General features: G+C 33.0%; 58 protein-coding genes and 1 tRNA gene (1 of these 59 running past the window's edge). 38 read left to right on the forward strand and 21 right to left on the reverse strand.

Annotated elements, in window-relative coordinates; translation table 11 throughout:
* Nucleotides 1–111 precede the first annotated feature (111 nt).
* The 5 genes from HYN86_RS08495 (at nucleotide 112) to HYN86_RS08515 (ending at nucleotide 2,875) form a co-directional block, all read left to right on the forward strand.
* Nucleotides 112–561: a GatB/YqeY domain-containing protein gene (locus HYN86_RS08495; RefSeq protein ID WP_113677646.1), complete on the forward strand. Its 450-nt coding sequence runs from the start codon at nucleotides 112–114 to the stop codon at nucleotides 559–561.
* Between the two features lie 94 nt (nucleotides 562–655).
* Nucleotides 656–729 (forward strand) — tRNA-Arg (locus HYN86_RS08500).
* A 257-nt stretch (nucleotides 730–986) separates the two neighbouring features.
* A complete protein-coding gene (locus HYN86_RS08505) occupies nucleotides 987–1,544 on the forward strand; it encodes a suppressor of fused domain protein (RefSeq protein ID WP_113677647.1) in 558 nt (185 codons plus the stop codon).
* A gap of 84 nt (nucleotides 1,545–1,628) precedes the next feature.
* Entirely contained in the window at nucleotides 1,629–2,090 is a 462-nt protein-coding gene (locus tag HYN86_RS08510; RefSeq protein ID WP_162789332.1) for a DUF3805 domain-containing protein, read from the forward strand.
* A gap of 62 nt (nucleotides 2,091–2,152) precedes the next feature.
* Nucleotides 2,153–2,875, forward strand: coding sequence for a hypothetical protein (locus HYN86_RS08515; RefSeq protein ID WP_113677649.1), 723 nt, complete (start codon nucleotides 2,153–2,155; stop codon nucleotides 2,873–2,875).
* A gap of 223 nt (nucleotides 2,876–3,098) precedes the next feature.
* Here HYN86_RS08515 and HYN86_RS08520 read toward each other — a convergent pair whose 3' ends face one another.
* The 7 genes from HYN86_RS08520 to HYN86_RS08550 form a co-directional block, all read right to left on the reverse strand.
* Entirely contained in the window at nucleotides 3,099–3,290 is a 192-nt protein-coding gene (locus HYN86_RS08520; RefSeq protein ID WP_113677650.1) for a hypothetical protein, read from the reverse strand.
* A gap of 30 nt (nucleotides 3,291–3,320) precedes the next feature.
* Nucleotides 3,321–3,923: a dihydrofolate reductase family protein gene (locus tag HYN86_RS08525; protein ID WP_113677651.1), complete on the reverse strand. Its 603-nt coding sequence runs from the start codon at nucleotides 3,921–3,923 to the stop codon at nucleotides 3,321–3,323.
* Nucleotides 3,924–4,272: 349 nt separating this feature from the next.
* On the reverse strand, nucleotides 4,273–5,124 hold the full coding sequence (locus tag HYN86_RS08530; RefSeq protein ID WP_113677652.1) for an alpha/beta fold hydrolase: 852 nt from the start codon (nucleotides 5,122–5,124) through the stop codon (nucleotides 4,273–4,275).
* 148 nt (nucleotides 5,125–5,272) lie between these two features.
* Nucleotides 5,273–5,953, reverse strand: a complete 681-nt coding sequence (locus tag HYN86_RS08535) for a metal-dependent hydrolase (protein WP_113677653.1) — start codon at nucleotides 5,951–5,953, stop codon at nucleotides 5,273–5,275.
* Nucleotides 5,954–6,137: 184 nt separating this feature from the next.
* Complete coding sequence (locus HYN86_RS08540) at nucleotides 6,138–6,602, reverse strand: Mpo1 family 2-hydroxy fatty acid dioxygenase (RefSeq protein ID WP_113677654.1); 465 nt, start codon at nucleotides 6,600–6,602, stop codon at nucleotides 6,138–6,140.
* Nucleotides 6,603–6,693: 91 nt separating this feature from the next.
* Nucleotides 6,694–7,923, reverse strand: coding sequence for a TMEM143 family protein (locus HYN86_RS08545; RefSeq protein WP_113677655.1), 1,230 nt, complete (start codon nucleotides 7,921–7,923; stop codon nucleotides 6,694–6,696).
* 389 nt (nucleotides 7,924–8,312) lie between these two features.
* On the reverse strand, nucleotides 8,313–8,777 hold the full coding sequence (locus tag HYN86_RS08550; RefSeq protein WP_113677656.1) for a hypothetical protein: 465 nt from the start codon (nucleotides 8,775–8,777) through the stop codon (nucleotides 8,313–8,315).
* A gap of 274 nt (nucleotides 8,778–9,051) precedes the next feature.
* Here HYN86_RS08550 and HYN86_RS08555 point away from each other — a divergent pair, with 274 nt between their 5' ends.
* Together HYN86_RS08555 and HYN86_RS08560 are read left to right on the forward strand one after the other, a co-directional pair.
* Nucleotides 9,052–9,468, forward strand: coding sequence for a DoxX family protein (locus HYN86_RS08555; RefSeq protein WP_113677657.1), 417 nt, complete (start codon nucleotides 9,052–9,054; stop codon nucleotides 9,466–9,468).
* A 231-nt stretch (nucleotides 9,469–9,699) separates the two neighbouring features.
* Nucleotides 9,700–9,981 carry a hypothetical protein gene (locus HYN86_RS08560; RefSeq protein WP_113677658.1) on the forward strand — a complete coding sequence of 94 codons (282 nt, stop codon included), beginning with the start codon at nucleotides 9,700–9,702 and terminating at the stop codon, nucleotides 9,979–9,981.
* A gap of 118 nt (nucleotides 9,982–10,099) precedes the next feature.
* Here HYN86_RS08560 and HYN86_RS08565 read toward each other — a convergent pair whose 3' ends face one another.
* The 4 genes from HYN86_RS08565 to HYN86_RS08580 form a co-directional block, all read right to left on the reverse strand.
* Complete coding sequence (locus HYN86_RS08565; protein WP_113677659.1) at nucleotides 10,100–10,471, reverse strand: hypothetical protein; 372 nt, start codon at nucleotides 10,469–10,471, stop codon at nucleotides 10,100–10,102.
* A 60-nt stretch (nucleotides 10,472–10,531) separates the two neighbouring features.
* Nucleotides 10,532–11,611, reverse strand: coding sequence for a putative phage abortive infection protein (locus HYN86_RS08570; protein ID WP_205334641.1), 1,080 nt, complete (start codon nucleotides 11,609–11,611; stop codon nucleotides 10,532–10,534).
* A 291-nt stretch (nucleotides 11,612–11,902) separates the two neighbouring features.
* Nucleotides 11,903–12,616 carry a LytR/AlgR family response regulator transcription factor gene (locus tag HYN86_RS08575; RefSeq protein ID WP_113677661.1) on the reverse strand — a complete coding sequence of 238 codons (714 nt, stop codon included), beginning with the start codon at nucleotides 12,614–12,616 and terminating at the stop codon, nucleotides 11,903–11,905.
* Nucleotides 12,589–13,674, reverse strand: coding sequence for a sensor histidine kinase (locus HYN86_RS08580; RefSeq protein ID WP_230406445.1), 1,086 nt, complete (start codon nucleotides 13,672–13,674; stop codon nucleotides 12,589–12,591). The genes HYN86_RS08575 and HYN86_RS08580 overlap by 28 nt, the downstream gene beginning before the upstream one ends.
* An 88-nt stretch (nucleotides 13,675–13,762) precedes the next feature.
* Here HYN86_RS08580 and HYN86_RS08585 point away from each other — a divergent pair, with 88 nt between their 5' ends.
* From HYN86_RS08585 to HYN86_RS08605, 5 genes are all read left to right on the forward strand, one after another.
* Nucleotides 13,763–14,752, forward strand: coding sequence for a hypothetical protein (locus HYN86_RS08585; protein ID WP_113677662.1), 990 nt, complete (start codon nucleotides 13,763–13,765; stop codon nucleotides 14,750–14,752).
* Nucleotides 14,753–14,754: 2 nt separating this feature from the next.
* Nucleotides 14,755–15,000, forward strand: coding sequence for a hypothetical protein (locus HYN86_RS08590; protein ID WP_230406446.1), 246 nt, complete (start codon nucleotides 14,755–14,757; stop codon nucleotides 14,998–15,000).
* 241 nt (nucleotides 15,001–15,241) lie between these two features.
* Complete coding sequence (locus HYN86_RS08595; RefSeq protein ID WP_113677663.1) at nucleotides 15,242–16,771, forward strand: SulP family inorganic anion transporter; 1,530 nt, start codon at nucleotides 15,242–15,244, stop codon at nucleotides 16,769–16,771.
* A 373-nt stretch (nucleotides 16,772–17,144) separates the two neighbouring features.
* Nucleotides 17,145–18,053, forward strand: a complete 909-nt coding sequence (locus HYN86_RS08600; protein WP_113677664.1) for a helix-turn-helix domain-containing protein — start codon at nucleotides 17,145–17,147, stop codon at nucleotides 18,051–18,053.
* Between the two features lie 91 nt (nucleotides 18,054–18,144).
* Entirely contained in the window at nucleotides 18,145–18,984 is an 840-nt protein-coding gene (locus HYN86_RS08605; RefSeq protein ID WP_113677665.1) for an oxidoreductase, read from the forward strand.
* Between the two features lie 219 nt (nucleotides 18,985–19,203).
* Here HYN86_RS08605 and HYN86_RS08610 read toward each other — a convergent pair whose 3' ends face one another.
* The 8 genes from HYN86_RS08610 to miaB form a co-directional block, all read right to left on the reverse strand.
* Nucleotides 19,204–20,403, reverse strand: coding sequence for an alkaline phosphatase family protein (locus HYN86_RS08610; protein WP_113677666.1), 1,200 nt, complete (start codon nucleotides 20,401–20,403; stop codon nucleotides 19,204–19,206).
* A 337-nt stretch (nucleotides 20,404–20,740) separates the two neighbouring features.
* Nucleotides 20,741–22,372 carry a chaperonin GroEL gene (gene groL, locus HYN86_RS08615; protein WP_113677667.1) on the reverse strand — a complete coding sequence of 544 codons (1,632 nt, stop codon included), beginning with the start codon at nucleotides 22,370–22,372 and terminating at the stop codon, nucleotides 20,741–20,743.
* A gap of 85 nt (nucleotides 22,373–22,457) precedes the next feature.
* Nucleotides 22,458–22,733 carry a co-chaperone GroES gene (locus tag HYN86_RS08620; RefSeq protein WP_012023920.1) on the reverse strand — a complete coding sequence of 92 codons (276 nt, stop codon included), beginning with the start codon at nucleotides 22,731–22,733 and terminating at the stop codon, nucleotides 22,458–22,460.
* A 143-nt stretch (nucleotides 22,734–22,876) separates the two neighbouring features.
* Nucleotides 22,877–23,218 (reverse strand): preprotein translocase subunit SecG, encoded by a 342-nt coding sequence (gene secG, locus HYN86_RS08625; RefSeq protein WP_057117165.1) that lies wholly within the window; start codon nucleotides 23,216–23,218, stop codon nucleotides 22,877–22,879.
* Nucleotides 23,219–23,221: 3 nt separating this feature from the next.
* Nucleotides 23,222–24,874 carry a tetratricopeptide repeat protein gene (locus HYN86_RS08630; RefSeq protein WP_113677668.1) on the reverse strand — a complete coding sequence of 551 codons (1,653 nt, stop codon included), beginning with the start codon at nucleotides 24,872–24,874 and terminating at the stop codon, nucleotides 23,222–23,224.
* 79 nt (nucleotides 24,875–24,953) lie between these two features.
* A complete protein-coding gene (locus HYN86_RS08635; RefSeq protein ID WP_113677669.1) occupies nucleotides 24,954–25,457 on the reverse strand; it encodes an LptE family protein in 504 nt (167 codons plus the stop codon).
* A gap of 96 nt (nucleotides 25,458–25,553) precedes the next feature.
* Entirely contained in the window at nucleotides 25,554–26,813 is a 1,260-nt protein-coding gene (locus HYN86_RS08640; RefSeq protein ID WP_113677670.1) for a sigma-54 interaction domain-containing protein, read from the reverse strand.
* Between the two features lie 152 nt (nucleotides 26,814–26,965).
* Nucleotides 26,966–28,411 carry a tRNA (N6-isopentenyl adenosine(37)-C2)-methylthiotransferase MiaB gene (miaB, locus tag HYN86_RS08645; protein ID WP_057117162.1) on the reverse strand — a complete coding sequence of 482 codons (1,446 nt, stop codon included), beginning with the start codon at nucleotides 28,409–28,411 and terminating at the stop codon, nucleotides 26,966–26,968.
* Nucleotides 28,412–28,752: 341 nt separating this feature from the next.
* On the opposite strand from miaB, the gene topA reads away from it, so the two are divergent.
* The 8 genes from topA (at nucleotide 28,753) to HYN86_RS08685 (ending at nucleotide 39,780) form a co-directional block, all read left to right on the forward strand.
* Nucleotides 28,753–31,296 carry a type I DNA topoisomerase gene (gene topA, locus HYN86_RS08650; protein ID WP_113677671.1) on the forward strand — a complete coding sequence of 848 codons (2,544 nt, stop codon included), beginning with the start codon at nucleotides 28,753–28,755 and terminating at the stop codon, nucleotides 31,294–31,296.
* A 6-nt stretch (nucleotides 31,297–31,302) separates the two neighbouring features.
* A complete protein-coding gene (locus tag HYN86_RS08655) occupies nucleotides 31,303–32,454 on the forward strand; it encodes a formimidoylglutamase (protein WP_113677672.1) in 1,152 nt (383 codons plus the stop codon).
* A 263-nt stretch (nucleotides 32,455–32,717) separates the two neighbouring features.
* Nucleotides 32,718–34,118, forward strand: a complete 1,401-nt coding sequence (gene porK, locus HYN86_RS08660) for a T9SS ring complex lipoprotein PorK/GldK (RefSeq protein ID WP_113677673.1) — start codon at nucleotides 32,718–32,720, stop codon at nucleotides 34,116–34,118.
* Between the two features lie 59 nt (nucleotides 34,119–34,177).
* Nucleotides 34,178–34,825 (forward strand): type IX secretion system motor protein PorL/GldL, encoded by a 648-nt coding sequence (gene porL / locus HYN86_RS08665; RefSeq protein WP_113677674.1) that lies wholly within the window; start codon nucleotides 34,178–34,180, stop codon nucleotides 34,823–34,825.
* Between the two features lie 51 nt (nucleotides 34,826–34,876).
* Nucleotides 34,877–36,418: a type IX secretion system motor protein PorM/GldM gene (gene porM / locus HYN86_RS08670; RefSeq protein ID WP_113677675.1), complete on the forward strand. Its 1,542-nt coding sequence runs from the start codon at nucleotides 34,877–34,879 to the stop codon at nucleotides 36,416–36,418.
* A 44-nt stretch (nucleotides 36,419–36,462) separates the two neighbouring features.
* The gene (porN, locus tag HYN86_RS08675) at nucleotides 36,463–37,452 is read left to right on the forward strand and encodes a type IX secretion system ring subunit PorN/GldN (RefSeq protein WP_057117156.1); all 990 of its coding nucleotides are present in this window, start codon (nucleotides 36,463–36,465) and stop codon (nucleotides 37,450–37,452) included.
* Between the two features lie 186 nt (nucleotides 37,453–37,638).
* Nucleotides 37,639–38,628 (forward strand): type IX secretion system ring subunit PorN/GldN, encoded by a 990-nt coding sequence (gene porN / locus HYN86_RS08680; RefSeq protein ID WP_113679894.1) that lies wholly within the window; start codon nucleotides 37,639–37,641, stop codon nucleotides 38,626–38,628.
* A 78-nt stretch (nucleotides 38,629–38,706) separates the two neighbouring features.
* Complete coding sequence (locus HYN86_RS08685) at nucleotides 38,707–39,780, forward strand: NAD(P)/FAD-dependent oxidoreductase (protein WP_113677676.1); 1,074 nt, start codon at nucleotides 38,707–38,709, stop codon at nucleotides 39,778–39,780.
* Here HYN86_RS08685 and HYN86_RS08690 read toward each other — a convergent pair.
* Nucleotides 39,761–40,144, reverse strand: a complete 384-nt coding sequence (locus tag HYN86_RS08690) for a DUF983 domain-containing protein (RefSeq protein WP_113677677.1) — start codon at nucleotides 40,142–40,144, stop codon at nucleotides 39,761–39,763. The two genes, HYN86_RS08685 and HYN86_RS08690, sit on opposite strands and share 20 nt — an antisense overlap.
* A 314-nt stretch (nucleotides 40,145–40,458) precedes the next feature.
* On the opposite strand from HYN86_RS08690, the gene HYN86_RS08695 reads away from it, so the two are divergent.
* From HYN86_RS08695 to abc-f, 18 genes are all read left to right on the forward strand, one after another.
* A complete protein-coding gene (locus tag HYN86_RS08695) occupies nucleotides 40,459–41,034 on the forward strand; it encodes a TerD family protein (RefSeq protein ID WP_057117152.1) in 576 nt (191 codons plus the stop codon).
* 74 nt (nucleotides 41,035–41,108) lie between these two features.
* The gene (locus HYN86_RS08700; protein WP_113677678.1) at nucleotides 41,109–41,774 is read left to right on the forward strand and encodes an HAD family hydrolase; all 666 of its coding nucleotides are present in this window, start codon (nucleotides 41,109–41,111) and stop codon (nucleotides 41,772–41,774) included.
* 2 nt (nucleotides 41,775–41,776) lie between these two features.
* Nucleotides 41,777–42,583 carry a phosphoribosyltransferase family protein gene (locus tag HYN86_RS08705; RefSeq protein ID WP_113677679.1) on the forward strand — a complete coding sequence of 269 codons (807 nt, stop codon included), beginning with the start codon at nucleotides 41,777–41,779 and terminating at the stop codon, nucleotides 42,581–42,583.
* 3 nt (nucleotides 42,584–42,586) lie between these two features.
* Nucleotides 42,587–43,141 (forward strand): TerD family protein, encoded by a 555-nt coding sequence (locus HYN86_RS08710; RefSeq protein ID WP_113677680.1) that lies wholly within the window; start codon nucleotides 42,587–42,589, stop codon nucleotides 43,139–43,141.
* A gap of 3 nt (nucleotides 43,142–43,144) precedes the next feature.
* Complete coding sequence (locus HYN86_RS08715; protein ID WP_113677681.1) at nucleotides 43,145–43,753, forward strand: TerD family protein; 609 nt, start codon at nucleotides 43,145–43,147, stop codon at nucleotides 43,751–43,753.
* 4 nt (nucleotides 43,754–43,757) lie between these two features.
* Complete coding sequence (locus tag HYN86_RS08720) at nucleotides 43,758–44,843, forward strand: toxic anion resistance protein (protein WP_057117147.1); 1,086 nt, start codon at nucleotides 43,758–43,760, stop codon at nucleotides 44,841–44,843.
* Nucleotides 44,844–44,872: 29 nt separating this feature from the next.
* The gene (locus tag HYN86_RS08725; protein WP_113677682.1) at nucleotides 44,873–45,838 is read left to right on the forward strand and encodes a hypothetical protein; all 966 of its coding nucleotides are present in this window, start codon (nucleotides 44,873–44,875) and stop codon (nucleotides 45,836–45,838) included.
* A gap of 8 nt (nucleotides 45,839–45,846) precedes the next feature.
* Nucleotides 45,847–46,398, forward strand: a complete 552-nt coding sequence (locus HYN86_RS08730; protein ID WP_057117145.1) for a TerD family protein — start codon at nucleotides 45,847–45,849, stop codon at nucleotides 46,396–46,398.
* Between the two features lie 21 nt (nucleotides 46,399–46,419).
* Nucleotides 46,420–47,079 carry a TerD family protein gene (locus HYN86_RS08735; protein ID WP_057117144.1) on the forward strand — a complete coding sequence of 220 codons (660 nt, stop codon included), beginning with the start codon at nucleotides 46,420–46,422 and terminating at the stop codon, nucleotides 47,077–47,079.
* The gene (locus HYN86_RS08740; RefSeq protein WP_113677683.1) at nucleotides 47,079–47,492 is read left to right on the forward strand and encodes a hypothetical protein; all 414 of its coding nucleotides are present in this window, start codon (nucleotides 47,079–47,081) and stop codon (nucleotides 47,490–47,492) included. The genes HYN86_RS08735 and HYN86_RS08740 overlap by 1 nt, the downstream gene beginning before the upstream one ends.
* 12 nt (nucleotides 47,493–47,504) lie before the next feature.
* Nucleotides 47,505–48,143: a vWA domain-containing protein gene (locus HYN86_RS08745; protein WP_113677684.1), complete on the forward strand. Its 639-nt coding sequence runs from the start codon at nucleotides 47,505–47,507 to the stop codon at nucleotides 48,141–48,143.
* Nucleotides 48,144–48,222: 79 nt separating this feature from the next.
* The gene (locus HYN86_RS08750) at nucleotides 48,223–48,858 is read left to right on the forward strand and encodes a vWA domain-containing protein (protein WP_113677685.1); all 636 of its coding nucleotides are present in this window, start codon (nucleotides 48,223–48,225) and stop codon (nucleotides 48,856–48,858) included.
* 17 nt (nucleotides 48,859–48,875) lie between these two features.
* The gene (locus HYN86_RS08755; RefSeq protein WP_113677686.1) at nucleotides 48,876–49,325 is read left to right on the forward strand and encodes a hypothetical protein; all 450 of its coding nucleotides are present in this window, start codon (nucleotides 48,876–48,878) and stop codon (nucleotides 49,323–49,325) included.
* Nucleotides 49,326–49,577: 252 nt separating this feature from the next.
* Nucleotides 49,578–50,630 (forward strand): TerY-C metal binding domain-containing protein, encoded by a 1,053-nt coding sequence (locus HYN86_RS08765; protein ID WP_113677688.1) that lies wholly within the window; start codon nucleotides 49,578–49,580, stop codon nucleotides 50,628–50,630.
* A gap of 5 nt (nucleotides 50,631–50,635) precedes the next feature.
* On the forward strand, nucleotides 50,636–52,045 hold the full coding sequence (locus HYN86_RS08770; RefSeq protein WP_113677689.1) for a PP2C family serine/threonine-protein phosphatase: 1,410 nt from the start codon (nucleotides 50,636–50,638) through the stop codon (nucleotides 52,043–52,045).
* 2 nt (nucleotides 52,046–52,047) lie between these two features.
* Entirely contained in the window at nucleotides 52,048–53,559 is a 1,512-nt protein-coding gene (locus tag HYN86_RS08775; protein ID WP_113677690.1) for a helix-hairpin-helix domain-containing protein, read from the forward strand.
* Between the two features lie 30 nt (nucleotides 53,560–53,589).
* Nucleotides 53,590–54,588 carry a TerC/Alx family metal homeostasis membrane protein gene (locus tag HYN86_RS08780; protein ID WP_113677691.1) on the forward strand — a complete coding sequence of 333 codons (999 nt, stop codon included), beginning with the start codon at nucleotides 53,590–53,592 and terminating at the stop codon, nucleotides 54,586–54,588.
* 233 nt (nucleotides 54,589–54,821) lie between these two features.
* Complete coding sequence (gene abc-f / locus HYN86_RS08785) at nucleotides 54,822–56,735, forward strand: ribosomal protection-like ABC-F family protein (RefSeq protein ID WP_113677692.1); 1,914 nt, start codon at nucleotides 54,822–54,824, stop codon at nucleotides 56,733–56,735.
* 142 nt (nucleotides 56,736–56,877) lie between these two features.
* Here the strand turns inward: abc-f and HYN86_RS08790 are convergent, their stop codons facing one another.
* Nucleotides 56,878–57,671, reverse strand: the 3' portion of a protein-coding gene (locus HYN86_RS08790; RefSeq protein ID WP_113677693.1) for an App1 family protein. Its footprint extends 169 nt past the window's final position; 794 of the gene's 963 nt are visible here — the last part of the coding sequence; the start codon falls outside the window, past its right edge; the stop codon is at nucleotides 56,878–56,880.

Genomic DNA, 57,671 nt, shown 5'->3' on the forward strand with positions numbered 1-57,671 from the left:
AAGTTGATTTTTAAAGTTAATTCTATTGTCAGTTCGAGCGAAGTCGAGAACAAACTTTCAAGATAAAATATCAATTTATAAGCACTGCTTATTCAAATAAAAAGACAAAAGATGAGTTTACAAGCAAAGATCATGGACGAGATCAAAACGGCCATGAAAGCAAAAGATACTGTTGCATTAGAAGCATTAAGAGCTATTAAATCTGAATTGTTACTAGCGGCCACTTCTTCTGGATCAAAAGAAGAATTATCAGAAGATGAAGAAGTTAAATTACTTCAAAAATTGGTAAAAACCCGTAAAGAAAGCGCAAGAATCTTTACAGAGCAAAACCGTCCTGATTTAGCTGAACCAGAATTGGCTCAGGTTGCAGTAATCGAGAAGTTTTTGCCAGCTCAATTAAGCGAAGAAGAAGTAGAAGCTGTTATTGCTAAAATCATAGCAGAGACAGGAGCTTCTGGAATTGCATCAATGGGAAAAGTTATGGGATTGGCATCTGCACAATTAGGAGGAACTGCTGAAGGAAAAACTATTTCTACAATTGTGAAAAAATTACTTTCTTAGAAAATTCCAATAATAAAAAATCCAAATTCCAATGCAAAACTTGGAATTTGGTCCCGAAACTTCGGGATAAAAAATTGAAAATTTTAAATATTTTGACCGCGTAGTTCAACTGGATAGAATATCAGATTTCGGCTCTGAGGGTTGGGGGTTCGAACCCCTCCGCGGTCACTATAAAAAAATGAAAGCCTGCAAAGTGTATATTTTGCAGGCTTTTTTATGGTTCGAAGATTATTATCTAAAATTTTAATTTTTGAAATATCAGTGTTTACGGCAAATTTTGGTTCGAACTCCGTCAAGTCTCTAAATTTTTAGATTATAATTATTATTTGCATATTGAAGATAAAGTTATTAAGTTCACTTTGTCAAAATAATAGTCTGCAAGATTGATTTGACATAAACTGACTCTGTTTCACAATAAAAGGTAAATGCAAAAAGAATATTCTACAAACTTAACATATCACTATAATTCCTATTTTGGAATTGTTGGAAAAAAAATGAAGTGGGAAATAGGTCCTACATTTAAAACCCATCCTGAGTTCTTCGTTTTAGAATTTGCGCCAAATAAAGTTCACAACATGTGGACATATTGTACTGTTGGAATGTCAGCCGATTTAATAGACGATAACTTAATTGAGTTAGTTATCTATTCTCCGAAACAAGATAATTCTTTGGTTGAATTATTGACTGTTCATGCTTCTCATCACAGACTGACACCTTTTAATATTCACCATACTTCAAATATTGGGAGACCTTGGCTTGAAAATTCTATTTGTGACCATGCATTTATTTCATTACCTTATCTTGACGGAGATAATCTAGAAATTTTTCAATTTGAAGAAAAGGTAATTCATTGTTATTGGCTTATTCCGATTACACAAGTAGAAAGAGATTATAAAATTGAGTATGGTTGTGAGGCATTAGAAGAATTGTTTGAAGAGAAACAATTAGATTACCTAAATCCATTGAGAAACTCATTGGTGTAAATTGTTGATTAGCAAAATAAAAGATTAATACATTTGATAATAATGTTTATATCATATATCGAATACTACTTTAAATAAATGAAAGTGAAACATATTATATTAATGCTGATTCTCATTGGTTTAACTAATTGCTCTAACAAATTGAAAATGAAACAATATAATTCTGAATATAATTATTCCATGAATCTTCCTGAGAATTGGAGTGAATATGAAACTGACGAAAAAAACACTAATGCCTTTTTTGATACTACAAGATGGACAGGAAACTTACGAATAAGTCCCATGGATTACAAGGTTAAAAATCCAAAAGAATTCTTAAGAGAAACTTTAACTGAAAACAATGGACAGGATATTAATTGGAACAATATCAATGGAGTTTATTATTCTGAAAATAAAAATGATGAGGCAATTCATTATTGGTATTTGATTGAAAATAACAAATTTTACGTTTGTTCCTTTATTATTGGAAATCTTAACGGAAAAACTGAAATAGAAGAAGAACTAAATAGGGTTATTGAAGTATTAAAATCAATTAAATCGAAATAACATCATTGTTATTAATTTAAAATCCGCCTACTTAAATAATTGACAGAAATATAAAAATTGATATGGATTTTTGTGACAAGGCAGTTTTTGAACTCCAAAAAGAGAGACCAATATTTCATTCTGAAGATGATTTGAAATTAGCTCTTGCTTTAAAAATTAAAGAGCAAAATCCCAAATTTGAAATTCGCCTTGAAAGACCTATAGAATTAGAAATGATTATCAGAACTGGTGGTACTAAAATTGTAAGAGCACCAATAGATATAATTGTTATTGATGAGAATGGAGGAATTTATCCGATTGAATTAAAATACAAAACAAAAAAAGCCTGTATTCCCTATAATGAAGAGAAATACATTTTGGCTGAACATGGAGCTACGGATACAGGGAGGTTTAGCTTTAGAAAAGATATCTTTAGAATTGAAAACTTTAAATCCAAGAACTTAAATTATAAATGTGGATACGTTTTAATTTTAACAAATGATAAATCTTATTTTGAAAAAAATGTTTTTGAAAAAGACAATCTCGATAAACATTTTTCTTTTCATGACGGTATGCTTCTTAATCGTTCTGATTTGAGTTGGAATTATAATAAATTAGACAAAACTAAATTCATATTAAAAGACGATAATATTTTATATGATATTAATTCAAAAATGCATTGGACTTGTAATTCAGAGTATTTTTATAAATTAGATTTATTAAAAGATTATCAGATAACTTGGAACGATTTTTCAAAATTTGAGAAAACTAATTTTAAATATTGTCTGATAAAAATAGAAATTTAAGGACTTCATAATAGCTTTTGCATTTAGTTACATCAGGATATCATTCGTAAATTAAGTTCTGCAAAAGTTTTAAATCTTCCATTAGGCGGTTCGAATTCTGTACCGTCAAGGTCATTGTAAAAAAATGAAAGCCTGCAAAGTGTATATTTTGCAGGCTTTTTTATATTTGCGATTATTCAAAAATAGTCCAAAAAAATATGGCATAATACTTAAAAATTAATGTTTATTTCTCCGTTCGTTTTTTAGAATTTTTAATTAAAACAATAACAGAAAACACAAAAACAATTATATACAAAACTGCTAGTGCCGGTTTCTCGAATTTTAAATTTTGAAAGTCAAATTGTTTGTACAAGGTTACGCCTAAAATGATAGCGATAACCCAAAAAATAAATGTAATTGGTTTTTTATTTTCCATTGGTTCTTGTTTTATGGTTATTAATAATTCTTATTTTACAGGTTCGCCTGCATTTCCCGTTTTTACTTCTCCAGCACGTTTGTAACTGGCTAAAATTACTCCAGTTGTAGTAACTGTATTTTCTATTAAAGTAAATCCTGACGGATGCGTATTATCGTCAAAAAGCTTTTTTCCTTTACCTAGCAGAACAGGATGAATTTTCAATCGGAGTTCATCAACCAAATCATTTTTTAATAATAAATGAACAAGTTCACTGCTTCCCCAAACTTGAATGTCTGAGCCGTCGGATTCTTTTAATTTTTTTATAGCAGAGAGACTTTTGATGAAATTAGAATTTTTCCAATCCGATTTTTTTCTGGTTGCAGAGAGAACATATTTAGTACCTTCATTAATTCCGGGCCAGATGGCAGCATGTTTCGGCCAGTATTCTTCCCATATTTCAAAAGTTTTTCTGCCTAAAAGATAATCGGCTGTTTTTGTTTCATTTTTTACAGCCGTATTGTAAACCTCGTCGCCAAATGGTGCTACCCAGCCTCCAAATTTAAATCCGTTTGATTGATCTTCTTTTGGTCCACCGGGAGCCTGCATGACTCCATCTAATGAGATCATTGATAAAACAATTATTTTTCTCATAGTATTAATCGTTTTTAGGAAAATCCAAATTTAGCTAACTTACAACTGTTTTTAATTCTCCTTTGCATATTTTAGAAGTTTTTTGATTGACATGCAGTTAGGTACGCAAAAAGCTAACTGGATAATTATACTTTTTTCAGATGATATTTTTTTAAGTTATTCGTTTACGTGTTTTTAGATTTCTTAAATTATGCTTCCTTTATCATTCTGATTATTAATGTATTGTATAGCTAATATACTATTTTTTTTAATTGATTTTGAAGATATTTAAGACAAACAAAAAAATGGGTAAAAGAATAAATATCTTTTACCCAGTGTCAACAGAAAGTTTTTTATTAAATAAGTGAACTTACTTTGTATGCTTCAAAAAATTATGGATGTAATTGACTACCAATGGAATGTTTTGATGATGGGGAGCGTGGCCTGTTTGTGGCAGCACAATTAACTGTGAAGTTGGAAGCTGTCTGGTCAGCGGATACCAATTTTCTACAGCAAAACTAATATCATGATCTCCAGAAATAATCAAAATAGGTGTCTGGGTGGTTTTCAGTTTATCTCTAAAGTTATCATTGTCTGCAACTGCGCCTTCACCTCCTGCAAAATAAAGCTGAAAAACATCCATAGTCGACGGAATTTTAGAAACGTCAATTTTTGCGGCAATTCGGTCGTGAGAAGCTTTTGCGGCTTTCTTACTTTCTTCAGATTCAGGCTCAAAGAAAAGTATAATTTCATCATTAAAATCGTTTATTGGTTTTAAAGCCGAATCGAGAAAAGCCTGCTCGAGCGGAACGACTCTTTCCCCTACAGGACCCGTTCCTAACAAAATAGTGTGCGTTACAAGTTCGGGATATTGAAATGTTGCTGCCTGCGTTACTAATCCGCCGTAAGACCAGCCCATAAAAGCAGCTTTTTTAATTTTTAGAAAATCGGCAAGATCTTTAACATCTTTGGCTACATCCTTAATATCGGTTGGTAATTTTCCGGTAGAGTATCCAATTCCTGAATAATCAAAAGTAATAACCTGATTTTTTGCTGCGAGCAAATCTAAAAATAAGGGATCCCAGGTATCAAGTGTTCCTCTAAAACGGTTAATTAAAATAATCGGATTTCCTTCGCCAATTGTTCTGTATGCAATTTTTCGGTCTGAAAAATCTGCATATTGAGTTTCTGAATGGGCGGCGTCTATTTTTGATGTATTCATTATTTTAAGTTTTTGATTAATAATGTAATAAGAAACAATTTTAATGCCTTTTGATAAATGTTTTAATAATCAGCCTTTAATGAAATAATAGAATTATCGTTCTGTTTTATTTCGCTAAAAAAAAATATTTTCGCGATATATAGAAATATTACAACTCGATTGTGTCCCCAATTTTAGGCAAAGAAAGATGAAGACCTGCTTTCTCAAATTCATCTAAAGCTTTTTGGTGATCCATTGTAATAAATCCAAAAGTGTCATAATGAACGCCTAATATTTTGTCAGCTTCCACCAGTTTTGAAGCTTTAATAGCTTCCTCGATTCCCATCGTTAAACCATCACCAATGGGCAAAACAGCAAAATCAATTTTGGTGAATTCGGGGATTAGTTTCATGTCTAAAGTCAGAGCTGTATCGCCGCTGTAATAGAAATTTCCATCAGAAGTTGTTAGTACAAAACCGCAGGCAATACCTCCGTAACTTCCGTCCATAAAACTGCTTGGATGCTGTGCAATAACACATTTTACGGTTCCAAAATCAAAGCTGAATTTCCCGCCGGGATTTATGGGATGCGAATTTTCGATTCCGTTTTTTAAAAGCCAGTTATAGATTTCAAAGTTTCCAAGAACCTTAGCTCCAGTATTTTTAGCAATTCTTTCAACATCAAGAATGTGGTCGTAATGGGCATGCGAAATAAAAATGTAGTCGGCTTTTATTTCGTCTACATTAATATTTTTTGCAAGCTCATTTGGTGTGATAAAAGGGTCGAAGAGAATGTGTTTTCCATTCGCATAAACAGAAAAACACGAATGACCGTAATAGGTTACTTTCATAATAAATGTATTTTTTAAATTGATAATTTATTGATTTTAAGTTCAATAAAGATACCAATAAAAAAATGCACGACGTAACTTGGGTTACAGTACCAAATCTGATAGTAAAATTTTTAGAAATCTGTCTTGATAAACAAATGCAGCTTTGTGTTAGGTTTTGCTGTTTTATTACGTATAATAAAAACTATTTTCTAGAAAATAAATTCTCTACAACCCAAGCTGGACCAATCAATAAAAACTGAAGATCTTTTAAGAAAGAAGGTTTTTTACCTTCAATGTTGTGGCCGTAGAACTGACCAATCCAGGCAATAATGAAAACGCCTATTGAAAATGCCCACAATGGAACAACTTGCCCGATATAATAATTGATAACTAAGCAGATTGCAGAAAAAATGGCAATTTTTACCGCCATTGCAATTGATAATCTAATATAGAAAATAAGAACAAAAAGAAGTACTACAAAAGCCCAATTCTCGATAATTGGCAGATTAAATTTTAAGGTATCAGCGATAATTCCGCTGGGAATACTCATTAATAAACCCACAATAGAAAAGAAAATTGCAGGAACACAAATATAGTGTATCGCTTTGTTTGTTGGGTTTTGGTGGCTTACGGCATATTCCGCAAACCATTGATCTAATGTTCTCATTTTTTGGTGGTTTATAGTTAGTTGAAGTAAATCTAATGAAATTTTTCAATAGTAATTGAACCAATAAACAACAAAACTGAAATCAATAAACCTACTTCTGATTATATTCAAAAACACTATCCCACAACTCATCGATTTTGATTAGAGCTTCGTTTAACGGAATGACCTGCCATTTTCCATTAGTTTCTATTCCAATTCCAATACTCTTTAATTTTAGTAAAGCATCGTTTACGTCAAAATCCAATTCGGTTTTTAAATGAGAAGAAAACCACGATTCGATCTGTGAGTCAAGTTCCTCGGCAGTTAATCCGTTCTGACTTCTATTTAAAAACGCATACGCTAATATTGTTTCTTTTAAAGCCTCCTCTTCTGATGAATTTAAAAGGGAGTAAAAAGCACCGCTGTTGTTTCCGACATTTTTAAAATATAAACTGTCTGAAAGTGTTTTAGAATATCGTATTTTCTTGTTTATGAAATTATTGTACTGGCGGAAGCAGTAAGCAGCTAAAATCCCCAAAGCAATTAATCCTTGGTTCAAGGAGGTTTTACTGTTCAATAAATCAATAGTTTCGCCGGTTTGGTATGCATCATACATATTGATAAGCGCGGGAATTACTTTGGCACTTAAAAGGGAAATTCCACCAAACACGCCAGGAACCCAAAGCAGCATTTTGTCTTTCAAGGACATTTTCGGAATTGCATTTGGAAATATCGTTTCAAGATCGTTTTTAGGAACACGCTTAAATATTTTCAAGGCAATTGAACCTGGATCAATTGGCATTTTTCCTAATTTGACTTTCTTTGCCGTTAAATAATCTGCATCACTGTAATTGAGATAGATAAGAACACGATCGTAATATTCGATTTCAACTTCTTTTTTCCAGAAAAAATATTTCTTGACTTTTTCCTTTGCTTTATGATGACCTCTTGCGTATAATTCGTAATCTTTAAAAGCATTAAAATCTATGGAAAGCTTTAAACCAATCAAATCAGATTCTTCAAAGGCTTCTTTTAAAATTTCGTCGTTAATTCTGTAATAATTGCCGCGTTCTAAAACTTTAAGTAAGGTTTGTTTAAAAACTCCAAAATCACTTTTTCCAATAAAACCTTCACGTTCTTTTTCACTCAAATCGGGGTCGTAAAGGGCGTAATGCTGTTTTAAGTTTCGGTTAAGATTAAAAGATTCGTAATGATAATAATGTTCGATAATATCAAATAACTTTCTAAAATCTGCAGCTTTTTGCTGGTCTTCGGCGAAAGCTGCAATTTGCTTCTCCAGTAAAAATTCTTTATTGAACGGAATATAATGTTCTCGTGTCATTTTGATTTTGGGCTTAATATCGTGGCGTTTATGAAACGCAAAAGTACTTCTTTTTTTTGAGGGGAAAAGTGAAGAGAGGGGCAAAGTGGCAAAGGTATAAAGGCAAAAGCTTTTGAAAGGAAAGAATATTTATCAAAACAATAAAAGTGGGATTTCTAATCGTTACCAGCGATTTGAAATCCCACTTTGTGTTCCAAAAAAAAAGTGACAAAAAATTAAAAAGCCTTCTTGAAGAAAACTATATTCTAACTAAAAATTATTCAAGGCAATATTAGCACTAAATAAACTTTTGGCTACGCGTATTTATACCTGTTTTTTTAAGATTTTGATTAAGAAGATACGATCCCGAGACTTCGGGGACTGAGTTCTTGATTTTGGTTATGAATGGTTTAATTCAATTCTGATTTCTTTAATTCGATAACGCCTTGAATGTATTGAATTAATTCTTCGCGGGTTACAGAAAAAAGGGCAGATTCTTCTTCTGTACTTAGATATAAATTGGCAATACTTTCGGCATCCATATTTTTATTTAAGTAATGATGCGCCGCGTATTGAATAAGCTGATCAATAAAAAGTTCGCGCTGCTGTCCTTTTTCTATCGTTTCTTTGTCGCCTTCCTTTATTTTTTCAATTACAGATTCTGGTAAATCGATAGTGAGATACATGCAGTCTACGGCAACTTTAGATAACATTTCTTCATGGACTTTGCCAGCGGCATCGCAGTAGGCGCATGGTGCGGGAACCCATTTTAATTGTCTATTTAAACGAACAATGTCTTCCCAGTCCACAAATCCTTTTCCGAGACATCTCGGACATTCTATATCTGATCGTTTAAATAAATTAAAAATGCTCATTGGTTATAAAATATTCTTAGTGGTTTTGTAGCATGCGAATTTAACTATTTAAGTAAGAAAAGTTATTCAGATTATGTATTTTTTTGAAGAAAAGAATTAACAAATAATATTGACTTGTTGTAGACCATTGAAGCCGCTCATAATTCTCATTAAACATTGGGATTATACAATTAATATATCAACAATTTGAAATATTATTTTGCAGCTAATATGTTAAATTTGATTATCAGTTTTTTAACTAAATAATAAACTTTACAAATAATACTCTTTATATATGGAAAATATATCAACTACAAAGACGCAGAATTTTTTTAGAATTCTATTAGGGCTTTTTATGATCATGGCCGCGATTGGTCATTTTACTTATCAAAGACAAGAATTTCAGGCCCAGGTTCCTAATTGGGTACCCATGGATAAAGATCTTGTTGTAATACTTTCTGGAATCGTAGAAATGGCTATAGGGCTTGCTCTTGTTTTTATGACCAATCATAAAGTGAAACTGGGAATTTTTCTTGCGGTATTTTATGTAATGGTTTTTCCAGGAAATATCGCCCAATATTTAAATAGAATTGATGCGCTTGGCATGAACACAGATCAGGCACGTTTGATACGATTGTTTTTTCAGCCGGTTTTGATTCTTTGGGCTTTATGGTCGAGTGGGGCGCTAGCGTATTTAAGAAAGAAGTATTAATTATAAATTGTAAGAAAATATCTTATTTTTTTATTCTTCTTATAGCTTTAATTTTGTACGTTTGTCATCGACAAAATACTTTAGGATATTGTATTAAAACTTCGTAGAAGTTAATATAATCGAATCCCTCGCCATGATGAGTAGTTTAAACCGAAAGGCTGGTAAATCTATCCTTAATACGGGTATTTTGTCACATCTAAAGCGGGGGATTCGTGCGTTTAAATTTTCGATATGACAAAAGAAAATCAAAAAACACACCGCGACGTGATACGTTCCGTAGCTATTTTCGTTTCAAACTTAAGTTTTGAAGGCGATTTTAAAAAACAACCAATGTATTTGCAAGAAATTTTCGAGTTATTGCTCGACACCGAATTTGCAAACGATCTCATTCTAAGGCAAAAAATGTTAAGCTGTCTCAAAACCAGTAGAGATTTGGTTAAAGTTTTATCTCAGTTCACAGATAAGCAAATTCAAAAAGCTTGTGATAATGTGACAATGGTAAAAGCAGTTTAGATTCTTTTATTCTAAAATTAAAAGCTCCGTTATTAAACTGCCCCCAAATAGTGTCTAAACTTTTGGGTGCACTCTATATTAAATGGAGCTTTTTTGTGTTTACGATCGCAATATATTTCTACGAATTAAAATTTTCTAATTCGATTGCTTCATCAAAGTATTTTTTAAAATTGTTAAATAGATTTTTATCTTTAAATTTAATTATAGTGTAAGAGCTATCAAATGCAATAATTTCGATTGTGGAATTAGGAATTTTAAAGTTTTCATTTTCCCAGATTGAATCGTTTCCTTCTGCAAAAGGGAAATTTTTCTCATCAATTATTATTTCTTCATCTTGTGGAAAGCCAGATATTACAACCCAAATAAATTGTGTTTTAGAGTTTATAACTTCATTAAATTCTTGATTTGATAAAGTAAAAAAATCTTCGTCATGATGTATTGGAATTTCTTTTTCAGATATAAATTGGAAATCACTAATTACCCAATTCATGTTTTTTTATTTTTAGTGTTTGCAACCTGTTTGGTTGGACTATAAAATTAATTTATAAATCTATCTTTCTTCGAATTCGTAATTAATTTTATAGAAGTCTCTATAATCAATATTTACTAATCTTCTACCAGATACATTTTTAATTAATTGAAAAAATGTGATTAAACGTATTGGTTGCCCTTCCAAATCATGCTCATGATCAAATTCCCACTTATATCCTAGACTAGAAATACTATTGACAAATAATAGTGACTGCTCATAGTTACTTAGTTGTGCCCTCAATGTTTTTCCGTAAAAATATTTTTCACTTTCATTTAATGTTTTTTGTAGGATCAAAAATTTATAGCATTGAAATAAATGTCTGTAATAATGGCCAAGTCTATATTGATGTCCACCATAATATTTGACAGATTTGTAATTTTCTAAAAGATTATAATTTTTTATAGTAAAACTAAAAGCTTTATTGTTTCTATTTCTGTAAATTCTGTTAAAACTCCTTTTTAAAATTGGTAGCTCCGTTGCTTTGAATTTATTCCAGCTTTTATATCCTTCTGTATTTGATTTACACGGTTTTAATTGAATGAATTTTATTAATTTATATACAAAATCTTCGGTATATCTATTTGTGAATTTATGTCTTAATAAAATCGCTCCCTCTTTTCCTGTTCCAAAATATAAAATAAGATATGATATATCTATAATGACTAAATCATTTATAGTGGTTTTTAAATTATTTTCTTTTATTATTCTATTTAGTTTTTTTCGGTATTTTCTTTTAGTGTAGACCTCTCCTTCATAAATCTTACAAAATCTCTTAACATCTAAAAAACTTTCAAGAAACTCCTTATAAATTAGGTTGAAGACTCTTCTTCCTTCAACTGTTTCCTTTTTTTCTTTAATGAAAATTCGGTACTTTACATCGGTAATGTTATCACGATGTAATTTAATTAAATCAAAAAATTTAGCTTCAAAGCGCTCTTTTTCAAATGATATTTTTTGATTTTCTAAAGCTTCTTTTTGTTCTTGTATTGATTTTCTTTGTTCAACGAGTGTTATATATAAAAAATAAAATCCAGCTCCAGAAAGAATTGTTCCAATTACACCTCCTATAAAATCGCCAAATTGACCTGTGGCATCCATTTGCAAATTATTTCCGAAAATGAAATATTCATTACAGATGAGTTTTATTAAAAAAACTGATACTATTACGAAGCAAAATATCAATATCCAAAACAGAACTTTTTTGTCGTTATCAAATTTGTTATAAAATTCTATCTTCATTTCTTGCTCAAATATTTTTATATGGCGCAATTATAATTAAAAATAGAAATTTTTAAACAGGTATAATTACCCATTTTAATCTACAGCTATAAAAAAAACAACCAAAACTAGAGCTTTTTCAAAAATCATCTAATTATCAAAATTGACAAATTATCTCATTGAAATATTATCTAGCAAAATCTGATATTTCCTTCCCACAGGAATAATTTCGCCATTAGAAAGTGTAAGCGATTTAAAAGTAACTGAAGTAATTTCTTTTGTGTTTATAATAAAAGAGCGGTGGACTTGAATAAAGTTGGAGCAGTTAATTTCTTCGCCAATGTTAGAAAGCGAACCGTAAATAATAACTGGCGATTTTAGCTTTTTGCTGTATAACTTCATGTAATTACCGAGACTTTCTATGTACAAAATATCACTCAAAGACATAGTAAACATTTGTCCGTTGGTGCGGTACGAAAATGTCTTTTCGGTAAGTACAGTTTCTTTTTTAATTGTGTTTCCAGAATGATAGGTTTTTGCTTTTTCTATGGCTTTGGAGAATTTTTCTAACGAAATGGGTTTCATTAAATAATCAATTGCATCGTTTTGGTAAGCCGAAAGCGCAAAATCTGAATAGGCGGTTGTTACAATTGTAAGCGGTCGGTTGGGCTGCAATTCCATTAATTCGACTCCCGAAATTACGGGCATATTAATGTCTAGAAAAATAATGTCATATTGATTTTCATTAAGAAGTTTTATGGCTTCCATACCATTAAAAGCACTTCCGGAATGTTCCAGTTCGTCAAATTTGGAGATGTGCGAAATCAGTGCTTTGTGCGCCGGCGATTCGTCATCGATTATGAGACAGCGGTAGGTAAGTGCCATATACTTAATTTTACAACAAACATGTTTTTTTCTTTTTTACAGCTTAAATCGTGTCTTAAGCCATAAACTTCTAATCGTCTTTTAAGATTTTCAATTCCAATTCCAGTGCTCGAAAGACGCGAACCCGAATCGAGATAATTGTTTTTTAAAGTAAAAGTCAAATTTCGGCATTTTACTTTTAAATCCAGATTAATAAAAGGTTCTGCTGTTTCGGCAGAAAACTTCACGGCATTTTCTACCAAGGGTAAAAAGAACAGGGGCGGAATCTCGATTTCTTTATTTAAGCCCTCAATGTTTTGGTTCACATTTAGCCGATCATTTCTAAAGGTATAATATTCAATATATTTTTTTACGAAATCAATTTCTTCTTCAACCAAAACAAAATCCTTTTTAGAAGCTTCGATCTGATAACGCAGCATATCCGAAAGATTCAGGATTCGGTCTGGAACCTTGTCGGGTTCTGCCAATGCTTCGCCGTACAGATTGTTCATGGCATTCAATAAAAAGTGGGGATTTAACTGTTGTTTTAAAAACGAAAGTTCTGATTTGAAATTCATAATATCTTTATCAGCATCCATGATTTTTTTGGTGATAACCACATGAATGAAATAAAAAAATGTTCCGTTGATTATTAGCGATAATATTTGAAGCGTCTTAAAATTTCCTAATCCCACAAGAGGGAAAAACCAATTCATAAAAAAGTAAAAACAAGTCCAATACACAACAAGTAATGTAAAAAAGAGCTTAACTTTTCTTTTAAATAAAATAGGTTTGATGATGAAAACATTAAAGAATGTTATCCAGACAATGCAAGGAAAATATCCAACGGCAATTTTGCTCAAAATATACGCCCAGCTGTGTCCGTCGAGTCGTATTTCGTCGTAAACACAAGCGAGAATAACCAAATAAACAAGCGTATTTACAAAGAGATTTCGTAGAAAAAAGTTCTGATAAATTTTAGCGATCGTCATAACGGCAAAAATAGTATAATCGTATAGTTTTAAGTTAACTGTATGATACAAATTATACCAACGGCGTTCGTATAAATCATACGCCATTGGTATAAAAAGGCTGTTACAATAAGAGCTTGTAAATTACTTTTGAACCGAATTTATAATTCATTCCAAAAACAATTTATACCAATTTATGAAATCTAAAATCATTTCAGTTTTAGTTGTGTTTATTTCCGTACACGCAGTTTCTCAGGAAAAAGAGCCTGGTATGAAAACCTTAGGAAAAGCAATTGTGGACAAATTTCCGACAACCAGAACTTTTGATTTACAATATGAACAGCTCGGACCTTCTAATTATGATTCTGAATTATTTGGGAATAAATTTGAGAGAGGAAGAGTTGAAAATCACAGTCGTTTCAAAGCCGCTTTCAATCTGCCATTTTACGCTTCAAAATCCAAACGTTTCGTTTTGACGACTTCACTTCGTTATAAATACGAAAGTTATCAGTTTGGAGATATTTATAATTATACCACCACTCAAACTTACAGAAGAGAAAACGAGGATGTTCACTATTGGGCAGGTGCTCTGACAGCAACTTATATGTCTTCACTTTTTAAGAAACCCATTATTTACAGCGCAACAGTTTCAGTCGATGGAAATGAAGAAGATTTGCAGCGGGTAAAAGGTTTTGCATCGGCAGTTTTGGTTCTTAAAAGAACTCCTTCTACGACAATTACTGCAGGAGTTTTAGTGTTGGTAGATCCGTCTTCGATTGTGCCGCTTACACCGCTTTTTTCAATCAATCATAAATTTAAAAATTCAAAGTGGGATATGGATTTTATACTTCCACAGCGATTATTATTTAGAAGAGAATTGCTGGAAAATGGAAGAATTTCCTTAGGAACGGAATTGAATACTGAAAGTTTTTATCTAAATTTAAACTCCTCAAATCTGCAGGGAGTGTACGAACTCAATCAGTTAGAATTAAAGTCGGGCATTACTTATGAATACAGCTTTACCCCAAAGCTGATTGCATTTGTGAAAGGCGGATTTAATAATGTTGTCAGCGCTCGAATTACCGAGAAAGGAGAACGGACAAACCGATATGTTTACGACCAAAAAGAAGATACTCAAGGGTATTTTAGATTTGGAGTGTCGTATAATCTTTTTAATCGAAAGTAAGAATGTATATGTTTAAAGAATTAAAAGAGTCTCATATGGTTGTGGAAATTTTTAAAACAAATGTGCAGAAAGAATCTGATAAAGACTATGTCATTGCTGTGATTCAAACTCAATTTCCAGATTATAAAATTAATTTTGATCTGGAAGACTGCGATAAAATTTTAAGGGTTGAAGGGATTGATCTGGAGTGCGATAACATAATGGATTATGTACATTGTCTCGGGTATACCTGCGTAAGACTGGAGTAAATTTATATTGAAAAACAGGTGTAAATACGCAGCTGTATTTCGTTCTTTTGTAAGTATTTTTGCTAAAATTTAATTTAATATAAATTATCAGGATGACAGGTTTTATTCTTTCCGTTTTAATTTTTCTGTTAGAACAGTTACGCTAATACAGCTGTTCTTCTTGTCGCATTAATTTCTTGCCGCTTTTTCACCACGAAAAGGTTTGTTCTTTTTTTGCATATTATTTTTCTAATTTTGTGCCATGAAAAAAGCGCTCCAACTCTTCGATTTTACCCAAAAAGTCAATTACAAAAATGAAATTTTAGCTGGTTTAACCGTCGCAATGACTATGATTCCAGAATCTTTGTCGTTTGCTATTCTCGCAGGATTTCCACCTTTGGTCGGGTTATATGCTGCTTTTATTGCTGGTTTAGTAACGGCTGTTTTTGGCGGAAGACCTGGAATGATTTCTGGCGGAGCGGGAGCAACGGTAATCGTTTTGATCGCCTTAATGCAATCGCACGGAATAGAATATGTTTTTGCAGCCGTCGCACTTGGCGGAGTAGTCCAAATTTGTATCGGACTTTTTAAACTTGGAAAATTTATTCGACTAGTTCCCCAGCCCGTTATGTTTGGTTTCGTAAACGGATTGGCAGTTGTAATTTTCATGTCGCAGCTGGAGCAGTTTAAAACCGTTGTAAATGGTCAGGTTTCCTGGCTTCAAGGAACGCCATTGTATATAATGCTTGGTTTGGTCGCGCTTACAGTTGCTATTGTTTTAATTTTTCCGAAAATTACAAAAGCCGTTCCCGCATCTTTGGTGGCGATTATGATTGTGTTTGCGTTGGTAATTGTTTTCAATATCGAAACAAAAACCGTAGAAGATATTGCTTCTGTTCAAGGCGGATTTCCTCCGTTTCATATCCCAAATATTCCTATTTCTTTTGAGACTTTAAAAATAATATTTCCGTATTCTGTAATTGTAGCTGCCGTTGGTTTGACTGAAGGTTTGCTTACGCTGAATTTAGTCGACGAAATTACTGGAACACGCGGCAACAGTAATCGCGAATGTATCGCGCAGGGAAGTTCAAACATTTTAAACGGATTTTTCTACGGAATGGGCGGCTGCCCGATGATCGCACAGACTTTAGTAAATCTTGGGGCTGGTTCTAGAGCACGACTTTCGGGAATTATTGCAGCTTTAACGATTTTAATTATCATACTTTTTGGAGCGCCTGTAATTGGAAAATTGCCAATGGCAGCCTTAGTCGGCGTTATGATGATGGTTGCGATTATGACTTTTGAATGGGCAAGTTTCAGGATTATAAACAAAATGCCGAGACATGATATTTTTGTTGGAATTTTGGTAGCCGTAATTACGATTGTACTGCACAATTTAGCCTTGGCGGTTTTAATTGGTGTAATTATTTCGGCTCTAGTTTTTGCTTGGGAAAGTGCTAAAAGAATTCGTGCGAGACATTATATTGATGAAAATGGAGTAAAACATTATGAGATTTATGGTCCCTTATTTTTCGGTTCCATAACTGCTTTTATTGAAAAGTTTGATGTAAAAAACGACCCCAAACACGTTATAATTGATTTTAAAGAAAGCCGCGTTTCAGACATGTCGGCAATTGAAGCTTTAAACAATCTGACTAAAAAATACAATCAACTAGATAAAGTAATCGAATTGGAACATTTGAGTCCAGACTGCAGGCAATTACTCAAAAATGCGGATGCCGTTATTAAGGTGAATGTGATTGAAGATCCAACTTATAAAGTAGTGTCTTGATAATTGTGAATTGTTAATTGTGAATTTGTTAATGGTGAATTAATGATGCCATCCAATTTTCTGTAGAGACGCACTGCAGTGCGTCTGCGTACTGTTTGTATATCGCTTCTTATCATACGTTAAACCCGACAGGTTTTTAAAACCTGTCGGGTTTCTTGCGTTATATTGTTGCGTTGTTCCTGCGCATAAGACGCACTGCGGTGCGTCTCTACAGATATACTGGGTTATGATTAAAATATTTTGTAATGTGTTAAGTTTGTCCGGCTGAGCGCACCAATTGTACCGCCGCTGATCTTTAGACTCCATTTATTATCTAATTTTCTAATTAACAAATTTTCTAATTAGAATAATTTGATTTTTGTAACTTTACAAAATGAAACTGACAGAAACACTAGAAGATTTTTATACAATTAAAATAAAAGGAATGCCCGAGAATCTTAAAAAAGAAATCGGACATTTTAATGTTTTTAAGTTGGATGATTATGTTGGAAGTACTTGTAATCCTTTGCCTTATACCCGAAAAGACTTTTATAAAATAAGTTTGATTATTGGGAGAAACAAAGTTCATTATGCAGATAAAACAGCAGTCATTGAAGATCAGGCTTTGTTTTTTGCAAATCCGCAGATTCCATACAGCTGGGAACATATAGATGAAAATCAAACTGGATTTTTCTGCATTTTTACAGATGCTTTTTTTAGTCAATTTGGCAATTTAAAAGAATATCCATTATTTCAGCCCGGCGGAAATCCCGTGGTTCCAATTTCAACAGAATTAGCAGAATCTCTTAAAGCCATTTATTTAAGAATGTTCGATGAAATTAATTCTGATTATGCTTTTAAATATGATATTCTTCGAAATCTAGTTTTTGAGATTATTCATTTAGCACTCAAAACACAGACTGTAACTACTTCATTATACAGTAAATCGAATGCCACTATCCGAATTTCGTCTTTGTTTTTAGAATTATTAGAACGTCAGTTTCCAATTGAGTCTATTACGCAGCAAATTAATTTTCGTTCGCCCTCTGAATTTGCGAATCAGTTAAATGTACATATTAATCATTTGAATAAATCTTTAAAAGAAACAACTGGAAAAACAACTTCTCAAATTATTTCAGAAAGAATTGTTCAGGAAGCGATGATTTTACTGAAACAAACCAATTGGAATATTAATGAAATTGCATGGTGTCTGGGATTCGATGAATCATCTCATTTTATCAATTTCTTCAAGAAAAATGTTCAGGTTTCACCAAAAAACTATCGACTGGTAGAAATTGTTTGATTTTTGTAACTTCTCGTTTGATTCTTTCAATATTTGAGAAGCACTTCGCTCATAACTTTGTCCTGTAGTTAAAACGTAAAAAATTAAAATCATGGGAAATAACAAAGTTTGGTTTATCACAGGTGCTTCAAAAGGACTTGGATTAGAATTAGCTAAAAAATTATTAGCAGAAGGTTTTAAAGTTGCTGCAACTTCTAGAAGTGAAGAAGCTTTAATAAAAGTTTTAGGAAATTCATCAGAAAATTTTCTTCCTTTAGAAATGGATTTGGTAGATGAAAATAGCGTTAAAAATGCCATTGAAAAAACTGTAAGTCATTTTAAAACAATTGATGTTTTAGTGAATAATGCGGGTTATGGTTTATTAGGAGCTTTGGAAGAATTGACAGATGCTGAATCTAGAAAAAATTTCGAGGTAAATGTTTTCGGATTATTGAATGTAGTTAGAAATACAATGCCGATTCTTCGTGCTAACAAATCGGGACACATTTTTAATATTTCTTCTGTTGGAGGTTATGTTGGGAATTTTCCAGGCTGGGGAATTTACTGCTCTACAAAATTTGCCGTTGCAGGTTTAACAGAATCGCTGTCTGAAGAGGTAAAAGAATTCGGAGTTCATGCGACAATTGTTTATCCGGGTTATTTTAGAACAGATTTCTTAAAAGATAGTTCTCTGTTACTGCCAGAAAATCCGATTGCGGCTTATAAAGAAGTTAGACAATCTGAAAATGCACATAAAGACAGCATCAACGAAAATCAGCCGGGAGATCCAGAAAAATTGGCAAGTGCTTTAATTAAAGTGAGTCAAGATGAAAATCCAGCGCTGCATTTATTCTTAGGAGAAGATGCTTATAATATGGCAAATCAGAAAATCACAAGTGTTCAAGATGAATTGGGTAAATGGAAAGAGGTTTCAGTTGGGACTAATTTTTAATTAGATAATTTGTCAATTTGGATAATTAGATTATAATTTTACACATAGCACAACTGTAGAGACGCACTGCAGTGCGTCTACGTTCAGTATATCTAATATTTAATAACGTTTCGAATAGACGTCTTGAATAAATATTTTGGTACGCTGCACGTAAGACGCACTGCGGTGCGTCTCTACATATGCATTGTGTTAATTTCTGTTTAGTATTACAAGAAGCGATTATCTCAGCATTGCATCTACATCACTCAGTTTTCCATCAATTTCACCAATTTGTAAACCTAGAATATGGGCAATTAGCGGGTAAACAGAAACATTTGGGAAAGTTTTGAATGTTTTATCTACTTTAAAAGCTGGGCCTTTTGCATAAAATATGGCATGCATATCTTTTTCATTGTTATCATAACCATGCGTTCCGCCTTTTATATGCGTGGTTGCTTTACTGACTAAACTATATCCTTTTTCGGCTTCAATAACAAAGTCATGTACACGCGCATTAGTGCCGTAATGCAGTCTCTTTGGAACTTCGGTTGATTTCCAGAATTTAATATGCGGCACTTTCTTTAAAGCATTATAAATCGAATCCTGAAATCCAGCTTTTGCCTGTAAACTCATAATTGGGTTAATAACATCTTTATAACCCAGCCATTCTGGTTTTAAATAATCTAAAACAGCCACTTTTTTATCATTGCTGATATTGGCCATTCCGTGGTCTGAAACAATAATTAAATTGATTTGTTTTCCATTTGGCAGTTGATCCAATTTTCGAGATAATTCTCCCATAATAGAATCCATTTTTATTACTGCCTTTCTGGTTTCAGGTGAATTTGGGCCAAAGTTATGTCCGCTGTGATCTGGTTCGTCAAAATACAAAGTTACAAGATGAGGTCTTTGTTTTTCTGGAAGCTGCAGCCATTTCATAACCGTATCAATTCTGGCTCCGTAAGGAATTTTACCATTATAATTTTTAAAATAACTCGGATTTCTTTTGTCAATATCAGAACCTGGCCAGAAAAAAGAAGCCGTTTTTACCCCTTGTTCCTCCGCCAAATTCCAAATCGGATTGCCACCATAAAATCGGGAATCATTTTTTGCATTGCTTGACAGCGAAAAAGATTCGTTTAAAGAGGCATCATAAAAAACATTATTAATGATTCCGTGATGATCTGGATAAAGTCCTGTCACTATCGTATAATGATTGGGGAAAGTTTTTGTTGGATAAGAAGGTTTCATGGATTTTGCATGAACTCCCTCTTTTGAAATTTGTTTAAGGTTCGGAAGGTTGAATTGCTTACCATAATCCCAGCGAAAACCATCCATAGAAACTAAAACAACATAAGCATCTTTATTGGTTTGGGAATGTGAAAAAGTAGTAAGAAGTAAGAATGTGAAAGATAAAAGGTGAGTTGTAAATTTTCTCATTTTGCAATTTTAAATAGAACTGCAAAGATAAATATAACAGATTTTTTAAAGAAAAACAGAATGTTAAATAAAAAAGTTAGCCACGAATTCACGAATTATTTATTCAAATCTTTGTGTTTAAAAATTGTTATCATTAATTATACGAATGCTTTGCGTGAAAAAAAAACGTCAAAGATTACAATGGTTCCTACAGATTATGATTTATTTAATATGTGTAATCTATTCATTCTGTGACGAATAATGATATATTAGGAAAAAAATAATTCGTGAATTCGTGGCGAATAAAAAAAGCGCCGAATAGAAATTCAGCGCTTTTAAGTTTTAAGAGGAAAATGAATTACATCATTCCTGGCATTCCGCCTCCCATTGGCATTCCGCCTCCGGCATTTTCTTCTTTAATATCAATTAATGCACATTCTGTAGTAAGGATCATTCCAGAAACAGATGCAGCATTTTCAAGAGCTACACGAGTTACTTTCTTAGGATCGATAATTCCAGCTGTAAGCATATCTACATATTCGTCAGTTTTTGCGTTGTATCCAAAATCACCTGAACCTTCAGAAACTTTAGCTACAACTACAGAACCTTCAAGACCAGCATTTTCAACGATAGTTCTTAATGGAGATTCAACAGCGCGAGAAACGATTTGAATTCCTGTAGCCTCATCAGCGTTATCAGCTTTTAAGTCAGCTAAAGCAAGTTTCGCTCTTAGTAAAGCAACACCTCCACCAGCAACAATTCCTTCTTCTACAGCTGCACGAGTTGCGTGTAAAGCATCATCAACTCTGTCTTTTTTCTCTTTCATTTCTACTTCAGAAGCAGCACCAACGTAAAGAACAGCAACACCACCAGCTAATTTAGCCAAACGCTCTTGCAATTTTTCTTTATCGTAATCAGATGTTGTAGTTTCCATCTGACCTTTAATTTGGTTTACTCTGTTTTTGATGATATCAGCTTCCCCAGCACCGCTTACGATAGTTGTGTTGTCTTTATCGATAGAAACTCTTTTTGCGTTTCCTAACATTTCGATAGTTGTATTTTCAAGAGTATAACCTCTTTCTTCAGAAATTACAGTTCCACCAGTTAAGATTGCAATATCCTCCAACATTGCTTTTCTTCTGTCTCCAAAACCTGGCGCTTTTACAGCAGCAATTTTAAGAGCACCTCTTAATTTGTTTACTACTAATGTAGAAAGAGCTTCTCCGTCAACATCTTCAGCAATAATCAATAATGGTTTTCCTGATTGAGCAACTGGCTCTAAAACTGGTAGTAATTCTTTTAAAGAAGATACTTTTTTGTCGTATAATAAAATGTAAGGAGAATCTAATTCAACTTCCATTTTCTCTGGGTTTGTTACGAAGTAAGGAGAAAGGTAACCTCTGTCAAACTGCATTCCTTCAACAACATCAACGAAAGTATCAGTTCCTTTAGCTTCTTCTACAGTGATTACACCTTCTTTTCCAACTTTTGCAAAAGCAGTAGCGATTAACTCACCAATAACTTCGTCATTATTAGCAGAGATAGAAGCAATTTGTTTGATTTTATCAGAATCGCTTCCAACAACTTTAGCTTGTTTTGCTAAGTCGGCAACAATAGTTTCAACAGCTTTGTCGATACCACGTTTTAAATCCATTGGATTTGCACCCGCAGCAACGTTTTTAAGTCCTTCTTTTACGATAGCCTGAGCTAAAACTGTAGCAGTTGTAGTTCCGTCTCCTGCTAAATCATTGGTTTTAGAAGCAACTTCTTTAACCATTTGCGCGCCCATGTTTTCTAATGGGTCTTTTAATTCGATTTCTTTTGCAACCGAAACACCATCTTTAGTAACTGTTGGTCCACCAAATGATTTTCCAATAATTACGTTACGACCTTTTGGTCCAAGCGTTACTTTTACAGCATTTGCTAGTGCATCAACACCACGTTTTAATCCGTCACGTGCTTCAATATCAAATTTTATATCTTTTGCCATTTTTTTTATTTTTGTTTAAAGTTTGATTTGTTTCAAGTTTAATGAAGTTCTTAATTCTTAATACTTCCTACTTAATACAATATTTTTAGATAATCGCTAAAATATCATCCTCGCGCATGATTAGATAATCAGTGCCTTCTAATTTTAATTCAGTTCCTGCATATTTGCCGTAAAGAACAGTATCACCAACTTTTACAGTCATTGTATGATCTTTAGATCCGTTTCCTACTGCAACCACAGTTCCTTTTTGTGGTTTCTCTTTGGCAGTATCTGGAATAAAAATACCTGAGGCAGTTTTGGTTTCGGCTGCAACAGGCTCAATAAGTACGCGGTCTGAAAGCGGTTTAATGTTTAAAGCCATGATTTTTATATTATTATTAGTTATACATTTTTTAATGTTCAATAAACTTTCAGAAATTATGCCATGGTGCTAAAACTGACATTATTTCTTAAAAAAAATGCCAGCTTTGACAGGCTGGCATTAGATTTTATATCGAGCTGAAATTATTTAGCTGCTGGTGCTGCTGGAGCAGGAGTAGTTCCTTGTGCTGGAACTGCTGGTGTATTTGCAGGAGCTTCAGTTTTATCAATGATTTTAGAATCAGTGTCGCTTAAAGATCCAGAGAAACTTAAGCTAGAAAGTAAAATTAACACAATTAAAACAGTAGCTAAAGTCCAAGTACTTTTATCTAAAAAGTCAGTTGTTTTTTGTACTCCGCCTAACATCTGCGTTCCGCTGATAGTAGAAGACAATCCGCCTCCTTTAGGGTTTTGTACCATAATAACTACGATCAATAGAAAACAAACTATTGTGATTAAAACTAAAAAAATTGAAAATGTGCTCATTACTTAATTATTGTTATTGTTATTTTGTTGTAAAATCTTTATATCCGATATGCGGTCTGCAAAGAAAGTAATTTTTTCTGGATATTTCAAAATTAATATTTCATAAGCTTGAATTGCTTTTGTATATTTCTTTTGTTCCAGATAAACTCTAGCCAGAGTCTCAGTCATCAAATATGAATTGTCTTCGCTCTTGCTTTCAATTTGCACTACAGGCGCGCTGTTTCCAGGCTTAATTGGAGAGATTTTCGGATTGGTTTCGATAAATTTGTCTATAATTTCGGCCTTTTTTAGTCTCTCTTCATCAATTGCCTGTTCTTCTTTTTTGGTTTCAACAGTTGGGTCTTTAATTTCTTCATCTGCTGAAATTTCATCTGAGCGATCAATTGGTTCTGTTCTAGATAGTTGTAGCCATTCTTGGAAGGAATGTTTTTCGTTAAGCGAAAAATCTAAAGGCTTCCCAATTTCTAAATGTTCTTCTGCATTTATTACAGCTTCAGTTTTCTCTTCTTCGACGTCTTCTTCTGCTTCTAATTGGATTTCTTCTTCCGTTTCTTCTTGAACTTCTTCCTCGATTTCCTCTTTAGTTTCTTTCAGAATTTCTTCTTTTGGTTCTTCAGGAATTAAAGCTTCAGCTTCTTTAATAGAAGAAAGAATTGATCGTTCGACCGGATTAATTTTAAATTCAGGAATTATCATTTCTTCGATGACACTATCGTCTTCCTCTTCTTCGGCCGTATTCAAAACTGGTTCTTCAGTTTTTGGTTCTTCAGAAGTTGCAGCTTCGGCTCCTTTAATTGAATTTAAAATCGAGCGTTCAATTGCGGGATCAATTTTAGGTTCTTCAGCTTTTACAGGCTCAGGTACAGAAGGAGTTTCGGCTCCTCTTATTGAACTTAAAATAGAATCTTCAACACGATCAAATTTAGGAACTTCAACATTTGTTGGTTCTGTTGTAGAATGAGTTTTGGTTTCCTGTGTAGTATCTGAAGTTGAATCTTCAATTGTATCAATCTTATTTTCTTCTTCAATTACTGGTTTTTCGTAAGTAATTGACTGTGCTTCTTTGATGGTGCTAAAAATAGATGGATCTATTTCTGGAAGAGCTTTTGGGGCTTCAATTTCTATTGGCTTTTCAAAAGTTACTGTTTGGGCTTCTTTGATTGCCGTAAAAATTGACGGATCTATTTCCGGAATATTTTTTGGTTCTTCTACTTTTACAGGCTCTTCAACTTTTACAGATTGATCTATAGAAGGTGTTTCTGATTCTTTAATAGAATTCAAAATAGATTGTTCCAGTGTATCTGTTTTTACTTCAATCGCTTTCTGGATTTGTTCTGGCGAAATTATCTCGCTGTCAAAAACGGTAATTTCAAGAAGATCTCTAAGTTTTTGTTCGTAGAAATCATTTTGAATAGAAGTAAAAGCTTCAGAAGTAATAAAATCAAACAAAACAGAACGATCTGAAGTATGAGCGGCCGTAACCTTCAATGCATAATTATACTTAAAGCTGTTTTGATTGTAAAGTCCTTTTAATCGCAGTGCGCGGGCACTTTGAAAATACGGAAATTCATTCAAAACACTTCCTAATGCGTCCGCCTGCTTTTCGGTAATAGCTTCCGGTTTGTTCATTAAGTAGGTATAATCAGTAACGTTCATTTTTTGTTTGTTTAATCGTTTTATTCGTTTAATTGTTTATCGTTTTAGAATCTATTAAAAGATTTCAACAAATAAAAAATTACCATTTGGCCAGTGATTCATTAAATATATCCTGTGTGATTCTTTCAAAAATAACTCTTAACGCTTCGTTTAAAACCGTTCCTGTTGGAAGATCTTGTCCTGGGAAATCATAATAGAATTCAAATGATTTCTCAAAATCATCTGTTTCTTTCTTCTTATTAGTGAATCTTACTTGTACACGAATCGACAAACGGTTTTGCGACGCCTGCTGGTCCGCAGTTGCTGTCATTGGAGTAATTCTGTAATCTGTAATTTCTCCTTCGTAAGTCAAATCACCACCGTTGCTAACCAAGTTTAAGTTAGTCTGATTCATAATCAAATCCTGTAAAGCCAGCGTAAAAGTCCTGTCGATTCCAGGTTCAACTAAATCTGCATTATTTTGAAAGAAATTTACCTGAAAGGTGTTGGCGTCAATTTTTCCAGTTCCAGTAAAATTGTAAACTGAACAACTGCTAAAAGTTGATGCAACTAATAATAGTAAAAGATATTTTAAGTGTTTCATTTTAATCTATAAGTATTTCTTCGCCATCCAGCTGACGCTCGGTCAAAGATATTCATTTCGTTTAAACATTTTCAAATCTTAACTTCTTTACAGAAATTAAAGATCGAATTGTTTGATTTTGCGGTATAAAGTCCTTTCGGAAATTCCTAATTCATCTGCCGCTGCTTTACGTTTCCCTTTGTTTTTTTCTAATGATTTTTTGATCATTTCAATTTCTTTTTGTTCCAAACGCAGAATTTCTTCTTCTTCAATCGTCTCGGCAAATAAATAGTTGTCATCAGGAATTTGGTAATTTTCTTCTCTAACTGCGGGCGTAGTCATAACAGCTGTTCTTGGTTCTTCTTCAAAATCAATTTCGCTGTCGTTTTGCTGATTTCCGTATATTTTCTGAATTAGATTCGGATTAATATCCTGCACTTTAGAAGTGCCATTTTTCATTAATTCCAAAGTCAGTTTTTTCAAGTCATTTAAATCGCTTTTCATGTCAAAAAGGACTTTGTATAAAATGTCTCGCTCGGTACTAAAGTCGCTTTCTTTCTTACTGTCATTAATAACCGAAGGCAGGCTTCTTCCTTCTGCAGGCAGATACGATTGTAAAGTTGCCAGTGTAATATCGCGATTGGTTTCTAAAACAGAAATCTGCTCAGCGACATTTCGAAGCTGACGAATGTTGCCGCTCCATCTGAATTTTTGAAGAAGCTGAACAGCATCATCGTCTAATTTTAAAGGCGGCATTTTGTATTTATGAGCAAAATCGGCCACAAACTTTCTGAATAATAAATGAATATCGTCGTTTCTTTCTCGCAAAGGCGGTAAAGTAATTTCGACAGTACTCAAACGATAGTATAAATCTTCACGGAATTTACCCTTTTCAATAGCATTGAATAAATTCACATTGGTTGCTGCAACAATACGAACATTTGTTTTTTGAACCTGAGACGAACCCACTTTTATAAATTCGCCATTTTCTAAAACACGCAGCAGTCTTACCTGCGTTGTCAATGGTAATTCACCAACTTCATCTAGAAATATAGTTCCGCCATCGGCTACTTCAAAATAACCTTCACGTGTGCTTGTAGCACCTGTAAAAGCGCCTTTTTCGTGCCCGAAAAGTTCACTGTCAATTGTTCCTTCTGGAATGGCTCCACAGTTTACCGCAATATATTTTCCGTGCTTTCTATGTGAAAGCGAATGAATAATTCTTGGAATATTTTCTTTACCAACACCACTTTCCCCAGTTACCATTACCGAAATATCAGTAGGAGCAACTTGAATGGCTTTTTCGATGGCGCGATTTAATTTCGGGTCATTCCCAATAATCTCAAATCGTTGTTTTATTGCTTGAACTGTTTCCATTTATATTTTGTTTCAAGTTTTTATTTGTTTCATGTTTCAAGTTTTTTATTGAAACTGAAATTTAACTTTTAACCTTGTGCTTATATTTTGTTTCAGGTTTCAATCTTCAAGTTACGCAAAGAACCTGAAACTTAAAACCTGAAACTAACTTTTTAATTCATTTCACTCAAACCAACCGCTTCGCCTTTTAAAGTTCCTGAAGTACAGCTTGTAATTTTTACGTTTACGAAATCTCCAATTTTGTAATTTTCTTTTGGGAAAACTACCGTTATACTTTGAGAATTTCTTCCAGAGAATTCATCTTTAGATTTTTTAGAAACTTTTTCTACTAAAACTTCAACCGTTTTACCCACAAATTCCTCACTTCTAAACCAAGCGTGTTTTTGTTGTAAATCGACGATTTCTTGTAATCTTCTGGCTTTTGTTTCTTCTTCGACATCATCCTTCATTTTTCTTCCAGCCAAAGTTCCTGGGCGTTCAGAATACGAATACATATAACCGAAATTATATTTTACATATTCCATTAAACTCATAGTGTCTTGGTGATCCTCTTCTGTTTCGGTTGGGAAACCGGCAATCATATCCTGCGAAATTGATGCATCTGGAACAATCGCTCTAATTTTGTCAATCAAAGCCATATATTCTTCACGCGTGTGCAGACGATTCATTTCTTTCAGAATTCTGTTACTTCCAGATTGAACCGGCAAGTGAATGTGTTTACAGATATTTGGATATTTCGCAATAACGTGCAAAATACTTTCGTGCATATCCTGCGGATTAGAAGTTGAAAATCTAATACGCATTTTAGGAAAACCAACAGCAACCATTTCTAATAATTGGTCAAAATCGACGGCGGTAGCTTTCTGCATTTCAGATGCATTAACGAAATCTTTTTTCAAACCTCCTCCGTACCAAAGATAACTGTCCACATTTTGTCCTAAAAGTGTAATTTCTTTAAAACCTTTATTCCATAAATCCTGAATTTCAGCCATAATACTTTGAGGTTCACGGCTGCGCTCACGACCACGGGTAAAAGGTACAACGCAGAACGTACACATATTATCGCATCCGCGGGTGATCGAAACCAAAGCTGTAATTCCGTTGCTCATTAAACGAACCGGCGAAATATCTCCGTAAGTTTCTTCTTTTGATAAAATTACATTAATAGCGTCTCGTCCTTCTTCAACTTCAGCCAATAAATTTGGAAGATCTTTATAAGCATCAGGACCAACAACAAGATCAACTATTTTTTCTTCTTCCAGAAACTGACTTTTTAAACGCTCGGCCATACAGCCCAAAACGCCCACTTTCATTTTCGGATTCGTGCGTTTTACAGCATTATATTTCTCTAAACGCTTACGAATAGTCTGCTCAGCCTTATCTCGAATAGAACAGGTGTTAACCAAAACCAAATCAGCTTCTTCTAAAACCGAAGTTGTATTATACCCTCCGTCAGATAAAATGGAAGCTACGACTTCACTGTCCGAAAAATTCATCGCACAGCCGTAACTTTCTATAAAAAGTTTTTTAGTATTCTCAGGTTTATTTTCTAAAACAAGACTTTCGCCCTGCTTGCTTTCTTCAATAATCTTTTCCATTGTAAAATTTCAAAGTGCAAAGATAGCGTAAATACGATCATATGACAAGATGGCAGAGGAGAAATTTTAGATTTTAGATTGCAGATTGAAAGAATCCCAGAAAAAAAGCTGTAGCTTTTTTTTACGTAAAATCTATCCCGAGGCTTGGGGACTAAAATCTAAAATCTAAAAGCACATTTAATAGGTCATAATCGATTAAAAGTTATACCTATATATATTATCGAGATTATTACAGATAAATCTGCAATTTTAAGTTTCATAATATCAAAATACTTCAAAAATTCATTAGCAAGGTTAATATTTAAAAAAAATAGATACTTTTGTTGCAGAAAAATAGAGCAATGGCAAAGAATTTAGTAATAGTGGAGTCACCTGCGAAGGCGAAAACGATCGAGAAATTTCTTGGGAGCGATTTTCAGGTGGAGTCAAGTTATGGTCACATAGCAGACTTACCATCCAAAGAAATAGGAGTAGATGTAGATAATGGTTTTAAACCTAAATATGAAGTTTCTCCGGATAAAAAAGCTTTGGTAAGTAAACTTAAGACACTATCTAAAAATGCCGAAATGGTTTGGTTAGCAAGCGATGAGGACCGCGAGGGAGAGGCTATTTCTTGGCACTTAGCGGAAGAGTTGAAATTAGATACTAAAAAAACCAAAAGAATTGTTTTTCACGAGATTACAAAATCTGCGATTCTAAAAGCGATCGACAATCCAAGAGAAATTGATTACAACTTAGTAAATGCGCAGCAAGCTAGAAGAGTATTAGACCGTTTAGTAGGTTACGAATTATCTCCAGTTTTATGGAGAAAAATTAAAGGCGGACTTTCTGCTGGTCGTGTACAATCTGTTTCTGTTCGTTTGATTGTAGAAAGAGAACGCGAAATCCAAAACTTTAATGCAGTTGCATCTTATTCTATAGTTGCAGAGTTTGTAAATGAAGCAGGAAAAGTTTTCAAGGCAAAACTGCCAAAAAATTTCAATACAAAAAAAGAAGCCGAAGATTTCTTAAATCAAAACATAGGTTCTAAATATAAGGTAGCCGATTTAGAAACTAAACCTACCAAAAAATCTCCAACATCTCCTTTTACAACGTCAACTCTTCAACAAGAGGCGGCAAGAAAATTGTATTTGCCAGTTGGAATCACAATGCAGCTAGCACAGCGTTTATACGAAGCCGGACTTATTACTTATATGAGAACTGACTCGGTAAATCTTTCGAAAGAAGCAATGGATGCTGCAGAAGCTGAAATCATAAAATCGTACGGAAAAGAATATTCAAAACCTCGCGTTTTTGCTAATAAAAACAAAGGAGCTCAAGAAGCGCACGAAGCAATTCGTCCGACTGATATGTCTCGTCACACGGTAAATATCGATCGTGATCAGGCTCGTTTATACGATTTGATCTGGAAAAGAACTCTGGCTTCTCAAATGAGCGATGCACAGTTGGAAAGAACAAACGTGAAAATTGAAGCAGATAATCACAGCGAAATTTTTACAGCTTCTGGAGAAGTTTTGCTTTTTGAAGGTTTCTTAAAAGTATATCTTGAAGGTCATGATGATGACGAAGAAGAGCAAGAAGGAATGCTTCCTGCATTAAAAGTAAACGAAAAATTAGCAAATAACTATATTACAGCTACAGAACGCTATTCAAGACCTCCGGCACGTTATACTGAGGCTTCCTTGGTGAAAAAACTAGAAGAACTTGGAATTGGTCGTCCTTCTACTTATGCACCTACAATTTCAACAATTATCAACAGAAATTATGTTGAAAAAGGAACACTTGAAGGTCAGGAGCGTAATTATACACAACTTACATTACAAAATAGTAAGGTAGGAGAAAAACTGCTGAAAGAAAATACAGGTTCTGATAAAGGAAAATTAGTTCCTACAGATATCGGAACTATTGTTACCGATTTCTTAGTCAAGAATTTCGGAAATATTTTAGATTATAATTTCACGGCAAAAGTAGAACAAGACTTTGACGAAATTGCTGAAGGAAATATCGACTGGGCTAAAATGATGCAGGAGTTTTACAACCAATTTCATCCAAATGTGAAAGAAGTTGAAGCAAATGCTGAACGCGAAAGCGGAGAAAGAATTTTAGGTAAAGATGCAGACGGAAGACAAGTATCTGTTCGTTTAGGAAAATTTGGACCAATGGCTCAAATTGGAGAAGCAGATGATGAGGATAAAAAGTTTGCCAGCTTAATGGCAGATCAAAATATTGGAAACATTACACTTGAAGAAGCTCTAAATTTATTTTTGCTTCCAAAGAGTTTAGGTGAATATAAAGGAGAAGAAGTAGAAGTGAGCAACGGTCGTTATGGGCCATATGTTCGTCACGGAAGTGTTTTTATATCGCTGCCAAGAGGAGAAGATCCATTAAGTGTTTCTAAAGAAAGAGCGAAAGAATTAATCGACGAAAAAGCACTTGCAGATGCGCCGATTGCTGTTTATAAAGGAGAAGCAGTTCAAAAAGGAGTGGGGCGTTTTGGTCCATTCATTAAATGGAACGGTCTTTTTGTAAATGTGAATAAGAAATACAATTTTGATAATTTATCGCAGTCAGATGTTGAAGAACTTATTGAAGAAAAACTTCAGAAAAACATCGATAAAGTTATTCATAATTGGGAAGATGAGGGAATTGTAGTAGAAAAAGCCCGTTGGGGACGTTCTGTAATTCTAAAAGGAAAAATCAAAATTGAATTGAGTAAAGATGTTGATGCGTCGCAATTAACATTGGCACAGGTTCAAGAAATGATTGCAGCGAAAACACCTGCAAAGAAAGCACCTGCAAAGAAAGCACCTGCAAAGAAAACTGCAGCTACAAAAACAACTGCTAAAAAAGCACCAGCTAAAAAAACAGCTGCTAAAAAGAAATAAATATAGATGGAATTTGATTTTCTAGAACCAGTTAATGATGCGATTGTAAAATTCGTCAGCGCGCTGTCTTCACAAGAGCTTGGGAGTAAAGTTGTCTTTCACACCCAAGATCAGTTTCCTGATATTGAAAAAATTAATATAGCCATAGTAGGTGTTTTAGAAGATCGTACAAATATTAACATGGTTAATGAAGTAAATCTTTCTGCTGTACGTAAAAAGCTATATGGTATGTTTCCGGGTAACTGGGATGCGTCAATTGCAGATTTAGGAGATATACTTGCTGGAGACTCAGTAGAGGATACTTACTTTGCAGTGAAGAAAGTTACAGCTGCTTTAATAAAGAATAAAGTGATTCCTATAGTCCTGGGAGGTTCTCAAGATTTAACGTATGCTTTGTATCGTGCTTATGACGATTTAGAGCAAATGGTTAACTTGGTTGCTGTTGATAATAAGTTTGATTTTGGAAAGGAAAATGAATCAGTATCAGCTAATTCGTACCTGACGAAAATTATTATTGATGAACCAAATAACCTTTTTAATTATTGTAATATAGGATATCAGACCTATTATAATTCTCAAGAAGAAATTGATTTAATCGAAAAGTTATTTTTTGATGCATATCGTCTGGGAGAAATTTCAAATAAAATAACTTTAGCAGAACCGGTTTTTAGAGATGCAGACTTAGTTAGTATCGACTTGAATTCTGTAAAGTCTTCTGCTTCAGGAAATACAGTTACTTTTGAGCCGAATGGATTTAACGGAAAAGAAATCTGTTCATTGGCAAGATATGCAGGAATCAGTGATAAAGTATCTTCTTTTGGAATCTTCAATCACAATAGTACAATGGCAGAATCGGTAATTATTTCTCAAATTGTATGGTATTTTATTGAAGGTTATCATTATCGTTCAAAAGAGTATCCATTTGGAAGCCGTGCCAATTATTTAAAATATATCGTGCCTCTTGAAGACGAAGAATTGATTTTCTATAAAAGTGATAAAACAGATCGCTGGTGGATCGAAATTCCATTCGAATCTAATGGCAGCAATAAATTAAAAAGAAATACGTTATTACCCTGTTCTTATGACGAATATTTGTCAGCTTGCAATCAAGAATTGCCAGAAAGATGGTGGAAAGCACAGCGAAAAAACGCTTTGTAACGAGAAAATTTAAGCAAAATCTTAAATTTAAAAAAATAATTAAAAAAAGTTAAAATAAATTAGTAAGAATATTGTTATAAATCATAAAAATTAACGTTTTACATCGATTTTAAGAGACAGTTTATCGATAAAATATTTTTTTTTTATTTTATTTAACATTATTTTTGAACGGTAAAATAAATTTCGCAAGTAGTATTGTTTTTTAGATAAATAATAAATACGTTTACGGACTTTTAATAATGAATAGATAATCCCAAATTTATATGAAGAAGTTTATTGCATTTGCAGCAATGTTAACACTAGTAATTGGCTGTGGTAAGTCAGGAGACAAAGGTGAATTAGTTGGTGTTACAGGAGGGAAATGGCATCCCGAGAAGCCTTATGGAATGACATTAGTTCCGGGTGGATCTTTTATTATGGGTAAATCAGATGCTGATTTAGCTAACGTAGAAGATGCCCCAACTAAAACTGTAACTGTTCGTTCATTTTATATGGATGAAACTGAAATTACAAATAGTGAGTACCGCCAATTCGTAGAGTGGGTAAAAGATTCTACAATGAGAGTTCGTTTAGCAATTTTAGCTGATGAAACAGGACAGAAAGCTACTGATGGTAAAGGTTCAAAAGGCGGAAGTATTGCTGATTATGCTTTCAATGATTCTGATCCAGAAAAAATGACAGCTTATGATAAATATATGTACGATAACTATTATAGTGTTGGTACAAAAGATGATCCATATGCTGGAAGAAAATTAAACAGAAAAGTTAAGTTAATTAAAGATACAAAAGCTTATCCAGATGAGTATTATGCTGAAGTAATGGATTCTATGTATTTACCAATTGAAGAATCATATAATGGTTTAAGAACAATTGATGTAAATAAATTGAAATTCCGTTATTCTTGGATGGATATTCAAGCTGCTGCAAAAGCTAAAGTTGGAAAAAGAAGTGACTTCGTAAAAACAGAGCAGGTAAGTGTATATCCTGATACTGCAGTTTGGATTAAAGATTTCGCTTACTCCTATAATGAGCCAATGCATAACGATTATTTCTGGCATAAAGCTTATGGAGAATATCCTGTAGTTGGTGTTACTTGGAAACAAGCAAAAGCATTTTGTGCTTGGAGAACACTAAACAAAAACAGTTATATTAAATCTAAGAAAAAAGGGCGTGACTTAGTAAATGCTTTCAGGTTGCCAACTGAAGCAGAATGGGAGTACGCTGCAAGAGGTGGTCTGGAATCTGCTACTTATCCTTGGGGAGGTCCTTACACTAAAAGTGATAGAGGTTGTTTCTTAGCAAACTTCAAACCAAGCAGAGGAGATTATGCTGCTGATGAAGCATTATATACTGTTGAAGCTAAATCTTACGATGTAAACGGTTACGGATTATATAACATGGCAGGAAACGTTTCAGAATGGACTGACTCAGCTTACAATCCTAATGCTTACGAGTATGTTTCAACAATGAATCCAAACGTAATTGATGGTAAAAATCAAAGAAAAGTGGTTCGTGGAGGTTCTTGGAAAGATGTTGCTTACTTCTTACAAGTTAGTACTCGTGATCACGAATATGCTGATTCAGCTAGAAGTTATATCGGATTTAGAACTGTACAAGATTACATGGGAACTCAAGTAACTGGAAGCTCTAACAAAAGAAAGTAATTTATAATTTTATCAATATCCAACAAATCTATTTAAATTAAAACCTAAAAAAAAGTATTATGGCATTATTAAGTAAAAAAGCAATGAATTTCGCTTATGGTATGGGAGCGGCAGTGGTAATCGTTGGAGCTTTATTCAAAATTACTCACTTTGAAATTGGACCATTAACAGGAACAGTTATGCTTTCAGTAGGATTAGTTACTGAGGCGTTAATCTTTGCACTTTCTGCTTTCGAACCTGTTGAAGACGAGTTAGACTGGACTCTTGTTTACCCTGAATTAGCTAACGGACAAGCTAGAAAAAAAGAGGTTAAAGTTGAAGCTCCAACAGAAGCTCAAGGATTATTATCTCAAAAATTAGACACATTATTAAAAGAAGCTAAAATTGACGGTGAATTAATGTCAAGTTTAGGAAACAGCATCAAAAACTTCGAATCTGCTGCTAAAGGAATTGCTCCAACTGTAGATTCAATTGCAGGACAAAAGAAATATTCTGAAGAATTATCTGTTGCTGCAGCTCAAATGGAATCATTAAACAGCTTATATAAAGTTCAGTTAGAAAGCGCTTCTAGAAACGCTGAAGCTAACAAAGAAATCGCTGAAAACGCTTCTAAATTAAAAGAGCAAATGGCATCTATGACTGCTAATATTGCCTCTTTAAACAGTGTTTACGGTGGTATGCTTTCTGCAATGAGTAACAAAGGATAATTAGTTTTTAACTAATATTAAATTTATTAATAAAGAACTAATTAGAAAAAAATGGCAGGAGGAAAATTAACCCCTAGACAGAAGATGATTAACCTGATGTATCTGGTTTTCATCGCAATGTTAGCAATGAACGTATCAAAAGAAGTTATCTCTGCTTTTGGTTTGATGAACGAAAAATTTGAAAGTGCAAATACAAGTTCAACTGAAACAAATGCAGGTTTATTAACATCTTTGGATCAAAAAGCAGCTGAAGCAAAAGGAGAATTTGCTATTGCTGCAGTTACTGCTCACAAAGTTGAAACAATTACAAAAGATTTTTATGATTATATAGCTACTCTAAAAGCGCAAGCTGTTAAAGGTTTTGAAGTTGAAAAAGAAACTGGAAAACTTCCTTACGAAGCAATGGATAGAGGAGATAATATCGACGACTGGTTTACAGGAGACGGTTACACTAAAAAAGGTAACGAAATTATCGCTAAAATCGAAAAATACAAAGCTGATATTAAAGGTGCTTTAGGTACAGATAAAAAATACGCAGCAATTATTTCTGAGGTTGAAAAGAAATTTGATGTTTCTGATGTTAAGAACAAAGATGGTATCAAAGAAAAATATTTGGCTTATCACTTCAAAGGATTCCCTGCAATTGCATCTGCTGCAAAACTTTCAACTTGGCAAAATGATGTTAAAAAAGTGGAAACTGATGTTTACAACAGTGCTTTAGGAAAAGCTGCGGTTGCTGCTGCTTCTTACAGTAATTACCAAGCAATTGTTGTTTTAGACAAAAATGCTTATTTCCAAGGTGAAAAAGTTACTGGTAAAGTTGTTTTAGGTCGTTATGACGAAAATACTAAACCTACTTCATTCCAAGGTCCTGGACAAATCGTAAACGGACAAGCTGTTATCTCTTTAACTGCTGGTGGAGTTGGAGAACAAGATATCAACGGACAATTTACTTTCTTAGAAGATGGTAAAAACATTCCATTGAAATTCTCTGGAAAATATGTTGTAGTTCCAAGACCAAACTCTGCTACAATTTCTGCAGATAAAATGAATGTTGTATATAGAGGAGTTGTTAATCCAATCTCTGTATCATTCGCTGGTGTTGACGCTAACAAAATTGTTGCTAGTGCTCCAGGATTAGCTTCTGCTGGAAAACCAGGAAAATATAACATGAGCCCAGGTCAAGGTACTGAAACTACAATTTCTGTAACTGGTACATTACCAAACGGTGATAAAGTAACAGACAAGAAAACATTCAGAATTAAAGGTATTCCTGGTCCAACAGGAACAATTAGAGGAGAAATGGGTGTTGTAAAAGGACCTAAATCTAACTTAGAAGTTGCTACTATTGGAGCTAAACTTCTTGATTTTGATTTTGAAGTTGGTTTAGATGTTGTTGGATTCAATATGAAAATTGCTGGACAGCCTACAGTTGTTGTTTCAGGAAACAAAATGAATGCACAATGTAAACAAGTACTTTCAAGAGCAGGTAAAGGAGACCAAGTTACTATTTCTGAAATTAAAACTAAATTAGTTGGTGCTGGTAGTTACTTATTACCAAGAACTGCTCCAGTAATTTACGAAATACAATAATAAAGTAGTGCAAACTACGTTCAATATCTTATAATGATACCACGATGAAAGTAAGAAATTTTTTAATAGCAGTTGTTTCTATCGCTGGAGGTTTTGCTTCTAATGCGCAATCTAATTTGCTTAACGCAAAAACACCTGATCAGATTGGACTTAAAACTCCTGCTCAACTTATATCTGACAATGATAAGCCTTTAGCTTATGGTTATGTAGATGATAGAGATATTTTGATGGGAAAAACTACTTGGGAAATCATTGATTTAAATGAAAAAATCAATTTTCCATTATACTTTCCTGTAGATACAGCTAATATTGGTGCAAATAGACGTTCTCTTTACGATGTTTTGACTAAAGCTATTAAAGGTGGAAAAGTAACTGAAGTTTATACCGATAGTTATTTTAATACTAAAAAATCTATGAAAGACATCGAAGGATCTTTATCTCGTATTGATACAACAGATGCAGGTAGAGAGTTAATTAACCAATATCCAGACGACTACAAATCACGTGTAGTGAAGAAAAAAGTAGTAACTGGAAAAGGTAAAAACAAAAGTGTTTCTTATGTAGAAGAAACAGTTGGACCAACAAGAACTGTTCCTGCTGAATACATTTTGAAACAAGATCTTACTGCTGCAGATGTTACTCAGTATAAAATTAAAGGGTACTGGTATTTTGATAAACGTCAAAGTGAATTGAAATATCGTTTACTTGGAATTTGTCCAGTAACTCCAGACGTTTATACAATGAATAGTGATGAAAAGGATTATATTGAGTTGTTTTGGGTATTCTTCCCAAATGCAAGAGAAGCACTGCATGAAGCAAAAGCTTTTAATGACAACAACTCAGCTCTTCCAATTTCATTTGATCAGATTTTAAATTCAAGACGTTTTAATGCTGTTGTATACAAAGAAGAGAATCTTTATGGAGATAGAGCTATTAGCGATTACATGAAAGACAATGCTCAAAATCAATTGTTAGAATCTGAAAGAGTGAAAGAAAAAATTCGCAATTTCGAACAAGATATGTGGAACTACTAAGTTGATACATAACATTATAATTAAAAAACTCTTACTACATTTGTAGTAAGAGTTTTTTTTTGCGGATAAATAAAGGTAATTTTTAAGTTGTAACATTAAGACTTAAACTCTATAAAATTATTTATGTAGGAAAAATAACAATATTTATGATAAAATTTCGTTTAATGTCTTGTAATAATTATGATGATGAAAATAAGAAATTTTTTAATAGCTATTGTTTCCCTTATCGGAAGCTTAGCTTCTACGGCACAGTCTAACCTGCTTAATGCCAAAACCGCTGATCAAATTGGAATTAAGACACCAGCGCAAATGATATCTGATAATGATAAGCCTTTAGCTTATGGTTATGTTGATGATCGAGATATCTTAATGGGGAAAACTACTTGGGAAATTATTGATTTGAATGAAAAAATTAATTTTCCATTATATTTTCCTGTAGATACTGCTAATATTGGTCCAGACAGACGCTCTCTTTATGATGTTTTAACGAAAGCAATCAAGAATGGCAGGATAACGGAGGTATATGCTGATAGTTATTTTAATACTAAAAAATCGCTTAAAGATATTGAAGGAGCGTTATCACGTGTAGATACGACAGATGGAGGTAGAGAGCTTATTAATCAATATCCTGATGATTATAGAAGTCGTGTTGTTAAGAAGAAAATTGTCACGGGCACAGGGAAAAATAAAAAAGTGACTTACGAAGATCAAACAGTCGGACCTACAAGAACTGTTCCAGCCGAATATATTTTAAGACAGGATCTTACGTCAGCAGATGTTAGTCAGTATAAAATTAAGGGATTTTGGTATTTTGATAAGCGTCAAAGTGAATTGAAATATCGCTTGCTAGGAATTTGCCCTGTAACTCCTGATGTTTACACAATGAATAGCGATGAGAAAGATTACATCGAGTTGTTTTGGGTATTCTTTCCAAATGCTCGAGAGGTATTGCATGAAGCAAAAGCTTTTAACGATCAAAATTCTGCACTTCCAATTTCGTTTGATCAAATATTGAACTCGCGAAGATTTAATGCGGTTATTTATAAAGAAGAGAATATGTACGGAGATCGCGAAATTAAAGATTATATTCGAGATGATGCCCAAAGTCAGTTATTAGAATCGGAAAGAGTAAAAGAGAAAATTCGGAATTTTGAACAAGATATGTGGAATTACTAAGTTCTGAAATTACATTATAAGAAAAACTCTTGTTACCTTTGTAATAAGAGTTTTTTATCTTTATCAATACACTTGCAAATGCTTGATTATTTAATCGTCGGATCTGGACTGGCTGGAATTTCTTTCGCCGAAATTGCACTTAAAAACAATAAAACTATTTTGGTTTTGGATAATAAATCCCAGAATTCATCACGAGTGGCGGGTGGTTTATATAATCCTGTTATTTTAAAGCGTTTTAGCGAGGTTTGGAAAGCACAAGAGCAGCTAGCTTTGATGAATGAGTTTTACGATCAGATTGAAGATAAATTAAAAGAGAAATTCAATTTTAAAATGCCGGTTCTCAGAAAGTTCTTTTCAATCGAAGAACAAAACAACTGGTTTGCTGCTTCTGATAAAATAAACTTGGCACCTTTCCTGTCTACCAAATTAATTACTACGAAATATAATAGTATTGATTCTCCCTTTGATTATGGAGAGGTTTTACATACAGGTTATGTTAAGACTGCTTTATTATTAGATAGTTATAGAGAATATTTGCTTCAGAATAATTTGCTCATAGACGATTCTTTTCACAGCAGTTTCTTGGAGTTTTTGGAATCTGGAATTCAGTATAAAAATATCAAAGCACGTCATATTATTTTTGCAGAAGGTTTCGGAATGCATAAAAATCCTTATTTTAATTATCTGCCTCTCGATGGTACCAAAGGCGAATTATTTATTATAAGAGCGCCAAAGTTAAACATTGATGTAATTGTAAATACCAGTGTTTTTATTTTGCCGCTTGGTGGAAATTTGTTCAAAGTTGGAGCAACTTACAATTGGAAGGATAAAACAGACACGCCTACAGAAGAAGGTAAACAAGAACTTTTAGACCGCATCAAAGAAATTATAACCTGCGATTTTGAAATAATAAAGCACTTTGGCGGTGTACGTCCAACAGTTTCGGATAGGAGACCACTTTTGGGAACTCATGAAGTTTATAAGTCACTCCATATTCTAAACGGACTAGGGACACGTGGCGTAATGCTGGGTCCGGCAATGGCCAAAGCTTTATACGATCATATCGAAAACAATATTCCCTTAGACCGCGAAGCAGATATTAAGCGATTCCACAAAAGATATTTAAAAAGTATTATTTCCGACCGGCATTAGGATCATAAGAAACAAACATATTTATATATAAGTTTCTGGAAAGGCGCAGTACAAAAGGAAATAAAACCACTAAAGTCAAAATAATTGCTACAAAAGATTGTTCGATTGTTGCTCCAAAAAAGACAAAAGAAACAATAAAAGCTGCAATTCCTACCCCCACATTTAATCCGTAACTTACATACATTGCGCCATAAAAAAATGAAGGTTCAATTTGGTATTTAAAACCGCAATGACCGCAATTCTCATTCATCTTTAAAACTTTAGTTAAATGAAGCGGATTCTTGTCTTCATACATGCTTTCATTTTGGCATTTTGGACAACTTCCAGTTACAATACTATTTAGCTTTGATCCTTTTTTCAACATTTTTATTATTATTATTGAGTGTAAAATGACGGTTCAATTGAAGATTAATGAGGTATTAAAATTCTTTATTTATTCACCATTTATTAAAATGTAAAGATAGTTAATATGATTGTCTTTTTTTACTTTTCGTTGCTGGATCATTTAAATGCTCTTTTTGATGATTTGCAAGTATAAAATAAAGTTTTTTTAATTATGATATAAAATTATTCTGTTTTTGTTGATAAATATTTTCATTTTTACGGAATCCCTCATTATTCAATGGTCTTCTTTTTTGTATTATTGTACAGGTTAATTTTTTAATATAAAATATTATAATGGCAATAAATTTACAAAAAGGGCAAAAAATTGATATCGGATTGTCTAATATTACTGTTGGTTTAGGTTGGGATCCTAATGAGGGCACAGGACATGATTTTGATCTAGATGCGTCGGCAATAATGATAAATGCAAATCGAAAACTTTTAGGAGAGAGCTATTTTGTCTTTTATAATAATTTATCATCTCCAGACGGTGCTTTACTGCATACGGGTGATGATCCTACAGGAGGAAATAGTGACGGTGACGATGATGAGGCTATAAAAGTGGACTTAAGTAAAATTGACCCAGCTGTAGAAGAAATTCTTTTTGTAGTTACAATTGAGGATTTTGAACGCAGAAAACAAAATTTTGGACAAGTTAGGAATTCATATATCAGAATTGTTGATGATTCTAACGGGCAGGAAATTGCTAAGTATGAGCTGGGAGAAGATTTTTCTATAGAAACAGGTGTTGAATTTGGAAGATTGTATAAAAGAAATGGCAATTGGAAATTTGAAGCTTCTGGAATTGGTTACAGAGCCGATTTAAGTTATTTTCTAGAAAAATATTATTCTGGAGAAATAATAAAATAACTAAAAGTTTCGCCTTTGTAAAAAAGTAATTTCGACGAGAATTACTTTATGATTTTAATTTTAAACGCAGACTTTTGAAAATAAATTATGAAAATTACAGCCATCTTTCGTTTGATTTGTGGCTTACATTAATAAAATCGCATCCAGAATTTAAGCAGAAAAGAAATTTATTGTTTAGAGATTTTTTTGAGATTGAACATGGAATCGAGAAAGTAAATGAAGTGATTCGATATTACGATGTTTTATGCAATAATATTAATGAAAAAACCGGATTAAATATAGATACGTACGAAATTTATTACTTAATTTTGAGCGCTCTTAATGTTGATTTAAATAAAAATGGAACAGATCGCTTTCTACAATTCTATGGTCATACAGAAGAATTGTTCTTAGAATATAAACCGGTTTTAATTTATTCTGACATCGAAAAAGTATTCAAAAAAGTAACAGATGAAGGGAAGTCTATAAATATTTTAAGTAACACAGCATTCATTAAAGGAAATACTTTGCGAAAAGTACTAGAATATTATAACCTGGCAGAATATTTTAAGTTTCAGATTTATTCTGATGAAGTAGGATTTTCAAAGCCAAATACTGAAATTTTTCAGTTAGTATTTGACGAAGTAAGTAAATATAAAACCATAGAAAAAAAAGATGTTTTGCATGTTGGTGATAATAGTATTGCTGATTATGATGGAGCCACAAAATTTGGTTTTAACGCACATCTATTAAAAATATAAAAGTGAATAAAAGTTACAGTTTACATAAAATTACTGATGAAAAAATCTGTCCTTTTAAAGAAGCAGAATACAGCAGATTTAAGTTTGGAGATAAGTTTTATGCAGAGAAATTTGCTGAAGACCTCTTCGACGGCTTTGTTGATCAACACAGAGATTTAATTTTATCTGATAGAGAAATAGTTATTCTGCCGAGTCCTTATTTATCCATTCCAACAGCATCCAACTTTTTATGCTACTATTTTAAAAAAGAGCTGAATAGTTTTTTGTTTAAAAATGGAAAAAAAGCTTGTATTGAATCTAAGATTTACAGAAACCAAACCTATGTAACAGATTACGGAAATTTAGATTTTGAACAAAGAGTAAAATTAATATCGAATGATACCTATTATATCGATCGTAATTTTATTGAAGGCAAATTATGCATTTTTGTAGATGACATTAAAATAACAGGAAGTCATGAGCATACTGTCAATAAAATATTAAATCAATACGAAGTACAAGGCGATTTTCTGTTTGTTTATTATGCAGAATTAGTCAATAAAGAGGTTCATCCAAAAATAGAAAATCATTACAATTATTTTGCTGTAAAAAACGTAGAAGATATTGTGTCTATTGTAAACAGCGAAGATTTTCAATACAATACAAGAATTGTAAAGTACATATTAAGTCTCGAAAATAAGCAGTTTGCGTACTTAATATCGAACATTTCCAGAAAAAAAAGCAATGAGTTATTTCATCTCGCAATAAGTAATAATTATCATCACATTTTAGAATACAAAAACAATATTAACGTAATAAAAATAGATTAGATTATGGCCATTAATTTGCAGAAAGGACAAAGAGAAAATATTAATGCACCAAAATTTACCATTGGTTTAGGATGGGATACAAACATTAGCAGCACAGGTACTAGTTTCGATCTTGATGCCTCAGCTTTTATTGTAGGTGCAAATGGAAAAATATTATCTGATGCTCATTTTATCTTTTATAATAATCTAAAAGCTCCAGACGAATCGGTTATTCATACAGGAGATAATTTAACAGGAGATGGAGATGGAGATGATGAACAAATCAAAATCGATCTAACTAAAATTGACAGTGCTGTAAAAGAAATCTGTATCGTTGTTACTATTCATGATGCTCAAGACAGAAAACAGAATTTTGGACAAGTGCGTAATTCATTCATTCGTATTGTAGATGATTCTAATAATACTGAAATGGTTAAGTATGAATTAGAAGAGGATTTCTCAATTGAAACTGCAGTTGAATTTGGAAGAATTTACAATAAAGACGGACAATGGAAATTTGAAGCAATGGGTGTGGGAATGAAAGGCGGATTAGAGGATTATTTAAATAAATATAACTAAGATATGGCAATTAATTTAGAAAAAGGACAACGTATTAATCTTGAAAAAAGTAACGGTTCAAAGCTGGTAAACATCTGTGTTGGTGTGAATTGGGGAGCAATCGAAAAAAAAGGATTTTTTGGCAGTAAAAAAGAAGCAGTAGATTTAGATGCAAGCTGTGCCGTTTACGATGACAAAAAAAATCATATTGATTCGGTAAACTTTAGAAAATTAATTTCTAGTGACCGTGCTATTAAACATAGCGGGGACGATTTAACGGGAGATTTAAATGGTGATGACGGATTAGATAATGAAGTTATTACGTTAGATTTTTCTCAATTAACACCTGCTGCAAGTTATGTTGCGTTTTTTATAAATAGTTTTAGAGGCCAGGATTTTAAAGATATTCCTTTTGCATCTATTAGAATTTACGAAGGAACTCCAACGAGGGTAAGTCAAGAATTTGCTCGTTATGATATTGCAAACGATGCTTCTTTTGCAGGAAATGTATCGATGGTTTTAGGCGTTTTTTATAAAAGAAACGACGAATGGAAATTTAACGCAGTTGGAGTACCAACAAACGATAAAAAACTAGAACAAACTATTGTTACGATTCAAGAGAATCACCTATAAAATCATGGAAAACCAATTAGTTACTCAGGAGAATTCTGCTTTAATTGATAAAGATGGAAATGTGAACTTGGCTTCAATTACAGAAGCAGAAGTAAACAGCTATAAAAGCATTTCAAATCAATTAAATGAAAATGATGCCAATTCAATCTTGAATTATGGTGCAGAAATTCAAAATTCTATAGCTAAACAAAGTGATAATTTCTTAACGAATGTAAGAACTTACAATTCAGGAGAAGTAGGCTCTTTGATTAATGATTTATTGACAGAATTAAATTATGTAGATGTTGATCAATTAGATCAAGGTCCGTTTAAAAGATTTTTGTCAAAAATTCCATTGCTTAATAAGTTTATTATAGATGTAAAAAAATTATTCCAAGAATACGACAGAATTACTGTAAACATTGATAAAATCAGTAATAAAGTTAAGGCAGGAATGATTAATTCTGTAAAAGACAACAGTGCTCTTCAAACAATGTTTGATGGGAATGTGAATCTTATTAAAGAAATGGAAAAACACATCATTGCAGGACAAATTCGTTTTAAAGAATTGAACGAAGAACTTGCAGTAATGGAAGGTAATAGTGCACAATATCAGGATTATCAAATTTCTGATAAAAGAACTTTCATTAATCGTCTAGACAAGCGTCTTGCCGATATGAAAATTGTACGTTTTATTATGCTTCAGTCTTTAGCGCAAATTAGAGTTGTACAAAATAACAATACCTCTATTGCCGAAAAAGCACAGTCTATCCTGACGACAACAATGCCAGTTTGGAAAAATCAGCTGACATTGGCGGTTGCTTTACAGAGACAAAAGCAAAATATTGAAGTACAAAGAAGAGTGTCAGAAACGACAAATACTATTTTACAGAAAAATGCAGAAATGCTGAAACAAAACAGTATTGAGGTTGCTAAAGAAAACGAGAATACTATCGTTTCTCTCGAAACTCTTAAAATGACGACGAAATCTTTGATTGATACTTTGACAGAAGTAAAACAAATTCACGAGCAGGGTACAGAAACCAGAAGACAGCTTGATGCTGGTTTACAAAGTCTTGAACAAGAATTGAAAAAAGGTGTTATAAGCTAAATATAAGAGTAAAATATTTGTAAAAACTAATGCAGGAGGAAGAGGAAAGATATCTTCAAATAATAAAAGAAAGCAACAGAAAGCTTGTGATTTTAGAATTGTTATCCAATTTCTTTAATCACAAGGATCTTGTTGGAGTATTGGTAAGGACAAAAATCATTCACACACTCTTTCAAAACAATAGAATACTGGATATTAATAAACTGGAATTATTTCATATTCAGTATACAAATAGTCTTATTGATTTATTTCAAAAAATTAAAAAATCAAAAGAACAGCAGTACGTTTTAATTTCGGATGAGATTTATATTAATGATGATATTCTGTCGAAATTAAAATTAGAGATGGGAGAGACAAAGCTGGCAAAACAAATGCAGCTGCACGCTCAGAATATGTCAAAAAAGATACAAGAACTCTATCAGTTATTCGTAACAGAAAATGATGTTTTTTTTAATTGGAATGATTTATTAACATTCTCTCAAAGTGTTCAGGCTGAGTATTACAGAGAAATAACAATTGATCAGTACGAAAAGCTTTCGCAGTTTAATAAAAGCGTTTACGAAAATGAATATGCTAAATTCGAAAGGAAACTTTTAGGACGTTTAAATATCCTGAATTTTAAAATTAAGTTTTCCTGCGGTTTAGTTTGTAATAATGAAATTATTGAGGTTTATGAGTTTAGGGATTCTAATGATAAGTTTGTTTTTGTAGCAAACGAAAAAGCATTTTATTTTCTAAATGAAGAAGCAGTTAAAGGAATCGATATTTCAAAAAATGATTCTTCTAAAAAAACAATTGTAAAAAGCCTTAAAAATAAAAATGCTGAGTTGAAAAATGAGCTTAGCACAATAAAAACAACTCTGCCCGAAAGTGTGCTGGAGGTGTTAAATGAATATCTTGAAAAAATTTCGTCTGTAGATTTTCTGGATGAATTACAGAATGTTGATGAACAGACCAATATTTTAAAAACAATGTTGAATATTAATATTAATTAAACAATAAAATGGCAATTAATTTAGAGAAAGGACAAAGACAAAGTATCGATGCTCCAAAATTTACTGTAGGATTAGGATGGGATAGTAATTCAAGCAGCACAGGGTCAAGTTTTGATTTGGATGCTTCAGTTTTTTTAGTTGGTGCAAATGGAAAAATTCCAAATGACAATCATTTTATTTATTACAATAATTTAAAATCTCCAGATCAGGCAGTTACTCACGCAGGTGACAATTTAACGGGAGATGGCGACGGCGACGATGAAAAAATTTACATCGACTTGTCTAAAATTTCTCCAGACGTTTATGAAATCTGTTTTGTGGTTACAATTCATCATGCAGATACAAAAAGACAAAACTTCGGTCAAATCAGAAATTCATTTATCAGAATTTTGGATCAGTCTAATGTAGAGTTGGTTAAGTATGAACTTGATGAAGATTTTTCTATAGAAACGGCGGTTGAATTTGGAAGAATTTACAAAAGAAATGACGAATGGAAATTTGAAGCTGTTGGTATCGGAATGAAAGGCGGTTTACAAGATTACTTAAATAAATATAATTAATTTAAAAAACATTAACTCAAAATGGCAATTAACTTAACCAAAGGTCAAAAAATTGATTTAAGAAAAACGAGTGGGGAAACTTTAACAAACTTCTGTGTTGGAGTAAATTGGGGAGCAATCGAAACGAAAGGCTTTTTAGGATTATCAAAAAATGTAGTAGATATCGATTTAGATTTAAGCTGCGTATTGATCGATGATCAAAATAAACTTTGCGATCACTTATATTCTCCTTTGTATAGAGTGGAAGTTTTACAACAATTTGGTTTACCAAAAGGTAAATTAGTTAGTGTTGACGGAGCTTTAAAGCATACTGGTGATGATCTTGCAGGAGATACTGGCGGGGATGACGGATTAGATAATGAAATTATCACAGTTGACCTTTCTAAAGTTGATGCAAAAGTGAATCAAATATTTTTCTTTTTGAATAATGCAGGAAAAGAAGATTTTTCTCAAATTCCATATGCAAAAATCAGAATGTATGAAGGAACTCCAACAAGAGTAGTTTCTGAATTTGCTTCGTATAATGTAGCCGCAGACCGTCAATACGTAAATAAGCGTTCAATCATTATGGGGAAATTGTACAAACGTAACGGAGAATGGAAATTCAGTGCAATTGGTGATCCAACAGATGATACGTTTTTAGGACAAACTATTCACAAAATCGTTCAGTCTTACCTATAATGCAAATCAAAAATATCGAAGGACTAAGAGTTTCTCAGGTAAGAGACCTAGTCGATCAAGGCGGGAAGTTTGTGATCTTTCCGTACACCATTTCATTTGTTATAATGACTTTAAAAAGAAGCTCTGATATCTATTTTATCAGACCTGATGAAAATACTTTCAAGTATTCTTATGGATATGTTTTATTAAATTTCTTTATCGGATGGTGGGGATTTCCATGGGGACCAATTTATACAATTGGCTCATTTTATCATCATATAGTAGGAGGTAAAGACCTTACTCAATTAGTAATGAGTGAATTGATACAAAATGATCCTGAAGCTAATACAAGTACTTATAATATTGGTGGAGTTGAAAGCTCTAATCAGGCTAGTAATGCCTCTGAAACACCAACTTATAATATCCCTGTTTAAATAAATTATACCATGAGAAGACTGCCTGTTTACTTACTATTAGATACATCTGGTTCAATGACTGGTGAGCCCATCGAAGCTGTTAAAAACGGCGTGCAGATGATGATTAGTTCACTTCGTCAAAATCCACAAGCTATTGAAACTGCTTTTTTGAGTGTGATTACTTTTGACAGTACTGCACAGCAAATTATTCCGTTGACGGATTTAGCCTCTTTTCAAATGGTTGATTTAAAAGCAACTGGAGTAACTGCTCTAGGCGAAGCTTTAAAATTAACTGCACAGAAAATAGAAACTGAAGTTGCAAAAACAACAACAGAGCAAAAAGGTGACTGGAAACCATTAGTTTTTATTATGACCGATGGAATTCCGACAGATAACTGGGAAAGCGGTCTTGCAGAATTTAAAAAAGTAAAAACAGCTTTTACTGTTGCATGCGCTGCAGGGGGCGGAGCAGATACCAGTGTGTTGAAACAAATAACAGATACTGTTGTGAGTCTGGAGAATGCAGACAGTTCAAGTATTGGAAAGTTTTTTCAATGGGTAACAGCTTCAATTGGTGTAACATCTACAAAAATTGAAGATTCAGGCAGAGAATTTACAAATGTAAAAGAATTACCTCCGCCGCCATCTGAACTAAACATTGTAGTTTAAGTTTAGGGAAGGCGGAGTTTATAATACCGTTTTAATAATAGTTCGGTAATTTATTGTTTACTAGTTTTTATAAATCATTATGAGAAGACTACCAGTATATTTTTTGCTAGATACTTCAGGTTCAATGTATGGAGAACCGATTCAAGCGTTGAATAATGCTTTAAGCGGTATGATTAACACATTGCGTTCAGATGCTCAGGCTCTCGATTCGCTTTGGATTAGTATTATAACTTACGATCGAGAAGTAAAAGAAATTGTTCCTTTGACAGAATTGGTTCATTTTCAGCTTCCCGAAATAACTTGTCCACAAAGTGGTCCAACCAATACAGGTGCAGGATTAGATTTTGTAATTCAGAAAGTGAAAACTGAGGTTATAAAAGGATCTGAAACAATAAAAGGCGACTGGAAACCATTATTATTTGTTTTTACTGATGGAAAACCATCAGATATTCAATTCTACAGAGAAAAAATTCAAGAAATAAAAGCCTTAAATTTTGGTGCAGTTGTAGGTTGCGCGGCCGGACATATGGCAAACGACAGCATTCTTAAAGAACTTACAGACAATGTAGTGCATTTAGATTCTGCTGATAGTTCTACTTTGAAGCAATTTTTTAAATGGGTTTCTGAAACCATCGAACAAGGAAATAAAAGTCAGGGAACGGGAGAAAGTGTAACCCTGCCGCCACCGCCAAGCGAAATAACAGTTGTGGTTTAATCTAAAAAATGCTTGATATGTTATTTACATTTTCAAAAGCACTCATACATGTTGCAACGGCAATTGATGAGGCTTATCAGGAAGGGAGAGAAAATGAACTTGAAAATATAGAATTAAGTTCTGATCAGATATTAGAAACAATGAATATTGATAACATTACTATATGTTACGAAACTACAGGAATTGATAATTTTGATATTAAAAATATAGAGCAGATTTTAAGACAGAATTACACTAAAAACGAGTTTGGAATTCACTATATTATTGTTCGAAAAAATTGTGCTTATTTAAAAGTAACACATGATATTCCTCTTCAGGGAAGAAATAAATGTTATGGTACTTGTTTTTCAATTAATTATATGGAACCTAATAAGGGAGTTGCTGTATATGGATATTCAACTAAAAATACCGCAGAAAGAGAGGCTTTTAAGGAAATGGCGAGCGAGATAATCAAGGCACTTTCATAATGTATATAATTAAGCTTATCATTGAAATTCTGATTATTGCATTATTTTTTTATTCCAAATTATTGCCATATAAAGACAAACTACATCCCCAATATAAATCTATTTTTGATTTTTTCAATAGTATATTTTCTCCCATATTCAATTTCTTAAAAACCACAATAAAACCTTTTCAAGTAGGTGTAGGTCTTGCAGTTGATATGACACAGATCGTACTATTAATTATTTTTTTAATGCTATTAAAATTCCTTTAAAATGAGAAGATTACCAATATATTTTTTAATCGATATTTCTGAATCAATGGTTGGAGAACCAATTCAACAGGTTGAAGAAGGATTGGCCACTATAATTCAGGCATTAAAAACAGATCCACATGCTTTAGAAACGGTTTATGTTTCTATCATCGTTTTTGCCGGCCAGCCTAAAACATTGGTGCCTTTACAGGAAATAGTGAGTTTTTATCCTCCTAAATTCCCGATAGGAAGCGGTACATCACTAAGTAAGGGGCTTGGACATTTAATGTATGAACTAAGAAGTAATATCGTTAAAACGACTTATGAAGTAAAAGGAGATTGGAAACCAATAGTATTCTTATTTACAGATGGTGTTCCGACAGATGATACGCAGGCAGCTATAAGTGAATGGAAAAATAATTGGCAGCGAACAGCAAATCTAATTGCAGTTTCTTTTGGAAACGAAACAGATACAAAACTATTGGGACAGCTTACAGAAAATGTACTTCATTTTAAAAATACAAATGTTCAATCGTATAAAGAGTTTTTTAAATGGGTTACAGATTCTATTAAAACAAGCAGTATTAGTGTTGAAAATAACTCATCTGGATTTGAATTGGCAAAATTAGATGGAGAAACAATTTCTAAAATTGATTTAACGAAAGAAGAACCAAACAAACAGTATGTTGATGATAATTACGTCGTTCTTAGTGGGAAATGCCAAAATACAAAGAGACCTTATTTGATGAAATACCGCAAAAACATTGCGCCTTCAATATATGCAGGAATTGAGCTGGCTTCAAAAAATTACAAACTAGTAGGGGCTTATCAGGTTGATAATAATTATTTTGAATTGGCAGATAACTCTAATTTCAACAATAAGGTAAATACCGAAGAACTATTTGGCGCACCAACCTGTCCCTGTTGCGGCAATCAAATTGCTTTTGCAGTATGTGTATGTCAAAAAATTCATTGTATTGGCGACGAGCAAATCAGTACATGTCCATGGTGTAATAATCAAGGATCTTATGGATATGGAGAAGGCGGTTTTGATGTTAACAGAACACAAGGATAATACGTATGGAAGAGACCAAAAGATACCTACAGTCTTTATTATTCCAAAATAAAATAGATATTCCCGAAAGTAAACAAACTCTTTTTGAAGATTTCATTAATAATGAAAACAATATTACAGCAGTAAAAATAATTAAAGAAAAACAGCGGATGATTATGCAAAATTGGAATTTAAAAAATCGAATTGATGATATTACACATCAATCTGTTTTTCTGCCAAACGGTACTGTAAATAAAATATACGAAGCCAAAATTGATTTTGCGCAGCTGGGCTGGATTGATTTTACTTCTTTCGAAATTCAAAATTTAGAAGAAACGGGACTTACTTTTGACCATGATAGTAAATTGCTTTTTGGAATCCCAATAATAAGTGGTGATTTAAAAATTAAACTCCTTTTTAAAATTGAAGGCGAATCTGAGGAAACGCCATTTCATGAAAAGATAATGACCGTTATTGTAAATCCAGATCCAAAATCACTTTGGAAAAATATAGAAAGCGATAGAAATGCTCCTTTTGCCAAAGATGATCATGTTGCAATTTCGAGCACTTTTTTAGATAAAAAAATTGTTGTGGCCTCAAAAAGAGGAAGAAGTCATGCAAATGTCGGCTCTTTTAGAGAAGACGATTTTGCATTCAAAAATTTAGATTCAAATGGCTGGAGTGTCTTAGGAGTTTCTGATGGAGCAGGTTCTGCGGCATTATCCCGAAAAGGTTCAAAATTGGCCTGCGACACTGTTGTTGACTATTTTGAACAAAATCTTGATAAAGAAAATCTAAAGGATTTTGACGAAATTTTGCTAGAGCACTATAAAAAAACAGATTTAGAAACATCAAAAAAAATAAGTCATTTTGTTTATAACACTTTATTAAAAGCAGCTCATTTCGTCAATCAGAAGATCGAAGAATTTGCTGGTAATATTGATGAAGAACTGAAAAAATTTCATGCGACTTTAATTTTCGCTTTAGTTAAAAAATATGATTTCGGATATGCCATCTTAACTTTTGGAGTTGGAGATTGTCCGATAGGTTTATTAAATAAAGATTTGACTGAAGTGACATTAATGAATTTTATAGACGTTGGCGAATTTGGGGGCGGTACAAGATTTATTACAATGCCGGAAATTTTTCAAAGTGAGAAACTTTCTTCCCGATTCGGCTTTAAATTAGTTGATGATTTCTCTTATTTAATGCTGATGACTGACGGAATTTACGATCCAAAATTTGTAGTTGAGGCCAATTTGGAAAAAATTGAAAAATGGAACGAATTTTTGTCTGACTTAAAAGGGAATAATCAAGACAATTCTAAAGTTGATTTTGATGATGAAAACGGAGATGTTGCAGCCCAGCTTTCTAATTGGATGGACTTTTGGAGTCCTGGAAATCATGATGATAGAACTCTTGCTATAATTTATTAAATATGAGTATAGTTACAGTAAAATCGATAAATGACCCTGCAAAAACTTATCAATTTGTTGATAATGGAGAGCCCATGCGCGGTGGTGTAAAAGATGTTTATTTTAGTCCGGATAGAAAATATGTTGTTGCTATTTTTAGAGACAAATTAGACTTTAACCAAAAAGAAAGACTTCAAAAAATAACTAATAAATATTATGCTCAAATCCAGAACGGAGAGGCAGGAGATTACTATTTAAATGAAGTTTTTAGATGGCCGACAGATGTTATAGAATATAATAATGCGACTGGGATAATCGTGCCCATTTATAAATCTAAATTTTTCTTTAAGAAAGGGTATCAAACTAGCGAACTAATTCTTGGAAAAGAAAAAAATGGAAAATGGTTTGCTGGGCCGAAATTTAGAAATCCGCATTTTCCACTCCGTATTGCAAATTCTGAGTTGGGAGATTGGCTAAGCTATTTTCAGGTTTGTGTCAATCTTTCCAGGGGAGTAAAAAAAATGCACGCTATGGGATTGGCGCACTCTGATTTATCGTACAATAATGTACTGATAGATCCTATTGAACGATCTGCCTGCATGATAGATTTGGACGGATTGGTAGTGCCAGGGTTATTTCAAGCAGAAGTAATTGGTACTGCAGAATTTATTGCTCCAGAAGTGCTTTCGACCAAACACTTAGATAAAAATGATCCAAACAGAAAACTGCCCAATAGGTTGACAGATCTGCATGCGCTTCCAGTACTTATATATATGTTTCTATTGCACAGACACCCTTTAAAAGGAGGGAAAGTCCATGACTTAGATACCGAAAAAGACGATTTATTATCAATGGGTGAAAAAGCAATGTTTATTGAACACCCAACAGATGACACAAATAGACCAAAACTGAACCAGGTTTCTAAATGGGACCTGCCTTGGGCAGATATAAATAAATTGCCATACACCATAACTGGACCCTATTTAAAAACATTATTTGATAAAGTTTTTATAGATGGACTGCACAATCCGATGCAGCGCCCAAATGCGGAAGAATGGGAAATAGCGCTTCTCAAAACAACCGATTTGATGCAGAAATGCCACAACATAGCATGTGAGCAGAAATGGTATGTTTTTGACAATACAAATACTCCCAAATGTCCTTTCTGCGGTACGGCACATCAAGGAACACTTCCTATTTTAGACTTGTATTATCAGTTTCAAGAAACTACTTGGAAGCCCGAGAATCATAGACTAATGGTTTATAATGACCAGTATTTGTTTCAATGGCATGTTAATCGTAATATTGCCAGAAATGAGAAGTTGACCCAGCAGCAAAAGGTACCAGTGGGCTATTTTACTTTTTTCAATGGTAAGTGGGTGCTGGTTAATCAAAAATTGACTTCACTAAAAGATTTAACCGAAGACAAAGAAATTCCAATTGGTACAATGGTGGAACTAACACACGGAAAAAAGATACTGCTTTCTAATGAAGAAGGAGGAAGAGTAATCATGGTTACAATGGCTAATACATAATTTTAAAATTTAACTTAATTAATATTTCAAATGAATCAACACCCAATTTTTTCGGAACATCCCGGTTTAATTATCGTTTTTGCGGTTGCAGTAGTCATCATGCTGTTGCTGGATTTAGGAATCTTCAACAAAAAAAGCCACGTCGTAACAAATAAAGAAGCTATTACTTGGTCATTAGTTTGGATCAGTTTAGCAATGATCTTTAGCGGTTTAGTGTATCATTTTGCTGGACCTGCAAAATTCTACGAATTCCAATCGGCCTATTGGATTGAAAAAGCATTATCTGTTGATAACCTTTTTGTATTTATTTTAGTCTTTAAGTTTTTTGATGTTGCTAATCAAAACAAACATAAAGTTCTGTTTTGGGGAATTATTGGAGCATTAGTTTTAAGAGCTATTTTTATATTCTCTGGAGCTTTCTTAATCGAACTAACCTACTTAAACAAACTTTTAGGTCTTGCACGATTAGAAGGATTTAAATATGATATTAATTTAATCATGACCGCTTTCGGATTGTTCCTTGTTTACGCAGGTGTTAAATCATGGTCTTCTGGAGACGACGATGATGAGGAAGATTACAACAACACAAGAGGAGCAAGATTGATTAGAAAGTTTTTCAATGTCAGCGATAAATATGATGGAGACAAATTTTTTACGATAGAAAACGGGAAAAAATTAGCAACACCGCTTTTAGTAGTTGTGGCTGTAATTGAGTTTACCGATTTATTATTCGCAGTAGATTCTATTCCTGCAATTTTTGCAATATCAAGCGATCCATTTATTCTTTATACTTCTAATATTTTTGCAATTTTAGGACTTAGAGCTTTGTTCTTCCTTTTGGATAACTTTATTCACTTGTTCAGCAAATTACAATATGGTTTGGCAATTATCTTATCATTTATCGGAATAAAAATGATCATTTCGCCATTCTACCATATAGACTCCATTTATTCTTTATTGGTAATAGGAGGCGTTCTTTTAATTTCGGTTTTAGCTTCAATCTTAATGCCGGAACCTAAAGAAGCATAAATAAAGGTTTTTTAACCAAAAAAAATAAAATTTAAAACGGATTGAAAATTAAATGTGATTTTCAATCCGTTTTTTTGTTTTCGAATACTGTAAAGCTATTGTTTTTCAATGTGAAAACTTCGATTAAAAGTTATACTTTTGCACTTTCAAAATTGTAAAACCTAAGTTTATTTACATTTTGTTTTTTTATTAATAAAATAAAGGTTTTTCAGCCTTTATCTTTTGCTCAAATTATGCTTAACATACACAATCTTTCGGTTTCTTTTGGAGGAACATATTTATTTGAAGAAGTTACTTTTCGTTTAGGTGCAGGAGACCGAGTTGGTCTTGTGGGTAAAAACGGAGCAGGTAAATCTACAATGCTTAAAATGCTGGCTAGAGACTTTGCCCCAGATTCTGGAGTAATATCTCAGGAGAAAGATATCCGAATGGGTTTTTTGCGTCAGGATATTGATTTTGAGCAGGGAAGAACGGTATTGGAAGAAGCATATGAGGCTTTTACAGAGATCAAAATTGTAGAAAAGAAATTAGAAGAAATCAATCATCAATTGGTTACAAGAACCGATTATGAGAGTGAGGAATACAGCCAGATCATCGAAGACTTATCTGATTATACACATCGCTTTGAGCTTTTAGGCGGTTATAATTATGTTGGAGATACAGAGAAAATCCTTTTAGGTTTAGGTTTTAAAAGAGAAGTCTTTAATAATCAAACCGAAACATTTTCTGGAGGGTGGAGAATGCGTATCGAATTGGCAAAATTACTTTTGCAGTCAAATGACGTTTTGCTTCTGGATGAGCCAACCAACCACTTAGATATCGAAAGTATCATTTGGTTAGAGAGTTTCCTTCGTAATTATCCTGGTGTTGTGGTGATTGTATCGCACGATAAAATGTTTTTGGATAATGTTACCAACCGAACAATCGAAATTTCTTTAGGAAAAGCATACGATTTTAATAAACCCTATTCTCAATATTTAGAATTACGCCATGAAATTCGCGAAAAGCAATTAGCAACTCAAAAAAATCAGGCAAAAAAAATTGAAGAAACAGAAAAATTAATCGAGAAATTCCGTGCCAAAGCTTCAAAAGCTTCGATGGCGCAGTCGTTGATTAAAAAATTAGATAAAGTAGAGAGAATCGAAGTTGACGAAGATGATAACTCTGTAATGAACATCTCTTTCCCAGTTTCAAAAGAGCCGGGAAAAGTTGTAATCGAAGCAGAAAATGTTACCAAAAGCTACGGAGACAAAACGATTCTAAAAGATATTAGTTTATTGGTAGAAAGAGGCAGTAAAATTGCATTTGTTGGACAAAACGGACAAGGTAAATCTACTTTCATCAAAGCATTGGTAAACGAATTTGAGTACGAAGGAAACATCAAATTAGGGCATAATGTTCAATTGGGTTACTTCGCACAAAATCAGGCCGAATACTTAGATGGCGAAATCACTTTGCTGCAAACTATGGAAGATGCTGCGACTGATACAAATCGTATGAAAGTTCGCGATATGTTAGGTTCATTTTTATTCCGTGGAGATGATGTGGAGAAAAAAGTGAAAGTACTTTCTGGAGGAGAACGTAACCGTTTGGCACTTTGTAAACTATTGTTACAGCCAATCAATGTACTGCTGATGGATGAGCCGACAAACCACTTAGATATTAAATCTAAAAATGTTTTAAAAGCTGCGCTTCAAAAATTTGGAGGAACACTATTATTGGTTTCTCACGACAGGGATTTTCTTCAAGGAATGTCGAACATTGTTTACGAATTCAAAGATCAAAAAATCAGAGAATATTTAGGAGACATCAACTTTTTCTTAGAACAGCGTAATCTAGAAAACATGCGCGAGGTTGAGAAAAAAGATGTTGTAAAGACAACAGCTCCAAAAGAAAATAACAAAACATCGTACGAAGACCAGAAAAAAGGAAAAGCACTTCAAAACAGATTAAGTAAAATCGAGAGTCAGATTCAGCAATTAGAAAAAGACATTCAGCACGACGATAAACTGCTGGCTTCTAATTATGATAAACATATAGAAGACGCGTCATTTTTTACAGCTTACAACAAGAAGAAAAAAGATTTAGATCAGTTACTTTTAGATTGGGAAGTCGTTCAAGAAGAGATTGACAATTTTAGTGCCTAATATAATTTTCGGGAGCTGATCCAGCTTTCCATTTTAAGTTCTCATAAAAAAGCTTGTTTTCAGGTTTCAGGTTTCAAGTTGATCTGAAACCTGAAACTTGAAACCTGAAACTTGAAACTTGAAACCTGAAACCAAAAACCAACTACTTAATAATTCCAATATATCTTGAGTGTTCAATCGCTTCACTGCTGTCCTTAAAATAACAAACCGAGACATTTAAACTTTCAAGGTTTTTAAGAATTTTTAGGACTTCTTTTTTTGGAGATTTACCCGTTTGCCTAATGTAAACAGCAATTACGGTAACGGGAAATATTTTGCAGATTCTTTCATACAATATCGGATCATGCTGCGAATCATCGCCCATTAAAATATATTTTAGAGTAGGGTAGAATTCTACAACGTGTTTTATTTTTTCAAATTTATGATCGTGATTCCCTCTTCCGCTCATAAAAAAATCGGTAATTCCTCTTTTAATATCTTTAAGCAGCACAACTGCTTTTGGCAGTTTATTTATTCGGGTAAATTTGGCAATAAAGCGATATAAATTCCACTCACTGCTCGAAATATAGAAAAAAGCATTTGCCTCTTCTGGATTCTCTCTTCCCGACTGGCTCAACGCCTGGTAATGCGAAACAACATCTTTAAAAACCTTTCTGTCATTTACATTTCTAAAAAGTAAAATATAGATTTTTCGAAAGAAATTATTGGTGTGCGAGATCAAAAAAGTATCATCGATATCCGATATAATTCCGAGTTTGCCTTTATGAGGTCTTATAAAACTACCCTTGCAGCTCGTTTTTACATTATTGTATTTTAGGCTTACTTCATAAGGCATCCAGCCAAAATGGGTTTCCTTTTCGAGCGGAATACAAAATTTAAAATAACCATCATCTAAAGTTTTGGTGTGAATTATTTCCTCATTATAATGAAGATAAA

It is taken from the genome of Flavobacterium fluviale (assembly GCF_003312915.1).
Taxonomy (GTDB): Bacteria; Bacteroidota; Bacteroidia; order Flavobacteriales; family Flavobacteriaceae; genus Flavobacterium; species Flavobacterium fluviale.

What these genes read in the sequence shown, in the direction of transcription:
- HYN86_RS08495 (WP_113677646.1), top strand. Translation starts at nt 112, where the DNA reads ATGAGTTTACAAGCAAAGATCATGGACGAGATCAAAACGGCCATGAAA.
- HYN86_RS08505 (WP_113677647.1), top strand. Translation starts at nt 987, where the DNA reads ATGCAAAAAGAATATTCTACAAACTTAACATATCACTATAATTCCTAT.
- HYN86_RS08515 (WP_113677649.1), top strand. Translation starts at nt 2,153, where the DNA reads ATGGATTTTTGTGACAAGGCAGTTTTTGAACTCCAAAAAGAGAGACCA.
- HYN86_RS08520 (WP_113677650.1), bottom strand. Translation starts at nt 3,290, where the DNA reads ATGGAAAATAAAAAACCAATTACATTTATTTTTTGGGTTATCGCTATC.
- HYN86_RS08525 (WP_113677651.1), bottom strand. Translation starts at nt 3,923, where the DNA reads ATGAGAAAAATAATTGTTTTATCAATGATCTCATTAGATGGAGTCATG.
- HYN86_RS08530 (WP_113677652.1), bottom strand. Translation starts at nt 5,124, where the DNA reads ATGAATACATCAAAAATAGACGCCGCCCATTCAGAAACTCAATATGCA.
- HYN86_RS08535 (WP_113677653.1), bottom strand. Translation starts at nt 5,953, where the DNA reads ATGAAAGTAACCTATTACGGTCATTCGTGTTTTTCTGTTTATGCGAAT.
- HYN86_RS08540 (WP_113677654.1), bottom strand. Translation starts at nt 6,602, where the DNA reads ATGAGAACATTAGATCAATGGTTTGCGGAATATGCCGTAAGCCACCAA.
- HYN86_RS08545 (WP_113677655.1), bottom strand. Translation starts at nt 7,923, where the DNA reads ATGACACGAGAACATTATATTCCGTTCAATAAAGAATTTTTACTGGAG.
- HYN86_RS08550 (WP_113677656.1), bottom strand. Translation starts at nt 8,777, where the DNA reads ATGAGCATTTTTAATTTATTTAAACGATCAGATATAGAATGTCCGAGA.
- HYN86_RS08555 (WP_113677657.1), top strand. Translation starts at nt 9,052, where the DNA reads ATGGAAAATATATCAACTACAAAGACGCAGAATTTTTTTAGAATTCTA.
- HYN86_RS08560 (WP_113677658.1), top strand. Translation starts at nt 9,700, where the DNA reads ATGACAAAAGAAAATCAAAAAACACACCGCGACGTGATACGTTCCGTA.
- HYN86_RS08565 (WP_113677659.1), bottom strand. Translation starts at nt 10,471, where the DNA reads ATGAATTGGGTAATTAGTGATTTCCAATTTATATCTGAAAAAGAAATT.
- HYN86_RS08570 (WP_205334641.1), bottom strand. Translation starts at nt 11,611, where the DNA reads ATGGATGCCACAGGTCAATTTGGCGATTTTATAGGAGGTGTAATTGGA.
- HYN86_RS08575 (WP_113677661.1), bottom strand. Translation starts at nt 12,616, where the DNA reads ATGGCACTTACCTACCGCTGTCTCATAATCGATGACGAATCGCCGGCG.
- HYN86_RS08580 (WP_230406445.1), bottom strand. Translation starts at nt 13,674, where the DNA reads ATGGCGTATGATTTATACGAACGCCGTTGGTATAATTTGTATCATACA.
- HYN86_RS08585 (WP_113677662.1), top strand. Translation starts at nt 13,763, where the DNA reads ATGAAATCTAAAATCATTTCAGTTTTAGTTGTGTTTATTTCCGTACAC.
- HYN86_RS08590 (WP_230406446.1), top strand. Translation starts at nt 14,755, where the DNA reads ATGTATATGTTTAAAGAATTAAAAGAGTCTCATATGGTTGTGGAAATT.
- HYN86_RS08595 (WP_113677663.1), top strand. Translation starts at nt 15,242, where the DNA reads ATGAAAAAAGCGCTCCAACTCTTCGATTTTACCCAAAAAGTCAATTAC.
- HYN86_RS08600 (WP_113677664.1), top strand. Translation starts at nt 17,145, where the DNA reads ATGAAACTGACAGAAACACTAGAAGATTTTTATACAATTAAAATAAAA.
- HYN86_RS08605 (WP_113677665.1), top strand. Translation starts at nt 18,145, where the DNA reads ATGGGAAATAACAAAGTTTGGTTTATCACAGGTGCTTCAAAAGGACTT.
- HYN86_RS08610 (WP_113677666.1), bottom strand. Translation starts at nt 20,403, where the DNA reads ATGAGAAAATTTACAACTCACCTTTTATCTTTCACATTCTTACTTCTT.
- groL (WP_113677667.1), bottom strand. Translation starts at nt 22,372, where the DNA reads ATGGCAAAAGATATAAAATTTGATATTGAAGCACGTGACGGATTAAAA.
- HYN86_RS08620 (WP_012023920.1), bottom strand. Translation starts at nt 22,733, where the DNA reads ATGGCTTTAAACATTAAACCGCTTTCAGACCGCGTACTTATTGAGCCT.
- secG (WP_057117165.1), bottom strand. Translation starts at nt 23,218, where the DNA reads ATGAGCACATTTTCAATTTTTTTAGTTTTAATCACAATAGTTTGTTTT.
- HYN86_RS08630 (WP_113677668.1), bottom strand. Translation starts at nt 24,874, where the DNA reads ATGAACGTTACTGATTATACCTACTTAATGAACAAACCGGAAGCTATT.
- HYN86_RS08635 (WP_113677669.1), bottom strand. Translation starts at nt 25,457, where the DNA reads ATGAAACACTTAAAATATCTTTTACTATTATTAGTTGCATCAACTTTT.
- HYN86_RS08640 (WP_113677670.1), bottom strand. Translation starts at nt 26,813, where the DNA reads ATGGAAACAGTTCAAGCAATAAAACAACGATTTGAGATTATTGGGAAT.
- miaB (WP_057117162.1), bottom strand. Translation starts at nt 28,411, where the DNA reads ATGGAAAAGATTATTGAAGAAAGCAAGCAGGGCGAAAGTCTTGTTTTA.
- topA (WP_113677671.1), top strand. Translation starts at nt 28,753, where the DNA reads ATGGCAAAGAATTTAGTAATAGTGGAGTCACCTGCGAAGGCGAAAACG.
- HYN86_RS08655 (WP_113677672.1), top strand. Translation starts at nt 31,303, where the DNA reads ATGGAATTTGATTTTCTAGAACCAGTTAATGATGCGATTGTAAAATTC.
- porK (WP_113677673.1), top strand. Translation starts at nt 32,718, where the DNA reads ATGAAGAAGTTTATTGCATTTGCAGCAATGTTAACACTAGTAATTGGC.
- porL (WP_113677674.1), top strand. Translation starts at nt 34,178, where the DNA reads ATGGCATTATTAAGTAAAAAAGCAATGAATTTCGCTTATGGTATGGGA.
- porM (WP_113677675.1), top strand. Translation starts at nt 34,877, where the DNA reads ATGGCAGGAGGAAAATTAACCCCTAGACAGAAGATGATTAACCTGATG.
- porN (WP_057117156.1), top strand. Translation starts at nt 36,463, where the DNA reads ATGAAAGTAAGAAATTTTTTAATAGCAGTTGTTTCTATCGCTGGAGGT.
- porN (WP_113679894.1), top strand. Translation starts at nt 37,639, where the DNA reads ATGAAAATAAGAAATTTTTTAATAGCTATTGTTTCCCTTATCGGAAGC.
- HYN86_RS08685 (WP_113677676.1), top strand. Translation starts at nt 38,707, where the DNA reads ATGCTTGATTATTTAATCGTCGGATCTGGACTGGCTGGAATTTCTTTC.
- HYN86_RS08690 (WP_113677677.1), bottom strand. Translation starts at nt 40,144, where the DNA reads ATGTTGAAAAAAGGATCAAAGCTAAATAGTATTGTAACTGGAAGTTGT.
- HYN86_RS08695 (WP_057117152.1), top strand. Translation starts at nt 40,459, where the DNA reads ATGGCAATAAATTTACAAAAAGGGCAAAAAATTGATATCGGATTGTCT.
- HYN86_RS08710 (WP_113677680.1), top strand. Translation starts at nt 42,587, where the DNA reads ATGGCCATTAATTTGCAGAAAGGACAAAGAGAAAATATTAATGCACCA.
- HYN86_RS08715 (WP_113677681.1), top strand. Translation starts at nt 43,145, where the DNA reads ATGGCAATTAATTTAGAAAAAGGACAACGTATTAATCTTGAAAAAAGT.
- HYN86_RS08720 (WP_057117147.1), top strand. Translation starts at nt 43,758, where the DNA reads ATGGAAAACCAATTAGTTACTCAGGAGAATTCTGCTTTAATTGATAAA.
- HYN86_RS08725 (WP_113677682.1), top strand. Translation starts at nt 44,873, where the DNA reads ATGCAGGAGGAAGAGGAAAGATATCTTCAAATAATAAAAGAAAGCAAC.
- HYN86_RS08730 (WP_057117145.1), top strand. Translation starts at nt 45,847, where the DNA reads ATGGCAATTAATTTAGAGAAAGGACAAAGACAAAGTATCGATGCTCCA.
- HYN86_RS08735 (WP_057117144.1), top strand. Translation starts at nt 46,420, where the DNA reads ATGGCAATTAACTTAACCAAAGGTCAAAAAATTGATTTAAGAAAAACG.
- HYN86_RS08740 (WP_113677683.1), top strand. Translation starts at nt 47,079, where the DNA reads ATGCAAATCAAAAATATCGAAGGACTAAGAGTTTCTCAGGTAAGAGAC.
- HYN86_RS08745 (WP_113677684.1), top strand. Translation starts at nt 47,505, where the DNA reads ATGAGAAGACTGCCTGTTTACTTACTATTAGATACATCTGGTTCAATG.
- HYN86_RS08750 (WP_113677685.1), top strand. Translation starts at nt 48,223, where the DNA reads ATGAGAAGACTACCAGTATATTTTTTGCTAGATACTTCAGGTTCAATG.
- HYN86_RS08755 (WP_113677686.1), top strand. Translation starts at nt 48,876, where the DNA reads ATGTTATTTACATTTTCAAAAGCACTCATACATGTTGCAACGGCAATT.
- HYN86_RS08765 (WP_113677688.1), top strand. Translation starts at nt 49,578, where the DNA reads ATGAGAAGATTACCAATATATTTTTTAATCGATATTTCTGAATCAATG.
- HYN86_RS08770 (WP_113677689.1), top strand. Translation starts at nt 50,636, where the DNA reads ATGGAAGAGACCAAAAGATACCTACAGTCTTTATTATTCCAAAATAAA.
- HYN86_RS08775 (WP_113677690.1), top strand. Translation starts at nt 52,048, where the DNA reads ATGAGTATAGTTACAGTAAAATCGATAAATGACCCTGCAAAAACTTAT.
- HYN86_RS08780 (WP_113677691.1), top strand. Translation starts at nt 53,590, where the DNA reads ATGAATCAACACCCAATTTTTTCGGAACATCCCGGTTTAATTATCGTT.
- abc-f (WP_113677692.1), top strand. Translation starts at nt 54,822, where the DNA reads ATGCTTAACATACACAATCTTTCGGTTTCTTTTGGAGGAACATATTTA.